General features: G+C 70.3%; 52 protein-coding genes, 3 tRNA genes and 2 pseudogenes (1 of these 57 only partly in view). 35 read left to right on the plus strand and 22 right to left on the minus strand.

Annotated features, from left to right (window positions below):
- The 11 genes from OGH68_RS18045 to xerC all read left to right on the plus strand — a co-directional run.
- Positions 1–80, plus strand: the final stretch of a protein-coding gene (locus tag OGH68_RS18045; protein ID WP_264245248.1) for a hypothetical protein. 277 nt of this gene lie to the left of the window's left edge; 80 of the gene's 357 nt are visible here — the last part of the coding sequence; its start codon lies off the left edge, out of view; the stop codon is at positions 78–80.
- Positions 81–82: 2 nt separating this feature from the next.
- The gene (locus OGH68_RS18050; protein WP_264245251.1) at positions 83–1,441 is read left to right on the plus strand and encodes an FtsK/SpoIIIE domain-containing protein; all 1,359 of its coding nucleotides are present in this window, start codon (positions 83–85) and stop codon (positions 1,439–1,441) included.
- Positions 1,442–1,530: 89 nt separating this feature from the next.
- Positions 1,531–2,193: a DUF2637 domain-containing protein gene (locus OGH68_RS18055; RefSeq protein WP_264245253.1), complete on the plus strand. Its 663-nt coding sequence runs from the start codon at positions 1,531–1,533 to the stop codon at positions 2,191–2,193.
- A gap of 18 nt (positions 2,194–2,211) precedes the next feature.
- The gene (locus tag OGH68_RS18060; protein ID WP_264245255.1) at positions 2,212–2,406 is read left to right on the plus strand and encodes a hypothetical protein; all 195 of its coding nucleotides are present in this window, start codon (positions 2,212–2,214) and stop codon (positions 2,404–2,406) included.
- A gap of 1 nt (position 2,407) precedes the next feature.
- Positions 2,408–2,602 carry a mobile element transfer protein gene (locus OGH68_RS18065; RefSeq protein WP_264245257.1) on the plus strand — a complete coding sequence of 65 codons (195 nt, stop codon included), beginning with the start codon at positions 2,408–2,410 and terminating at the stop codon, positions 2,600–2,602.
- Positions 2,603–2,618: 16 nt separating this feature from the next.
- On the plus strand, positions 2,619–2,777 hold the full coding sequence (locus tag OGH68_RS18070; protein WP_264245260.1) for a hypothetical protein: 159 nt from the start codon (positions 2,619–2,621) through the stop codon (positions 2,775–2,777).
- Between the two features lie 25 nt (positions 2,778–2,802).
- The gene (locus OGH68_RS18075; protein ID WP_264245261.1) at positions 2,803–3,138 is read left to right on the plus strand and encodes a SpdD-like protein; all 336 of its coding nucleotides are present in this window, start codon (positions 2,803–2,805) and stop codon (positions 3,136–3,138) included.
- Between the two features lie 91 nt (positions 3,139–3,229).
- Positions 3,230–3,421 carry a hypothetical protein gene (locus OGH68_RS18080; RefSeq protein ID WP_264245263.1) on the plus strand — a complete coding sequence of 64 codons (192 nt, stop codon included), beginning with the start codon at positions 3,230–3,232 and terminating at the stop codon, positions 3,419–3,421.
- Entirely contained in the window at positions 3,418–4,797 is a 1,380-nt protein-coding gene (gene repSA / locus OGH68_RS18085) for a replication initiator protein RepSA (protein WP_264245265.1), read from the plus strand. The genes OGH68_RS18080 and repSA overlap by 4 nt, the downstream gene beginning before the upstream one ends.
- Positions 4,794–5,000 carry an excisionase family DNA-binding protein gene (locus OGH68_RS18090; protein WP_264245267.1) on the plus strand — a complete coding sequence of 69 codons (207 nt, stop codon included), beginning with the start codon at positions 4,794–4,796 and terminating at the stop codon, positions 4,998–5,000. Before repSA ends, OGH68_RS18090 begins: the two co-directional genes overlap by 4 nt.
- A complete protein-coding gene (xerC, locus tag OGH68_RS18095; RefSeq protein WP_413470999.1) occupies positions 4,997–6,223 on the plus strand; it encodes a tyrosine recombinase XerC in 1,227 nt (408 codons plus the stop codon). Before OGH68_RS18090 ends, xerC begins: the two co-directional genes overlap by 4 nt.
- A gap of 88 nt (positions 6,224–6,311) precedes the next feature.
- On the opposite strand, the gene OGH68_RS18100 is transcribed toward xerC, so the two are convergent.
- A tRNA-Arg gene (locus OGH68_RS18100) sits at positions 6,312–6,384 on the minus strand.
- Positions 6,385–6,569: 185 nt separating this feature from the next.
- A tRNA-Ser gene (locus OGH68_RS18105) sits at positions 6,570–6,663 on the minus strand.
- A 202-nt stretch (positions 6,664–6,865) separates the two neighbouring features.
- Here OGH68_RS18105 and OGH68_RS18110 point away from each other — a divergent pair.
- The gene (locus OGH68_RS18110) at positions 6,866–7,312 is read left to right on the plus strand and encodes an SSI family serine proteinase inhibitor (protein WP_264245272.1); all 447 of its coding nucleotides are present in this window, start codon (positions 6,866–6,868) and stop codon (positions 7,310–7,312) included.
- A gap of 169 nt (positions 7,313–7,481) precedes the next feature.
- Positions 7,482–11,603: a PAS domain-containing protein gene (locus OGH68_RS18115; protein ID WP_264245274.1), complete on the plus strand. Its 4,122-nt coding sequence runs from the start codon at positions 7,482–7,484 to the stop codon at positions 11,601–11,603.
- A gap of 256 nt (positions 11,604–11,859) precedes the next feature.
- On the opposite strand, the gene OGH68_RS18120 is transcribed toward OGH68_RS18115, so the two are convergent.
- From OGH68_RS18120 to OGH68_RS18145, 6 genes are all read right to left on the minus strand, one after another.
- Positions 11,860–13,506: a long-chain fatty acid--CoA ligase gene (locus tag OGH68_RS18120; RefSeq protein ID WP_264245276.1), complete on the minus strand. Its 1,647-nt coding sequence runs from the start codon at positions 13,504–13,506 to the stop codon at positions 11,860–11,862.
- A gap of 178 nt (positions 13,507–13,684) precedes the next feature.
- Positions 13,685–14,239 carry a SigE family RNA polymerase sigma factor gene (locus OGH68_RS18125; RefSeq protein WP_264245278.1) on the minus strand — a complete coding sequence of 185 codons (555 nt, stop codon included), beginning with the start codon at positions 14,237–14,239 and terminating at the stop codon, positions 13,685–13,687.
- A gap of 123 nt (positions 14,240–14,362) precedes the next feature.
- A complete protein-coding gene (locus OGH68_RS18130) occupies positions 14,363–15,532 on the minus strand; it encodes a lipid-transfer protein (RefSeq protein ID WP_264245280.1) in 1,170 nt (389 codons plus the stop codon).
- Complete coding sequence (locus OGH68_RS18135) at positions 15,529–15,963, minus strand: MaoC family dehydratase (RefSeq protein ID WP_264245282.1); 435 nt, start codon at positions 15,961–15,963, stop codon at positions 15,529–15,531. Before OGH68_RS18135 ends, OGH68_RS18130 begins: the two co-directional genes overlap by 4 nt.
- Position 15,964: 1 nt before the next feature.
- Positions 15,965–16,864 carry a bifunctional MaoC family dehydratase N-terminal/OB-fold nucleic acid binding domain-containing protein gene (locus tag OGH68_RS18140; protein WP_264245284.1) on the minus strand — a complete coding sequence of 300 codons (900 nt, stop codon included), beginning with the start codon at positions 16,862–16,864 and terminating at the stop codon, positions 15,965–15,967.
- 200 nt (positions 16,865–17,064) lie between these two features.
- Positions 17,065–17,370: a hypothetical protein gene (locus OGH68_RS18145; protein ID WP_264245286.1), complete on the minus strand. Its 306-nt coding sequence runs from the start codon at positions 17,368–17,370 to the stop codon at positions 17,065–17,067.
- Between the two features lie 304 nt (positions 17,371–17,674).
- Here OGH68_RS18145 and OGH68_RS18150 point away from each other — a divergent pair, with 304 nt between their 5' ends.
- Positions 17,675–18,544: a bifunctional DNA primase/polymerase gene (locus tag OGH68_RS18150; protein WP_264245288.1), complete on the plus strand. Its 870-nt coding sequence runs from the start codon at positions 17,675–17,677 to the stop codon at positions 18,542–18,544.
- Between the two features lie 641 nt (positions 18,545–19,185).
- Here the strand turns inward: OGH68_RS18150 and OGH68_RS18155 are convergent.
- Positions 19,186–19,662, minus strand: coding sequence for a hypothetical protein (locus OGH68_RS18155; protein WP_264245290.1), 477 nt, complete (start codon positions 19,660–19,662; stop codon positions 19,186–19,188).
- A gap of 1,194 nt (positions 19,663–20,856) precedes the next feature.
- Positions 20,857–21,615, minus strand: a pseudogene (locus OGH68_RS18160) (IS3 family transposase); the annotation flags it as partial.
- A gap of 336 nt (positions 21,616–21,951) precedes the next feature.
- Between OGH68_RS18160 and OGH68_RS18165 the strand changes: the two are divergent.
- From OGH68_RS18165 to OGH68_RS18175, 3 genes are all read left to right on the plus strand, one after another.
- Positions 21,952–22,545 carry a hypothetical protein gene (locus OGH68_RS18165; protein ID WP_264245291.1) on the plus strand — a complete coding sequence of 198 codons (594 nt, stop codon included), beginning with the start codon at positions 21,952–21,954 and terminating at the stop codon, positions 22,543–22,545.
- A gap of 71 nt (positions 22,546–22,616) precedes the next feature.
- On the plus strand, positions 22,617–23,087 hold the full coding sequence (locus OGH68_RS18170; RefSeq protein ID WP_264245293.1) for a hypothetical protein: 471 nt from the start codon (positions 22,617–22,619) through the stop codon (positions 23,085–23,087).
- 175 nt (positions 23,088–23,262) lie between these two features.
- Positions 23,263–23,706 (plus strand): hypothetical protein, encoded by a 444-nt coding sequence (locus tag OGH68_RS18175; protein WP_264245295.1) that lies wholly within the window; start codon positions 23,263–23,265, stop codon positions 23,704–23,706.
- A gap of 194 nt (positions 23,707–23,900) precedes the next feature.
- On the opposite strand, the gene OGH68_RS18180 is transcribed toward OGH68_RS18175, so the two are convergent.
- The gene (locus OGH68_RS18180; protein WP_413470966.1) at positions 23,901–25,304 is read right to left on the minus strand and encodes an IS1380 family transposase; all 1,404 of its coding nucleotides are present in this window, start codon (positions 25,302–25,304) and stop codon (positions 23,901–23,903) included.
- Positions 25,305–25,802: 498 nt separating this feature from the next.
- Between OGH68_RS18180 and OGH68_RS18185 the strand changes: the two genes are divergently transcribed.
- On the plus strand, positions 25,803–26,087 hold the full coding sequence (locus OGH68_RS18185) for a hypothetical protein (protein WP_264245297.1): 285 nt from the start codon (positions 25,803–25,805) through the stop codon (positions 26,085–26,087).
- A gap of 237 nt (positions 26,088–26,324) precedes the next feature.
- Here OGH68_RS18185 and OGH68_RS18190 read toward each other — a convergent pair whose 3' ends face one another.
- The 3 genes from OGH68_RS18190 to OGH68_RS18200 form a co-directional block, all read right to left on the minus strand.
- Complete coding sequence (locus OGH68_RS18190) at positions 26,325–26,531, minus strand: hypothetical protein (RefSeq protein WP_264245299.1); 207 nt, start codon at positions 26,529–26,531, stop codon at positions 26,325–26,327.
- Between the two features lie 294 nt (positions 26,532–26,825).
- Positions 26,826–26,912, minus strand: a tRNA-Ser gene (locus OGH68_RS18195).
- A 95-nt stretch (positions 26,913–27,007) separates the two neighbouring features.
- The gene (locus tag OGH68_RS18200) at positions 27,008–28,594 is read right to left on the minus strand and encodes a S1C family serine protease (protein WP_264245301.1); all 1,587 of its coding nucleotides are present in this window, start codon (positions 28,592–28,594) and stop codon (positions 27,008–27,010) included.
- Positions 28,595–28,900: 306 nt separating this feature from the next.
- Between OGH68_RS18200 and OGH68_RS18205 the strand changes: the two genes are divergently transcribed.
- The 3 genes from OGH68_RS18205 to OGH68_RS18215 all read left to right on the plus strand — a co-directional run bounded on the left by OGH68_RS18205 (position 28,901) and on the right by OGH68_RS18215 (position 31,600).
- A complete protein-coding gene (locus OGH68_RS18205) occupies positions 28,901–29,701 on the plus strand; it encodes a glycerophosphodiester phosphodiesterase (protein WP_264245303.1) in 801 nt (266 codons plus the stop codon).
- 89 nt (positions 29,702–29,790) lie between these two features.
- A complete protein-coding gene (locus OGH68_RS18210) occupies positions 29,791–30,390 on the plus strand; it encodes an ATP-binding protein (RefSeq protein WP_264245305.1) in 600 nt (199 codons plus the stop codon).
- Positions 30,391–30,607: 217 nt separating this feature from the next.
- The gene (locus OGH68_RS18215; RefSeq protein WP_264245307.1) at positions 30,608–31,600 is read left to right on the plus strand and encodes an SEC-C domain-containing protein; all 993 of its coding nucleotides are present in this window, start codon (positions 30,608–30,610) and stop codon (positions 31,598–31,600) included.
- Positions 31,601–32,656: 1,056 nt separating this feature from the next.
- Here OGH68_RS18215 and OGH68_RS18225 read toward each other — a convergent pair.
- Positions 32,657–33,442: a bifunctional DNA primase/polymerase gene (locus OGH68_RS18225; protein WP_264245311.1), complete on the minus strand. Its 786-nt coding sequence runs from the start codon at positions 33,440–33,442 to the stop codon at positions 32,657–32,659.
- Between the two features lie 506 nt (positions 33,443–33,948).
- On the opposite strand from OGH68_RS18225, the gene OGH68_RS18230 reads away from it, so the two are divergent.
- Both OGH68_RS18230 and OGH68_RS18235 read left to right on the plus strand, forming a co-directional pair.
- Entirely contained in the window at positions 33,949–35,502 is a 1,554-nt protein-coding gene (locus tag OGH68_RS18230; RefSeq protein ID WP_264250146.1) for a PP2C family protein-serine/threonine phosphatase, read from the plus strand.
- Positions 35,503–35,621: 119 nt separating this feature from the next.
- Positions 35,622–37,112 (plus strand): aminopeptidase P family protein, encoded by a 1,491-nt coding sequence (locus OGH68_RS18235; protein ID WP_413471000.1) that lies wholly within the window; start codon positions 35,622–35,624, stop codon positions 37,110–37,112.
- Between the two features lie 28 nt (positions 37,113–37,140).
- Here OGH68_RS18235 and OGH68_RS18240 read toward each other — a convergent pair whose 3' ends face one another.
- The gene (locus tag OGH68_RS18240; RefSeq protein WP_264245313.1) at positions 37,141–37,602 is read right to left on the minus strand and encodes an ATP-binding protein; all 462 of its coding nucleotides are present in this window, start codon (positions 37,600–37,602) and stop codon (positions 37,141–37,143) included.
- Between the two features lie 192 nt (positions 37,603–37,794).
- Between OGH68_RS18240 and OGH68_RS18245 the strand changes: the two genes are divergently transcribed.
- From OGH68_RS18245 to OGH68_RS18285, 9 genes are all read left to right on the plus strand, one after another.
- The gene (locus OGH68_RS18245; RefSeq protein WP_264245315.1) at positions 37,795–38,577 is read left to right on the plus strand and encodes a hypothetical protein; all 783 of its coding nucleotides are present in this window, start codon (positions 37,795–37,797) and stop codon (positions 38,575–38,577) included.
- Between the two features lie 94 nt (positions 38,578–38,671).
- Positions 38,672–39,415, plus strand: coding sequence for a YcnI family protein (locus OGH68_RS18250; protein ID WP_264245317.1), 744 nt, complete (start codon positions 38,672–38,674; stop codon positions 39,413–39,415).
- 37 nt (positions 39,416–39,452) lie between these two features.
- Entirely contained in the window at positions 39,453–40,154 is a 702-nt protein-coding gene (locus OGH68_RS18255) for an SCO family protein (RefSeq protein WP_264245319.1), read from the plus strand.
- Positions 40,151–40,603: a copper chaperone PCu(A)C gene (locus OGH68_RS18260; RefSeq protein ID WP_264245321.1), complete on the plus strand. Its 453-nt coding sequence runs from the start codon at positions 40,151–40,153 to the stop codon at positions 40,601–40,603. The genes OGH68_RS18255 and OGH68_RS18260 overlap by 4 nt, the downstream gene beginning before the upstream one ends.
- A 22-nt stretch (positions 40,604–40,625) precedes the next feature.
- Positions 40,626–42,575, plus strand: coding sequence for a copper resistance protein CopC (locus tag OGH68_RS18265; RefSeq protein ID WP_264245323.1), 1,950 nt, complete (start codon positions 40,626–40,628; stop codon positions 42,573–42,575).
- A gap of 24 nt (positions 42,576–42,599) precedes the next feature.
- Positions 42,600–43,850, plus strand: coding sequence for an iron uptake transporter deferrochelatase/peroxidase subunit (gene efeB, locus OGH68_RS18270; RefSeq protein WP_264245325.1), 1,251 nt, complete (start codon positions 42,600–42,602; stop codon positions 43,848–43,850).
- A gap of 32 nt (positions 43,851–43,882) precedes the next feature.
- Entirely contained in the window at positions 43,883–44,818 is a 936-nt protein-coding gene (pheA, locus tag OGH68_RS18275) for a prephenate dehydratase (RefSeq protein WP_264245327.1), read from the plus strand.
- A 610-nt stretch (positions 44,819–45,428) separates the two neighbouring features.
- The gene (gene serS, locus OGH68_RS18280; RefSeq protein WP_264245329.1) at positions 45,429–46,706 is read left to right on the plus strand and encodes a serine--tRNA ligase; all 1,278 of its coding nucleotides are present in this window, start codon (positions 45,429–45,431) and stop codon (positions 46,704–46,706) included.
- Positions 46,703–47,515 (plus strand): HAD family hydrolase, encoded by an 813-nt coding sequence (locus tag OGH68_RS18285; protein WP_264245332.1) that lies wholly within the window; start codon positions 46,703–46,705, stop codon positions 47,513–47,515. The genes serS and OGH68_RS18285 overlap by 4 nt, the downstream gene beginning before the upstream one ends.
- Before the next feature lie 392 nt (positions 47,516–47,907).
- Here OGH68_RS18285 and OGH68_RS18290 read toward each other — a convergent pair.
- The 5 genes and pseudogenes from OGH68_RS18290 to OGH68_RS18310 form a co-directional block, all read right to left on the minus strand.
- A pseudogene (locus OGH68_RS18290) lies at positions 47,908–48,598 on the minus strand (hypothetical protein).
- Between the two features lie 274 nt (positions 48,599–48,872).
- Complete coding sequence (locus tag OGH68_RS18295; RefSeq protein ID WP_264245334.1) at positions 48,873–49,592, minus strand: ABC transporter permease; 720 nt, start codon at positions 49,590–49,592, stop codon at positions 48,873–48,875.
- Positions 49,593–49,609: 17 nt separating this feature from the next.
- Positions 49,610–50,521, minus strand: coding sequence for an ABC transporter ATP-binding protein (locus tag OGH68_RS18300; RefSeq protein WP_264245336.1), 912 nt, complete (start codon positions 50,519–50,521; stop codon positions 49,610–49,612).
- Complete coding sequence (locus OGH68_RS18305; protein WP_264245338.1) at positions 50,518–51,426, minus strand: ABC transporter permease; 909 nt, start codon at positions 51,424–51,426, stop codon at positions 50,518–50,520. The genes OGH68_RS18300 and OGH68_RS18305 overlap by 4 nt, the downstream gene beginning before the upstream one ends.
- Positions 51,423–52,385 carry an ABC transporter ATP-binding protein gene (locus OGH68_RS18310; protein ID WP_264250149.1) on the minus strand — a complete coding sequence of 321 codons (963 nt, stop codon included), beginning with the start codon at positions 52,383–52,385 and terminating at the stop codon, positions 51,423–51,425. Before OGH68_RS18310 ends, OGH68_RS18305 begins: the two co-directional genes overlap by 4 nt.
- Positions 52,386–52,647: 262 nt before the next feature.
- Between OGH68_RS18310 and OGH68_RS18315 the strand changes: the two genes are divergently transcribed.
- The 3 genes from OGH68_RS18315 to OGH68_RS18325 all read left to right on the plus strand — a co-directional run bounded on the left by OGH68_RS18315 (position 52,648) and on the right by OGH68_RS18325 (position 56,120).
- The gene (locus tag OGH68_RS18315) at positions 52,648–54,435 is read left to right on the plus strand and encodes an SDR family oxidoreductase (RefSeq protein ID WP_264245339.1); all 1,788 of its coding nucleotides are present in this window, start codon (positions 52,648–52,650) and stop codon (positions 54,433–54,435) included.
- A gap of 34 nt (positions 54,436–54,469) precedes the next feature.
- The gene (locus OGH68_RS18320) at positions 54,470–55,411 is read left to right on the plus strand and encodes a MerR family transcriptional regulator (RefSeq protein ID WP_264245340.1); all 942 of its coding nucleotides are present in this window, start codon (positions 54,470–54,472) and stop codon (positions 55,409–55,411) included.
- 127 nt (positions 55,412–55,538) lie between these two features.
- A complete protein-coding gene (locus OGH68_RS18325) occupies positions 55,539–56,120 on the plus strand; it encodes an RNA 2'-phosphotransferase (protein ID WP_264245342.1) in 582 nt (193 codons plus the stop codon).
- A 60-nt stretch (positions 56,121–56,180) separates the two neighbouring features.
- Here OGH68_RS18325 and OGH68_RS18330 read toward each other — a convergent pair whose 3' ends face one another.
- Positions 56,181–57,080 carry an LLM class flavin-dependent oxidoreductase gene (locus OGH68_RS18330; protein ID WP_264245344.1) on the minus strand — a complete coding sequence of 300 codons (900 nt, stop codon included), beginning with the start codon at positions 57,078–57,080 and terminating at the stop codon, positions 56,181–56,183.
- Positions 57,081–57,135: the final 55 nt, after the last annotated feature.

The raw sequence follows: 57,135 nt of genomic DNA on the forward strand, positions 1-57,135 counted from the left end.
AGCGCCGTCACGGCATCGCCTTCCGCGCCGTCGCCGTCACGTCGCTGGTCGAGTCCGCCGCGAAGCCGAAGGCGGCCTGACAATGACCGGCTTCACGGTCGCGCTCCTGGTGGTCGTCGCCGTCGCGGGTCTCCTGCGGTGGCGGCGCCCCGCCTGGTACTGGTTGACCTTCGGCGTCACCCTCGCCGTGCTGCGGGTCCTGGTCCGCTACACCTCGGTCATGGAAGCGTGCGGGCTGACCGTCCCGCCACCGCGCTGGCGGCTCGCCATCGCCCGAATGGCCGGCCGCCCGGCTCCCGAGTCGCGTGCACCGCGCATCCTGCGGCTCCGCCCGACCCGTACCGGCCTGGTGCTACGGCTGGGGCTTCGACCTGGTCAGGACGCCTTCGACGTGGCCGCCTCGTGCGACCGGCTTCGGCACTCGTTCGCCATGTACGGCGTCACCTCGCGTGAGATCCGCTCGGGTGTGGTCGAGCTGCGGATGACCGGCTACGACGTCCTGGCCCGGGTGCAGATGCCCGCCAAGCTCGACGGCGTGCCGATGCGCGTTCCTGTGGCTCTGCGCGAGGACGGAGCCGTCCACTACCGCGACTACCGCACCTGCCCGCACGCCCTGACCGTCGGGGCCACGAAGTCCGGCAAGTCCGTCTACCAGCGCAACCTGGTCGCCGAACTCGCCGCCGAAAACGTGGCCTTGGTCGGCATCGACTGCAAGCAAGGAGTGGAGCTGTTCCCACTGGCCCGCCGGTTCTCCGCGCTGGCCGACAACCCCGACACCGCCGCCGACCTCCTCGACGCACTCGTCACGCACATGGAGGGCGTCTACCAACTGATCCGCGCCGACCAGCGCATCACCGCCGACATCCCCGACGCAGAGATCGCAGCCGACATCTGGGACCTCCCGGCCCATTTGCGGCCGACCCCGATCGTCCTGCTCGTCGACGAGGTCGCCGAACTCGCCCTGTTCGCCACCAAGGAAGAGGAGAAGCGCCGGGACCGCATCATCACCGCGCTCGCCCGCCTCGCCCAGCTCGGCCGCGCCGCCGGCATCTATCTGGAGATCTGCGGACAGCGCTTCGGCTCCGAACTCGGCAAGGGCATCACCATGCTCCGCGCCCAGCTCACCGCCCGCACCGCCCACCGCGTCAACGACGAAACCTCCGCCAACATGGCCTTCGGCGACATCGCCCCCGACGCCGTCCTGGCCGCCATCTCCATCCCGACCGACACACCCGGCCTCGCCGTCACCGGCGACTCGACCGGCGGCTGGGCCCGCATCCGCACCCCACACACCTCGATGCGCCAGGCCGTCAACGCCTGCAACCGGCACGCCCACCGCACCCCCGAGCTGCCCAGCCTCGCCGCCTTCCGGCCCGAGCTGCCGCCCACGGTCTCGCTCGTCAAAATCCCGGCCCAGGCAGAGGCACCCGCCTCCGCCTGACCCGCCCCCGCATCCCGGTCGGCGCGACCACCTCGCACCAGCTCCCTACCCCCGCCATGCCCAAAACGCCCTGCAAAGGAGGTGAAGACATGACCCGCTCACTCCGCATCGACGCCGTCCTGGTGCAAGCCGTGATCGCCGGGGCCCTGTCCTTCGCCCACCTGCACGACCTCGCCGCCGCTGCCGGACAGACCGGATGGAAGGCATGGGCCTACCCCGTCTCCGTCGACCTGCTCCTGGTCGCCGCCTGGCGCCGCCTCCGCAACGACGGACCCTCCCGGCTCGCCTGGTGCTGGTTCCTGATCGCCCTGGTCGCCTCACTCGGCGCGAACGTCGCCAGCGCCGGATTCCTCGACCTCCAGCACCCACCCGCCTGGCTGCGCTTCGGCATCGCGGGATGGCCCGCCCTCGCCTTCCTCGGCGGCACCCTCCTCGCCCACTCACCCGCCGCGACCGACCCCGCCCATGACTCGGAGCCGACTCCCGAGCCGGTCGAGGTCGTGCCGGCCGAAGCCGCCCCCGCCTCTGAGCCCGAGCCGGTCGAACCTTCGGAACCTGCTCCGGCCCTGACCGCCGCTGAGCCTGCTGTCGCTCCGGCTCCGCCGGTCCCGGCCGCGCTGGTCGACCACGCCCGCAAGGTCGCCGACGACCACCACGCCCGGACCGGCACACCCATCGACACCGACACCCTGCGCGCCCGCCTCGGCGTCCCCGCCCCGATGGCCGACGCCATCGCCGCCCAACTCGCCTGACTAGGAAGGGAGAAACCCGTGACCCGTGACCCCGCCGGCCTGACCGCCGCCGACTACCTCGACAGCGCCCGCGAGATGACCGCCGCTGACCGGCCCTACCTCGCCCACCTGCTCGCCGAGGAAGCCGCCCAGCTCACCAACGACCAGGCCACCGCCGCCGGTATCCGCGCCACCTACCCCGACCCGACGACCACCCGAACGGAGAGCGACTGACATGCCCGCCCGCGACCACTTCCACTCCGTCATGCGGATCGGCCCCGTACAGGTCGGCACCCACCGCGACCGGCACGGCCGCACCAAGCACGCCGCCGTCTGCACCGCCGACCGCTGCGGCTGGTCCGCCGACTTCTCCAACTCCTCGGCCGCCCAGTTCGCCGCCCGCACCCACCGCTGCCGCATCTCCGACTGAACGGGAGAACACCGCCATGGACGTTCCGCTCTGGCTCACCCTGATCGTCGTCGGCGCCCTCGGCATCAAGCTCATCCGCCCGCCCTGGTGGCTCGTCGCCGTGCTCCTCCTCGGCGGCTTCCTCCTCGCCGACAGCCTCCTCGCCCCCGTCATCGACACCGCCATCAGCAAGTAGCCCACCGCAGAAAGGAGAAGCACTCATGTTCCGACCGAAGATCCCCACCATGCCGACCCCGACCGGCATCGTCACCCCGCCCGCCGTCGAGCCGACCGCGATCGTCCAGCACACCCCCGCCCCGGCCCCGGTCCCCGTCGCCCCGGCGGCACCGGCGGCACCGGCGGCACCGGCCCGGCCCACGGTCCAGCTCACCCCCGGCACCGCGCTCGCCCTCGTCGGTGGCGGCACCGCTGTCGTCCTGGTCGTCGGCGCGGTCCTGGTCTCGATGCTCCTGGCGGTCGCCGTCACCGCGGCCTCGGTCGCCGTGTGCGCGCTCGTCGTCCGCTCGCTGATCGCCTCCGAGTACAAGCGCCGCTGACCGGCCCCCGGGGCGGTCTCAACCGCCAAGTCTCGCCCGCCCCGGAAGCCGTGCCCCAACCCATCGCAAAGGACAAGAAGGGACACCCATCATGGCCCAGCCCACCACCGCCGCGCGGGTCTGCTCGAACTGCGACGGCTTCCCCACCGTTCGCGTGACCCTCGGCGGCCGCGACCGACACGGCAACCTGCGCACCATCACCGTCCACTGCCCGGCCTGCCACGGCACCGGCGCCCGCCTCGTCCGCCGGCCGATCCCCGCCCGCATCGGGGTGGCCGCGTGACTGACACCGCCACTGCGGCGGGCCTGGACCCGGCCACCCTGCACGACGTCCTCCGGGTGGCCGGGTCCCCCGGCTTCGACCGCTGGAAAGACCAGATCCACCGCACCGGCGGCTGCTCCGACCCCATCCACCTCACCGGCTGGACCCTCGCCAAAGACCGCACCACCGGCGAGACTCTGCGCCGCTACTCCACCGACACCGAACCGGACGGACGGCTCCGCGTCGCCTGCGGCAACCGCCGCGCCTCCCGCTGCCCCACCTGCGCCTACACCTACGCCGGAGACACCTACCACCTCATCCGCGCCGGGCTCGCGGGCGACGAGTCCAAGGACATCCCCGCCACCGTGCGCGACCACCCGCGCGTCTTCGCCACCCTCACCGCACCCTCGTTCGGCCCGGTCCACAACCGCCCGGACCGTGGCGTCTGCCGCTGCGGCACCCGCCACCCCGAGGATGATCCCGCCCTGGGCACCGCCATCGACCCGACCACCTACGACTACGCGGGCACGGTCCTGTTCAACAACCACGCCGGACAGCTCTGGCAGCGCTTCACCACCCGCCTGCGCCGCGAGATCGCCGCCCGCGCCGGACTCACCCAACGCGAACTCAAAGACGCCCTGCGCCTCTCGTACGGCAAGGTCGCCGAGTTCCAGAAGCGCGGAGCGATCCACTTCCACGCCGTGATCCGCCTCGACGGACCAGACGGCCCCGACACCGCCCCGCCGTCCTGGGCCACGGTGCAGCTGCTCGACGACTCCATCCGCGCCGCCGTCGCCCACTCCTACACCTCGATCACCGTCCCGGCCGCCGGAGACCAGCCCCGCCGGCCTTTCCGCTGGGGCACCCAGCTCGACATCCGACCCGTCAAAGCCTTCGGCGACGGGACGGACATCACCGAACAGGCCGTCGCCTCCTACGTCGCCAAGTACGCCACCAAAGCCGCCGAGACGACCGGCAGCCTCGACCGACGCATCGGCAACCGGGAAGTACTCGACCTCCTGGACGTGCCCGACCACCCCCGCCGCCTCATCGAAGCCTGCCTCGACCTCGCACCCCTCTACCCGGATCGGAAGCTGGGCGCCTGGGCTCACATGCTCGGCTTCCGCGGCCACTTCTCCACCAAATCCCGCCGCTACTCCACCACCCTCGGCGCGCTGCGCCAGATCCGCGCCGACTACCGCGCCGCCCAGGAACACGACGCCCTCGGCGACCCGGACACCGTCCTCGTCCTCGCCTCCTGGGAGTACGCCGGCCACGGCCACACCCCCGGCGAATCCGCCCTCGCCGCCACCATTGCCCGCGACATCCAACTCAACCGCGAAACCGCCCGCGAAGCCCTGCAAGACCAACTCGCCCTGGAAGGAGTCACCGCATGACCACCACCGTGATCGAGCGGAAGTGGCACACCACCGCTGAGGTCGCCGACATGCTCGGCTTCGGCCTCTCCAAGACCAAGATGCTCGTGCTCACGGGGGAGATCCGCTCCGTGAAGGTCGGCCGCAACCGCCGCATCCTCCCGGTCTGGGTGGACGAGTACGTCGAGCGCGTCACCACTGACGCCGAAGGGTGGGCTGCATGAGCGGCAAGCGCGGCAACGGGGAAGGCTCCATCTACCCCTACAAGAACGGCTACGCGGCCTACGTCTGGGTCACCAAGCCGGACGGCAAGCGGGCCCGGAAGTACGCCTACGGCAAGACCCGCGAAGAGGTCCACGACAAGTGGCTCAAGCTCCACGCCGAAGCGAAGAAGGGCCCGGTGCAGACCGCGCACCGGACGCTCGCCGCTTTCCTCGCCTACTGGCTGGACTCAATCGTGAAGCCCAACCTCGCCCCGCTGTCGTACGTCTCGTACGAGGGGTACGTACGGCTCTACATCGGCCCGTACCTCGGTGCGAAGCGGCTGGACAAGCTGACTGTGCGGGACGTGCGCGAGTGGCTGACGAAACTGGCGACCGTCTGCCAGTGCTGCGCCCAGGGCAAGGACGCGAAGCGGGAGCCCAACCGCCGTAAGTGCTGCGCGGTCGGGGACTGCTGCGAGTCGTACCCGTCCCGGCGGGTGATCCAGGGTTCCCGCGATGCGCTGCGGGCCGCGCTCACCCATGCGGTCGCCGAGGAGGAGATCAGCAAGAACGTGGCCTCCCTGGTGAAGGTGCCCAAGCCCCGCCGCCGCCGGATCAAGCCCTGGTCGGTCGCCGAGGCGGGCCAGTTCCTCACCGACGCCGCTGCCCGCGATGACCACCTCTTCGCGGCCTGGGTGCTCGTGCTCTGCCTCGGGCTGCGCCGGGGGGAGGTGTTGGGCCTGACGTGGAAGTCCGTCGACTTCGAGACCGGGGAGCTGTACGTCGACCACCAGATCCAGCGCGCCGGGCGTCAGATCCTCCACCGGGAGACCAAGACCGAGGACTCCGACGACTTCCTGCCCCTGCCGGCACTCTGCCTCAAGGCCCTACGGATGCGCCGCGCCCAGCAGCTCGGAGACCGGAAGGCTGCCGGGGAGCTCTGGCAGGACACTCACGGACTGATCTTCACCACGAAGTACGGCACCCCGATCGAGCCGGGCAACCTCACCCGTATGTTCGCCCTTCGGGCCTGCCGCGCCGGTCTGCGGGCAATCCCGCTGCGGAACACCCGGCACACGTGCAGTTCGCTCCTGGTCGCCCTCAAGGTCCACCCGAAGGTGGCACAGCGCATCCTGCGGCACTCGCAGATCGCCATGACGATGGAGGTCTACGCCGAAGCGAGCGAGGAAGCTGTACGGGCCGCGATCGGCAAGCTGTCCGACGCGATGGGCGGTACCGGCTGACAGCAGTCGGCGCGGTTGCTGTACTTCTCTGCTGTACGCCCCAACGCGAGAGGCCCCCGGATCATCTCCGGGGGCCTCTGGCCTGCTGTGCACTCGGCAGGATTCGAACCTGCAACCTTCTGATCCGTAGTCAGATGCTCTATCCGTTAAGCTACGAGTGCTTGTGCTTCCCGGGCTTTTCTGCCCGGTCGGCGTTGCGGGAACAACATTACATGACCTGCGCCGCGACGCGAAATCCATTAGCCACACCCCGTCTGACCTGCACAAACACCCGAACGAGTGCATGTGCGCGGGCCCCGGGAACGACCGAAGCCCCGGCCGGATGGCCGGGGCTTCGGTGATCAGCTGGCGGAGGCGGAGGGATTTGAACCCTCGATGGGCTTTAAGACCCAAACCGCATTAGCAGTGCGGCGCCATAGACCGGACTAGGCGACGCCTCCAGCACACCCGCGCGTGCGGATGTTGCGTGCAGATGATGACACAGCCCAGTGGCGTGTCACCAATCGCCGTCCACGGTACTAGGCACCGGGGCCGGAGAGCAAAGCATCTGCGGTTGCGCAACGCCGCGGCGTGAGCAGCGTTAGACATGCCGGGGGCCGGTCGCGGCCCCCGGCCGGAGACCGATGACCTTCAGGAGCCCCCATGCTTCGCAGCCTCGCCCTCACCGCCACCGCGTCCGCCGCCGCGCTGGCCGCGGCCGTGCCCGCCACGGCAGCCGCCGCGTCGCCGCTGCCCCTCCCCCTGCCGCTGCTGGAGAGAACCGACCGGCTGACCGTGATCGTCTCCGCGACGGGCAACACCCGGACGGACGGCAGGTACGAGCTGGAGTGCAACCCCGACGGCGGGACGCACCCGGTGGCCGAGGCGGCATGCGACCGGCTCGAGGAGCTCTCCCAGGGGCAGCAGGACCCGTTCGCCCCGGTGCCGACGGAACGGATGTGCACCCAGCAGTCCGGCGGGCCGGCCACCGCGCGGGTCACCGGAACATGGCAGGGACGGCACGTCGACGCCACCTTCAACCGGAGCAACGGTTGCGAGATCTCACGCTGGCAGACCCTCGAGCCGGTACTGCCGAACACCCGGTCATAGACCGACGGCGCAAGCCATGCGCACACAACCTTGGTGAGAGCTCCCCCTCATCCGCCGTCCCGGCCACCGTCACTGCCCTTAGACTCCCTTCAGTGACAGGCCGAGGCCCGAGGGGCAGGATGGGACAGGCCGTCCGCAATACGCAGTGGGTCAGGGAGGAACCGTCGTCGTGAGCAGCAGGCCATCCCGAGGCGCTGCTCGCCTCGCAGCCATACTCGACGCCCTCCCGGACGGGCTCGTCCTCGTCAACGCCAACGGCACGGTCGTCAACGCCAACACCATCGCGCTCGAGCTGTTCGAGACGCCGGGCACAGCCCTGGTCGGACGTGGTCTGCTCGATCTGCTGCCCGAGTTCGACTCCCGGCTGATCCCGGGCTCGATGCGCCGGCCCGACGCCGCCGACCACCGGGGGCGTACGAAGCCCACCCGCATGATCGCGCGGCGCACGGACGGCGGCGAGTTCCCCGTCGAGGTGACCAGCGCGAGCCTGGAGGACGGGCGCGAGGCCTACGACTCGTACAACGCGTACACCGGCGACGAGCTGCTGATGCTGGTGGTCCGGGACCTGTCGGGCACCGTGGACACCGAGGCCGAGCTGGCGCGTTCGCAGCGGCAGACGGAGATGATCCTCCGCGCCGCGTCCGAGGGCGTCGTGGGCACGGACACCGACGGGCGGGTCGTGCTCGTCAACCCGGCCGCCGCGCAGATCCTCGGCTTCCGCGCCAGCGACCTGGGCGGCCAGGAGCTGCACCCGCTGATCCTCCACTCGCGGGCGGACGGCGAGCCGTTCCCGTACGCGGAGTCGCCGCTGGCCGACACCCTCAAGTCCGGGCGCAAACACCGGGTGCGCGGCCAGGTGCTCTGGTCGAAGAGCGGTGAAAAGGTCTCCGTGGACCTGACGACCGCACCGGTCCGCGACGGCGACCAGCTCGTCGGTGCGGTGATGACCTTCACCGACCGCCGGCCGTACGAGGAGCAGGCACGGAAGCACGCCGCGGAGCTCGCGGAGACCACGGAGAGGCTCACCACCGAGCTCGCGGAAACGACTGAGCGGCTCACCACCGAACTCGAAGCCGTGACCGAGCGGCTCACGGCCGAGCTCAGTGCCACGCGGGAGCAGTACGAGGCCGAACTCGCCGACAAGGCGGACCGCTACACCGCCGCGCTGGAGAGCGGCGACGAGCGGTACGCCGAGCTGACCGCCCGGCACGCCCAGCTGACCGCCGTGCTGGGGGAGTCGCTGCGCGGCCCGCTGGAGCAGCTGCGCTCCGAGTTGGGCGCGCTGGCGGCCGACCCGGCCGGGCAGCTGTGGCCGGAGGCGAACCAGATCCTGCACCATCTGGCCGCCGGTTACGCCCGGATGACGACGCTTGTCGACAATGTGCTCGGCTACCAGCGGCTCGATACGGGCGCCGAGCAGCTCTCGAAGTCCACCGTGCTGCTCGACGCGGTCGTGACGGCCGGCGTCGAGGGCGCGATCGAACTCATCGGGCCGGGACGGGCACAGTTCGCCGTGCACGCGCCCCCGATCGAGGCCGAGGTCGACGGAGCCCGACTGGCCACGGCACTCGCGCACCTGGTCGCGGACGTGGTCGGCGTCGACTCGACAGGCAAGGCCAAGCTGCCGCCCGGTGGCGGATACGTGGACTCGACCGTCGTGGTCGCGGCCGCCCAGCGCGGCGACGTCGTACGGATCGAGGTGCGCGGGCCGTTCGCGGGTGGCGACCCGGTGCACGAGCCGATCGTGCGCGGGATCGTACGGGCCCACGGCGGTGTGCTGCAGACGCACGAGGTGCCGGGCATGACCGGCAGCGCGTACGTGCTCGAGGTGCCGCTCGGAGAGGGAGCCGGGGCCGTCGCGCCTCCCGCGCCCGACGCCGGCCGGATGCCCGCCCTGCCCGCCCAGCAGTCGTCCGAGCCGTCCGGCCCCGTTGCGGTCGCGGCGGCGCCCGCCGGCCCCGTGGCGGTCGCCGCGAACGCCACGAGCGGTGGCGGTGGCCGGCGACGGGCACGTCGCGCCTCCACGGACGCCTTCCTGGAGAGCCCCGTGGCCATGGAGGACCCGATGGCGGCGCCGCCGACCGGGCGGCGCCGCGCGGCACAACAGCCGGACGCGGAGCTCATTCCCGCCCAGGACACCGGCAGGAGCACGGACAGGCGCACGGGCGAGCGCACAGGCAACAGCGGTGGGACCGGACGCCGGCGCGGCCGCCCCAGCCCGGCCGAGAACTCCGCCGTGGCCCTGCAGCCCGCGGAGGGCTCCGTGGTGACGGCCGCAGAAGGCGTCGGCGGGCGGGCCGCGCTCGGGGAGACCGTGCCGCCGCAGGGCGTGCCGGTCGACGTCCACGGCATCCAGTCCGCGCCGTCGGCGCGGCGTGCGCGCAGGGCCGTGGAGAGCGGTCTGCCCAGGCCGTCCGAGCCCCAGAACGCGCTGACCAGCCAGAACGCGCAGGAGCCCCAGGGAGCACGGGAAACCCCGGACACCCCGGACACCCCGAACATGCAGCCCCAGCCGCAGCACCTGCCGCAGCCCACCGGCCGGCGGGCCAGGCGGGCGCTGGCAGCGGCTCCGGTCGAGGTCGAGAGCGGGGCGCCGCGCACGGCGTTCGCCCTTCCGCCCGCGGAGGCCGACAGGGCACCTGCCGGAGCGGCCGCGGCCGATTCCACGGCGGAGCGGCACGACGCCGTGGCCGGTGACCCGGACACCCGGCACCACACACCGCCGCAGCAGCACCCGGTTCCGACGGGGCGCAGGCGCGCCCGCAACCAGGCGCAGCCTCCCGTACAGCCCCAGCCGCAGGACTCCGCCGAGGCGCCGGCGGGTCCGGCCGGGCCGGCTGCTCACGTCCCACACCCGGCTGCCGGTCCCGTGGACCAGGGGCAGGACGGCGGCACGGGCGGCACCGGCACGTCAGCCGCACCCGCCGCCGCGAGGCCGGTCTCCGACACCGGGTCCGTATCGCTGCCTCTGCCGCCCGCGGCACCGGTCCCTGCCGAGCCGCAGGCCCCGGCCGAGGCACCGGTGCCGGTACAGGCCGAGGCGCACGAGCAGCCGCAGCCCCTGCCGCAGCCGCAGCCACAGCCGCATGCGGAAGAGGCCCCGCAGCCCGCAGCGGAGACGCCCCGGCCGGCGGTCGCGCGGGTCGCGCAGCCCCTGCCCGAGGAGCAGCCGGTGCCGGCCGACTCCACACAGGGCCGTGCCTTCAGCGTGCGCACCCTGGGGCAGGGCGTGCCCTTCGCCCAGCACCTCACGCAGCAGCAGAACCAGACGCTCGGATCGGGCCGCCGCAGGAAACTGGGCACGCGTCCGGACGCCGAACCTCCCGAGCCCACCGGCCGCGCCCACCCGCAGCCCACGGCCGCGCCCACGCCCGCCCCGGTGCCGCCCGCCGCGCAGCAGAGCGGCCCCCGGCTGCCCGCGGACCTGGTGGACAGCCGCTCGGAGGGCCGGGCCTACGCGATAGGAGCCCCGGACGAGGGCGCGGAGGGGCCGGAGCCGCTCGACGGACCCGGCGGCGCGGTCGAGGTGGCCAACCGGCCGCAGCCGCAGCCCGTGGACGACGAACTGCCCCCGGAGCCGCTGGACAACCCGCGCCGGCTTCTGGTGTGGCCGGCTCCCGACGTCTCCACCCAGCAGGCGCTGAGCAACCGCGGCTACCGGCCCGTGGTCGTGCATTCGCGCGAGGAGGTCGACGCGCAGATCGCGGCGTTCCCCGCCGCGCTGTTCGTGGACCCTCTCACCGGGCCGATCACCAGGACCGCCCTTCAGTCCCTGCGCCAGGCCGCCGTCGCCGCCGAGGTTCCGGTGCTGGTGACCGCGGGTCTCGGGCAGGCCACGCGGGAGGCCGCGTACGGCGCCGATCCGGCCGTACTGCTCAAGGCGCTGGCGCCACGCGACAGCGAGCAGCACCCGTCGCGCGTGCTGCTGATCGAGGAGCACGAGGAGATCGCCCTCGCGCTGACGTCCACGCTCGAGCGGCGCGGTATGCAGGTGGCGCGGGCCGGGGCCGACGCGGACGCGGTCACCCTCGCCACGCAGATGCGGCCGAACCTCGTGGTGATGGACCTGATGCAGGTGCGCCGCCGGCGCGCCGGGATCATCGACTGGCTGCGCGCGAACGGCCAGTTGAACCGTACTCCGCTGGTCGTCTACACCTCGGCCGGCCTCGACCCGGCCGAGCTGCCACGACTGTCGTCGGGGGAGACGGTGCTCTTCCTCGCGGAGCGCTCGACGAGCAACGAGGTGCAGGCGCGCATCGTGGACCTGCTGGCGAAGATCGGCACCAACTGAGGTCCTCGGGGACGCCGCAGAACGGCGCAGGGCGGCGAACGCCGACCGGGCAGCCGCAGAACGGCGCAGGGCGGCGAACGCCGACCGGGCAGCCGCAGAACGGCGCAGGGCGGCGAACGCCGACCGGGCAGCCGCAGAACGGCGGAGGGCGGCCGGGCAGGCGCAGAACGGCGGAGGCTCGGGAAGCCTCCGGAACGGCGAGGGCCGGCGGTCGTGACCGCCGGCCCCTCTTCCGTTTCCGTCAGTGCGCCGTCGGCTACAGCTCGGTGACGTCGAGCTCGCCGTCCGCGTACTGCCTGCGGATGACCTTCTTGTCGAACTTGCCGACGCTCGTCTTCGGCACCGTCGGCACCACCGCCCAGCGCTCGGGCAGCTGCCACTTGGCGATCTTCCCGGCGAGGAACGTCCTCAGCGTCTCGTAGTCCGCCGTGGAGCCCTCCTTCAGCACCACGGTCGCCAGCGGACGCTCGCCCCACTTCTCGTCGGGTACGGCGACGACCGCCGCCTCCGCGACGTCCGGGTGCGCCATGAGCGCGTTCTCCAGCTCGACGCTGGAGATCCACTCGCCGCCCGACTTGATGACGTCCTTGGCCCGGTCGGTCAGCGTCAGATAGCCGTCGCTGCTGATCACGCCGACGTCACCGGTCTTCAGCCAGCCGTCTTCGCTGAACTTGTCCCCCGGCCGGAAGTCCTCGCCGCCCGCACCGCCGTAGTACGCACCGGCGATCCAGTTGCCGCGCACCTCCAGCTCGCCGGCCGACTCGCCGTCCCACGGCAGCAGGTCTCCACCGGGACCGACCAGGCGCGCCTCCACGCCGGCCGGGAAGCGGCCCTGCGTGATGCGGTACGGCCACTCCTCCTCCGCGCTCAGCCCGGCGGGCGGGTGTGCCATCGTGCCGAGCGGCGAGGTCTCCGTCATGCCCCAGGCGTGGCAGAGCCGCACACCGAGCTTGTCGTACGCCTCCATGAGGGACGGCGGGCACGCGGCCCCGCCGATGGTGACCTGCCGCATGGAGGACAGGTCGCGGGGGTTGGCGGTGACCTCCGCGAGCAGTCCTTGCCAGATGGTGGGGACCGCCGCGGCGTGCTGGGGCCTCTCCCGCTCGATCATCTCGGCGAGCGGCGCGGGCTGCAGGAAGCGGTCCGGCATCAGCATGTTGATGCCGGTCATGAACGTGGCGTGCGGCAGTCCCCAGGCGTTCACATGGAACTGGGGGACGACCACGAGGGTCGTGTCCTTGTCGGTCAGCCCCATCGACTCGGCCATGTTGACCTGCATGGAGTGCAGGAAGATCGAGCGGTGGGAGTAGACGACGCCCTTGGGGTCGCCCGTCGTACCGGACGTGTAGCACATCGCCGCTGCGGCGCGCTCGTTCAGCTCGGGCCAGTCGTAGGTGGTCGGGCGGCCGGCGATCAGCTCCTCGTACTCGTGGACCTGCGCCTCCGTGTCGGCGAGGAGCGAGCGGTCACCCGGACCGGAGACGACGATGTGCTCGATCGTCGGCAGGTGGGGGAGCAGCGGCGCCAGCAGCGGCAGCAGCGAACCGTTGACGATCACGGCGCGGTCGGCGGCGTGGTTGACGATCCAGACCAGCTGCTCGGCGGGCAGGCGGAGGTTGAGTGTGTGGAGCACGGCACCCATGGAGGGGATCGCGAAGTACGCCTCGACATGCTCGGCGTTGTTCCACATGAGGGTGGCGACTCTCTCGTCACCGTCGATGCCGAGCTCGTCGCGCAGGGCGTTGGCCAGCTGGGTGGCCCGCCGGCCGGCTTCGGCGAAGGTACGGCGCTGCGGCTCGGCCTCGCCGGTCCAGGTGGTGATCTGCGACTTGCCGTGGATCGTCATCCCATGCTGAAGGATGCGGGTCACAGTCAGCGGTACGTCCTGCATGGTGCTCAGCACGGCGTCCTCCCGGTGGGCGCTAGCGCTACGTGGCAGAAAAGGTGGGTAGATTCTGCGCACATACCACGCGGTATGTCACTACCCAGGGGTAATGAAACGCCGTACTTCACCGCGCAACACTGCACAACAGCGCACACGCCCCGCCACCGGGACACGCCCGGATGCGGAAACCGGACCGTCAGCGGACCGGTGCGAGCTCCGGGTCCTCCCGGAGCTTGCCGAGCGCCCGCGACACGGCACTCTTGACCGTACCGATCGACACCCCGAGCACCTCCGCCGTCTGCGCCTCGCTCAGGTCCTCGTAGTAACGGAGCACGACCATCGCCCGCTGGCGGTCCGGCAGCTTCATCACCGCGCGCCACATCGCGTCGTGCAGCGCCTGCTGCTCCGCGGGGTCGACGGCCGGTCCGGTCTCCTGCTCCGGCAGCTCGTCGCAGACGAACTCGTCCACCTTGCGCTTGCGCCACTGCGACGTGCGCGTGTTCAGCAGGGCGCGGCGGACGTATCCGTCGAGCGCCCGGTGGTCCTCGATCCGCTCCCAGGCGACGTACGTCTTCGTCAGCGCCGTCTGGAGCAGGTCCTCCGCGTCGCTCGGGTTCGAGGTGAGCGACCGTGCGGTGCGCAGCAGTACGGGCCCCCGCGCCCGTACGTACGACGAGAAGGAGGTGTAGGGCGTGTACGACGGCACCGGCGCGGCGGCCTTGGAAGCGCTCGTACAGACTGGCGTGGTCATGGCTCCACGCTAGAAGCGCCCCCGCTGTCGCGGATCGGCCCCAGGTCCCGAAGCGTTGTCCCCCTCAGGTTGTAGGGCCGACGGGAGCCGCACCTCCTGAAGGTGGAGGACACCCCCAGGGGCCTACCCGGGAGCGGCCCCGAGAACCAGTCCCGACGTCGGCACACCGGTGCCCGCGGTGACCAGCGCGGTGGCCGCGCCCGGTATCTGGTTCACCGACGTGCCGCGCAGCTGTCTGACCGCTTCCGCGATGCCGTTCATCCCGTGCAGATACGCCTCTCCCAGCTGCCCTCCATGGGTGTTGAGCGACAGCACGTCACCGGCCACGAAGTCGGCCCCCTCACCGGGCCCGCAGAAGCCGAACTCCTCCAGCTGCATCAGCACGAACGGAGTGAAGTGGTCGTAGATGATCCCCACGTCGATGTCGGCCGGGGCGAGCCCCGAGGTCCGCCACAACTGCCGGGCGACGACCCCCATCTCGGGCAGGCCGGTCAGCTCGTCCCGGTAGAAGCTGGTCATCTGCTCCTGGGCACGGCCGGCACCCTGCGCCGCGGCGAGCACCACCGCCGGCGGGCGTGGCAGGTCACGGGCCCGCTCCACACTGGTGACGACGAGCGCCTGGCCGCCGTCGGTCTCCTGGCAGCAGTCCAGCAGCCGCAGCGGTTCCACGATCCACCGGGAGGCGGCGTGGTCGGCCGGGGTGATCGGGCGGCCGTGGAAGTACGCCGCGGGATTGGTGGCCGCGTGACGCCGGCCGGTGACGGCGACATGACCGAAGGCGTCGGGCGTCAGCCCGTACACGTGCAGATAGCGACGGGCGGCCATCGCGACCCAGGACGCGGGGGTGAGCAGCCCGAACGGAAGGTTCCAGCCGAGCGCCGCGCCCTCCGCGGACGGTTCACGATGCTGCACACCGGAACCGAAACGCCGGCCGGAGCGCTCGTTGAACGCCCGGTAGCAGACAACGACATCGGCGACCCCGGCGGCGATCGCCAGCGCGGCCTGCTGCACGGTGGCGCAGGCCGCACCCCCTCCGTAGTGGACCCGGGAGAAGAACGACAGTTCCCCGATGCCCGCGGCCTGCGCGACGGTGATCTCAGGGCTGGTGTCCATGGTGAACGTGACCATGCCGTCCACGTCCGCGGGGGAGAGGCCGGCATCGTCCACCGCCGCCCGTACGGCCTCGACGGCGAGCTTCAGCTCACTGCGCCCGGAGTCCTTCGAGAACTCGGTCGCCCCGATGCCGACGACGGCCGCCCTGCCGCCGAGCGCGTCCCGGTCGCGGATGGTCACACGCCTTCCTCCGGTTCCGCCGGTTCCTGGAATTCCTTCGGGAGCGTGACCGTCACCGTGCCGGTGACATGGTTGCCGAGACTGTTGGCGCCGACGATCCGGACCTCGGCGGTCGTGCCGTCGAACGCGCCGACCATGCCGCTCAGCACCATCGTGTCGCCCGGGTGGTTGGGGGCGCCGAGCCGTATCGCCACCTTGCGCAACACGGCCCGCTCCCCGAAGAAGTCGGTGACGTACCGGCCCACCAGACCGTTCGTCGTCAGGATGTTCATGAAAATGTCCGGAGAGCCCTTCTCCTTGGCGAGCTCCGCGTCGTGGTGCACATCCTGGAAGTCGCGCGAGGCGATGGCTCCGGCGACGATCAGCGTCCGGGTCACCGGCACGGCGAGGGAAGGCAGCGCCGTCCCGGCACCGAGGGGGCCGCGTTCCATGTCAGCCGACACCTCCTTGTACGCCCCGGAAGACCGGCAGCTCGAACTCACCGTCGATGCGGCTGAATTCCAGCTCCACCGGCATCCCGACCCGCACCCTGTCGGGAGGGATCCCCACCACGTTGCTGACGATCCGCACCCCCTCTGCCAGCTCGATCAGCCCCACCGCGAACGGGGGGTCGAACGCCGGGAACGGCGGATGGTGCATGACCACGTAGGAGAAGACGCTTCCCGAGCCGCTCGCCTCCACCGTGTCCCAGTCCGGCGATCCGCAGCGGCCGCACCCGGGCAGCCACGGGAAACGCAGCGTTCCGCACCCGCCGCAGCGCTGGATGAGCAGCCGGTGCTCGGCCACTCCCTCCCAGAAGCCCGCGTTGTCCCTGTTGACGACCGGGCGCGGGCGGCTTCCCTTCGGCTTCCGGGCCCGGGGCGTGTATTTGAGGATCCGGAAGCGATGTGTGCCCGCCGGCTCGCCGCCCGCCCGTACGTCCATCCGCGTGGTGATGAAGTAACCCGTGCCCAGCTTGGTCGTCTTGCGCTCGGACACGGACTCGATCACCGCGTCGTAGGTGACCCGGTCCCCCGGCCGCAGCGGCCGCAGATACTCCTGCTCGCAGTCGGTCGCCACCACCGAGGTGTAACCGGCGCCGTCGAGCAGCTCGAACAGCTCGTCCTGCGCCGCGGCCCGGCCGGTGTGACCCGACAGACCACCCATCGTCCAGACCTGGAGCATCGTCGGCGGGGCGACGGCGTCCGGCCCGGCATACGCCGGGTTGCCGTCCCCCATCGCCTCGCACCAGTGCCTGATCATCGGCTCGTTGACGCGATCCTTGCCGACGCCCGAGGTCGCGGCGGCCCGCCCCTCGTACGTCTTCAGCCGTGCGTACAACTCGTCGGTCACCGCTCCCCCTTCCGCCCCTCTGCAGAACCTGACTGTCCGTCAGCTCCCTGTTGGATGTCAAGGTCGCGAGCGCCAACCCCACCGTCCGCACCCGCCCCCGACGCCTCCCCGAGCCCCTTGGCTACGCCTGGGCGGCGGCGCCCCCAAGCACCGCCGCGCAGACGATCGTCCCCTTGCTCAGCCTCCCCTCGGGCCGGCCGTCACCACAGCGGCCAGAAGTTCACGGTCACGTTGTCCTGGTCGATGACCGTGAAACCGAGTCCGCCGGCGCCGGCGGTACTGCTCTGAATACTGGCGCCGGACCCGGTCGCCGACTGCTGGGTGGTGGACGAGTTGCCGAAGTTGCTGCCGCCGACGCCGCTGCCGGTGATCGTCGCCACCGACGCGTTCGACCCGTCGTCCGCGAAGCCGCCGTTGTCCGCCTGGGCGACCCCGCCGAGCAGGGAGAACGCGAGGGGCAGGGCGGCGGCAACGGCGAGAACGCGGGCGGAACGGATGCTTGCCATGTCATTCCTCCATGAACGGGAACTGCTCAAGTGCTGCGGACTCCGGGGCGGTTGGCCATCCGCACCCGACTCGATCACGACGTCGCGAGATCAGAATTGCCCACGCGATCCCCGGCGAACCACCCTGGAAGGGGCGATTCGCTCGCAAGCGTGAGGACATGTCGATAAACCCCCTCATTACCCCCGGCGTGTCACCGAGCAACAGAACACGCGAGCCGCGCCACGCCCGGGATGAAGCGTTTCTGCACCTTTTGCGACACCCTCCCCTCTTCCTTTATTCGAACTCCTGTACGAACATAGACCCATGGCCATCACTGCCCGGCAGACCGCCACCCTGGCCCTCGCCCACGCTCTCTCCGCCGCGGAGCGCGGGCTCCCCGTCATCCCCCTGTCCGCCACCAAACTCCCCGCCCTGCGCTCCCCCCACCGTGGTGATCCGGACCCGGTCCTGTGCCGAGGCGAATGCGGGCTCCCGGGCCACGGCGTCCACGACGCCATCACCGACCCGGCGGGCGTGCGCGCTCTGTTCGCGGCCGCCCCGTGGGCCACGGGCTACGGCATCGCGTGCGGGCGTCCACCGCACCACCTGATCGGCATCGACCTCGACACCAAGTCGTCGACCGACTCCATGGCCGAGCTGCAACACCTGGCGCTGCGCCACCTGTTCACCATCCCGGAGACGGTCACGGTCCTCACCCCGAGCGGTGGGCGCCACCTCTGGCTCACCGGCCCACCCGACACGGTCGTCCCCAACTCGGCCGGCCGGCTCGCCCCCGGCATAGACGTCCGCGGCACCGGCGGCTACCTCGTCGGCCCGGGCTCGGTCACCGCCCACGGCGCCTACCGCCTGGCCCCCGGCACGGCGCACCTCCCGCCGGCCCCCTGCCCCCGCGCCCTCCTGCGCCTGATCACACCCCCCGCGCGCCCCCGCTCCAGGCGGGGACCGGCCCACGGAGACGGACACGGGCTGGTCCAGTTCGTCCTCGGGGCTCAGGAGGGCCAGCGCAACACCCGGCTGTTCTGGGCGGCCTGCCGTGCCTACGAGAACGGTCTCGGCGACACCCTGACGGCCGCCCTCACCGACGCGGCGGTCCACGCCGGCCTCACAGAACGCGAGGCCGAGGCCACCATCGCCTCCGCCGCCCGCCTCACCACGGGCCGCGGCACCCGCTGACCCGGCCCGCCCGGTGTCGACCGCGCACGCGGCCTCCGCACCGGGGGTCGTCACGGTCGAGCCCGACGCCGAAACGAGGCCCGTCGGGGTGAGGCCCGGCAAAGCCGGCTGCACAGCTCACCGGACCCGGGCCCCGGACACGCGAACGGCCCCTGACCGGGTCTCCTGGTCAGGGGCCGTTCCGCCTGGCGGTGGGTGTGGGATTTGAACCCACGGTGACTCGCGCCACGACGGTTTTCAAGACCAGTCCACCTACCGTCCAAACAACGCACTGACCTCGACAGACGACCCGCGCCGCCCTCATCACGGGGTCTTCCTGGCCAGAGGTTGGCCACGATGAGCCGCCCAGGCACCACGCCCCCCAATACGAACTACCGGCGGCACGGTCATTGCGGTCCAAGACGCTGGTCGTGCGGTCACTGGGGCCATTTGTGGTCGGTCGCGGTCGCGGTGGTTGCTGTACTCCACTGCTGTACTGTGCCGCATTGGAACCGTTCCGGCAGTTTTTCGCTTACCTGATCACCTGCCGGACACCCCTCTTCATGAATGCTTCATGAAAGCGCGATGTAGTGGCCCTTGACCTGGGAGGGTGAAGCAACCATCACACGGTCCCTTCACCCTCCTGCAACCGGCCACTCAGGCTATGTGTGCTCCCACTTGCCCGAGCCGCCCGCCTCTACGAGGCCCCCTCCCGCGGCCACGCCGTTGAACTGGCCAACCGGTAGGCCGTCGCTCCTGAACCAGTTCGCCTGAAGCAGGCCACCGCCTACATCGACACCCTGCACGTGTACCGAGGTGACGTCCTGGAAGAACGCGTCCCAACTGTCGTAGGCCGTGTACATGAACCCGACGGAGCTGCCGAAGTAAGCAGGGCCGCCCCAGATGGTGTGGTCGTACAGCCATGGTTGGCCGTCCGGCGTGACCTGCACTTTGCCCCAGACTGCGATCTTCACGTCTGCCGTCGCACCGATCGGTGCAGGCACAGAGGCGCTAGCCAGCTTCTCCAGGAAGCTTTCCACCTCACTTGCCCCGACTCGAACACCCAGGGCGTTCATCGTGGCCTGCTGCGCAAGAGACTGCGTGGGGCCGAGTTCTTCTCTAGTGAGAGTTTGAGTCATGGTCAGTCCTTTCTCTGGCGTGATCGGATACCTGGCCAGTCGGATAACTGGTTCATGGGTGCCCTAAGTCAAACCAGGCCAGGAAGATGCCCGGACAGGAGGCGTCTGCGCAGATGAGAAGTTGTCGGCCACTCCCTGACAAGAAAATATAAACCTGCTCAGGTAGGCGACTCGGCCCCGACATCCATTCTTAGGCCGATGACCCGGATCCGCAATTCGGGGGATTGATTAACGCATCAATAGAATATGTAACTTTCTCGACCTGGAACACGGGAAGCACCATCGAAGGCGGTCGCTGTCAACGTGACTCAGCGGATCCAACGCGGAACTGAAGGTGAGCGAGCGGGCGCGCCTGAAGGAACTCGAACGACGCAATCACGAGCTGGAGACGGGAGTTACCTTCCTGGAATAGCGGCAGCGTACTTCACGAAAGATCCCTGATAGCAGGCAAGTACGCGTTTCATCGGCGAGATATGGCTAGACACCCAGGAGTGCGCGCACAGCGTCGAGTTCATGTGGCGTCGACTCGGCGTATCCAGATCTCACTACTATGACTGGCGATCCCACCCGGAATCCGCGACGGCCCAACGGCGCGTCGAACTGAAGCTGCTCATAAAGAAAGCCTTCGGCATGTCCGACGGCGCCTGACAACGGCTGACCAAATGAGTGGATCGGTCCTGGTTGCCGAGTCCGGGACGGGAGTTGAGCGTTCGGTCCGGTGTGGTTGCAGTCGAGCCGTCTCCAAGTTTGGCGATAAGGGAAAGCTTGTCCGCAGTGATCAGTACGCGGAATTGTCCTTCCGTGTCTCATCGGGTCGTACATGGCGGATGGGGTACGCCGGCGCGCTCTCGACCTGGGTGAAATTAATGTTTAGCGCGGAATCGCGCTTGACTACGTGAGATGAGTGGAAACTAAATGTGGAGCATGCTGACCCACATGCCTGTGGGTGACGAATCGGACGCGTCCGTACCTCCGAATGGATGAGCTGCGAATAGTGGGTCAAACGGCAGGAGGGTGCGACTGGCTGGCCGGCTGGTGTAGGGACAAGGTCGGCGGAGCGGCTTTGGGGTGGCGCTGCTTTGGTGGCCCCGTAAGCTTCCGGCGCATCGGGCAGTCTGTGGACCTGCCCGGTAAAGCACAACGTTGGGCGGTGAGGGGCCTCGCGTATTCCGGACAGGTGTCCGACCGTTGATTTCACGCGGCGATTCGCAACTTCTCGTACTCGGTGTGGACTTCGCATGGAGGGCGGTAACCCACCGCCGGGTGGAGGCGTTTGCGATTATACCAGAATTCGATGTAGCGAGTGATGTCCTGCCGGGCGGCCTCGCGGGTCAGATAAGTCACTCTTGATACACGCTCGTTCTTCAGGGCGCCGAAGAATGATTCGGCCATGGCGTTGTCGAAACAGATTACGGTGCGGCCGGAAGATCTGCGGAGCCCGAGCCGGTCGAGCGTCTTCCCGAACTCCGCTGACATGTAGTTGCTTCCGCGGTCGGAGTGAAATATCGCACCGGCCGAGAGGATCCTATTGCGTGCCGCGTTGCGGATCGCCCTGGATATCAACGGGGTTTGGTAGTGATCGTCCATGGCATAACCGATGACTTCCTTCGTGCAGCAGTCGATGACCGTTGCGAGGTACGGCCAGCCTTCCCCGGTCGCGATGTAAGTGATATCGCCGACGAGTTTTTCACCGGGTGCGTCAGCGGTGAAGTTGCGGCCGACGAGGTCCGGCATTTGGGCGGCCGTGGCCTTGGTGAGGTTGAACCTCCTCGGCCTCGGCTGGCAGGGCACCAGGCCCAGCTCGCGCATGAGCCGGCGGACCAGTTCCAGGCCCGCGGTGACGCCCCAGCGGTCCATCTGGGCATGGATGCGCCGGTGGCCGTAAGTGCCGTCGGACATGTCGAGGGCTTTCTCGACGAGCCGTTTCAGTTCGTCGCGCCGCTGGGCCGTTGCGGATTCCGGGCGGGATCACCAGTCGTAGTAGCCGGATCTGGAGACGCCGAGCCGGCCGCACATGAACTCGACGCTGTATGCGTACTCCTCGGTGTCGAGTCGCATCTCGTCGATGAACTCGTACTTGCTTGCTACCGGGGGTCCTTCGCGAAGTACGCTGCGGCTTTCTTCAGGAAGGTAACTTCCATCTCCAGTTCGCGGTTGCGTCGTTCGAGTTCCTTCAGGCGCGCTCGCTCGTTCACCGTAAGTTCCGCATCGGGAGCCGGTTCCTGCTGCCTGGCCTTGTCTTTAGCTCGTGAGTCCGGGAATGCGGAGATCTCCGGTTGGGCGCACGAGATGCGTGCCTGGTTCGCCCTGACGACCGGTGACTACCGCGGCATCCTCGCGGCGTCCCAGGCCGGGACGGAGTCGGCTCCCGCGCATGGCGTGGCCGTGCAGCTCGCCGCCCAGGAGGCGAAGGGTTGGGCGAGGCTGGGTGACCGGCGACAGACCGAGGTGGCGTTGGACCGGGGGCGCAAGCTCCTCGAGGGGATGCCGTATCCCGAGAACCTGGATCACCACTTTGTGGTGGACCCGGCGAAGTTCGACTTCTACGCGATGGACTGTTATCGGCTGCTCGGAGAGGACCGGTTCGCCGAGAACCTCGCCCATGAGGTGATCCGGGCGGGTACCGACTTCGACGGGTCCGAGCGATCGCCGATGCGCATGGCGGAGGCGAGGATCACGCTGGGCGTGGTCGCAGCCAGGCAGGGTGACCTGGACCAGGCCGTGAACTACGGCGAGTGGGCGCTGAAGGGCGACCGGCAGTCCCTGCCGTCCCTGCTCATGGTCAGCCGCGAGCTGGCAGCGATCGTCAATCGGGACTTCGCCAATGAGTCGACGGGCCGGGAGTACCTGGATCACCTGACCGCGCTGAGTCGCGCAAGCTAAGTGTTCGCCAACGGACTCTGCACCAAGAGCGGTTGCCCAATGGCCTGCGGCAAGCGGCTAGGTTCAGCGCCATGATCACTCAGATAGTGACGCTCGTCGGCGTCCTCATTGGTGCCCTGACCTCATTTCTGGCCACGAGCATGGCCGAGCGTGCCCGGCACCAACGGGCCATGACGACCCGCTGGGACGAACGCAAGCTCGACACGTACATCGAGTACGCCTCATGCGTGAAAGAAATATCCAGTACCGCGAAACGGGCCCGGCAAGCGGTGGCGGGAACGGAGACGCACACAGAATATTTCGCAGCGATGGAGGCGGCCGAGCTGAGGCGCTCGGTGCTCTTCGAGACCTTGGTGCTCCTGGCCTCGCCAGCAGCGATCAAGGCCGCCCACGAGGTCAACCTCGTCCTATGGCAGGAGGAGATCGCGACTCGCAACAACGACGGCATGCCGGTGCAGGGGGATCTGGTGGCCCTGATGAACGCCTACCACGAACAGGCCCGGATCGATCTGGGCATTCCCCGCAGCGCCTGGCAGCAGTAAGACCTGTTACAGGTTTCTCTACCTCGATCAAGTCACCGCGCACAGCGCGGTGCGGCCCGCCCTCAGCGGGCGGGGCCGACATCTGTCTTCGCCCGGTCGACCCTCGCCCGCAGGCGGGCCGCAATGGCGCAACAGGCACTTCCGTGGACGATCACGCTCAGCCAGGCTGCATTGCATGGGGACCAGCCACTCACAGCCAATCATCCGCGTCACGTTCACCGACTTCCTGCCGGATCCAGACGATGATGACTGCCTGCGTCGGGCCGTCAACGTTGCCGCTGACCTGATCACCTTCGAAGACGACCATGCCGTTCTGTGGCTCGCAGGAGTCGAATCCGGCCGGTATCCGCTGTCCGACATCGCCACCCTCGCTCCGGCAGAGCTACGTGGCGGCGTCCGCCAGCCCAAGGACCCCGCAGCTGTGCGCGCCAAGTATCCCAATGCTTACCAGCCCTGGTCGCCAGAAGACGAAGAGCGCCTGCTTGCCATGTACCGCGATGGTTCGAAGGACCCGGCCGACCTGGCCGCGGAGTTCGGCCGGCAACCCAGCGCCATCCGTCGACTGGCCAAGCTGGGGCTTGAGCACCTGGCTGCGGGCGAGGCCACGGCAGAGGTGTAGGCAACAGTGGCTGAGGCGGTCGGCTCCACGGCTTTAGCCTCCCCCTTTCGCTTCGAGTGGTTGAGCTGGGGTGATGGCGGAGGACTGGTGCTGTCGGGCCCTGGTCGGTGAGTGGGCATGGCTTGGGCCCGACGCTCGGGCCGGGCTCTCCAACGGGTTCCTTGGTGGTGGGCGGGCAGGGACAGTGCAGCAGGTCAGGTGGCTGGTCGCGGTAGTGCCGTGAGGCGCGCGAAGGCGTTGATGAGTTCGTGCCGCCAGGGCCAGGCCGCGGCGATCCGCAGGCGAAGGCGGCGGCCGCCGCGAGTGATGCGGGCGGCTGCGTGCAGCAGCCGGTAGCGCAGCTTCTTCGGCTCGGCGGTGGCCAACTCTCCTTCCAGCAGCAGGGTCTGGGCCCAGGCGAGCAGGTCGGTGGCGGCCAGTGACAGCTCCAGCCACGCTTGGTTGAGGGTGAAGTGGCGGGAGGGAAAGCGGCCGAAGCCGGTGGTCTTTCCGCAGCGGATGCGGTCCTCGACGCGTGCGTGCGCTCGGTGGCGGACCTCCAGGTGTTGCAGCGAGCCTTCGCCGTAGGGGGTGTCGGTCAGGAAGACCTGGTGGCGCATGCCCTCGTCGAGGTCGAACACGGACAGTTGGGCGCCGGGGTGCGGGCGCTCGCGGCGGACGATGATCCGGGTGCCATCGGGGTAGCCGTCCAGGTCGACCATGCCGGTCAGCTCGGCGACCTCGGCGCCGGTGCGCAGGGTGCCGTCTTGCTCCAGCGCGGGGTGCCAGACCTCATCGGGCAGGGCGCGGATCGCGCGGCGGACCGGTTCGGTGACGGGATGTCCGACCGAGAAGGATGTGTGGACGCCTCGGGCGCGCAGGGCCCGCAGGTGGGCCAGGAACGCTTTGGCTCCTCCGGCGCTGTCGGTGCGGACGAGGATGGGGGTGCCGTGGCGGCGGTCGTCGGGGATCTGGGCGAGCGCCGCATCGAGGACGGTGATGTGGTCGGCGGCGGTGTTGGCGCCGGCGTTTCCTGGCCGCAGCAGTCCGGCCAGGGCTTCGCCGGTGTTGTCCAGGAAGCACAACAGCGGGTGGTAGCCGAAGCCCCGCTTGTAGGTGGCTGCGGCCTGCTCTTTCTCGGAGTGGCAGGTGACCAGGGTGGCATCCATATCAATGACCAGCCCGGGCAGGTCCCGCCCGCCGGCCTGGGCCGCGGGTATGCCGCTGTCTGTCTCGGCGGCCTGCAGCCAGGCGACCTCGCGCGCTGCAGCTCGGGCCGTGCGCAGCGCTGCCAGTGCCGTGTGGTCGATGCCGGCCAGGAGGCGCCAGGCGGTCGGGGTAGAGGCCACCGGGCCGAACACCTCGGCCTGGTCACGCAGTAGGGCCAAGTCGGCGATGGCTTCGCCGCCGTCCGCGAGCATCACCGCCACGTCTACCGCGATCCTGCCCGGGTTGTGTCCGGTGCCGCGTGGCCGCAGGCGGCGCAGCGCGTCGGTGAACGCGTCGGTCAGGCCGGTGGCGTCAGCGAGATCGGCCAGCAGACGGGAACCGGCATGGGCGACCACCCCGTGGCCGTCGGCCGAGACGACGAGCTTGGGGCGCGACCCGGTAGTGTGCACGCAGAAAGTGCCTTCCTGCTGGGATGACAGAGACCTTCGACAAGCCTCATCTTCCCAGCTCAGAGGGCACTTTCGCGTTTCCGGTCAAGATCCGGACACGGCGGCAAGTGAAACGCGCAGGTTAGGCAGCCACCATGGGGCGAGCCTCGAAGATCGGGGCCCACATCGGGCTATTGCGGGCAGGTCCAGAGACTGCCCGAGTCGCGGGAAGCTTACGGGCCCCGATCTCTCGCCCCATGGCAGCTCCCGCCCAAAGCCGCTACACCAACCTCCGAGGGTCAGCCTCGGGACTCAGACGACCGCCAGGCGGAGACGCAGGCAGCCCTTAGAGCGACCCCGACGAGACGAGCCCGGTGGAAAAAAGAGTCAATGTCAACTTAAGGCACGTTTATCTCTCTAGCGTGGGGTAATCGTGACGAGGGCAGCGCCGATCTTGACGCAGTCTTTCTCCGTGGAGTGCACCAAGTGCTTCGCACCACCAAGGAAGGGATGCATGCCATGTCCACTTCGGACCCCACCCCCGGCCGCCGCACCAGCGCCGACCCAGGGACACGTCGCCTGACTACAGAGACGAAGTCGGCCCTGAAGACGACGGAATTCTTCGTCTACATCGCCTGCGTGATCGCCGTTCTGATCGCCTCCATGGTCGTGGGCACCGAAGACAACCACGTCGACTACTTCCGTGCCGACCGCGCCTGGCTGTACATCGTGTTTCTGACCGTCGGCTACATGATCAGCCGAGGACTGGCCAAGTCCGGAAGCCGCGACCACTACGACTCCTGAGCCGTCGGCAACCCGTTAAACCAGCGGCCGACACGCAAGAAGCCGTGATGCATGGCTTGCAATGGCCAGCACACCCCGCCTCCACGGGCAGGCGGGTGATCCCGGGAAGGCCGCGGTCACCACTGACGTGAGTTGGCCCCAGGAATCAAGGTAACTGCGTAACGAACCGCCCCCGCCTGTAGTCGACGGGGGCGACCCAACGCCAGACGGTTGCGGCGCGTAGGACGGGACCTACCCTCAGTGCTTGGCGATGGCCATACCGAGGAAGATTCCCACCACCAGCGCGGCGCTGCCCGTGGCCATCACGGCCCACGTTCCGCTTTGGGTAGCGGCGAATGTAGAGGTCATCCCTGCCTGCGTCGCCGCCTGAGTCGCCTGCGCTCCCGCCATGGCGGCCTCCTGCACCGCCAGACCCGTCTCCAGCTTCTGGACTTTGCTCTCCATCTCAGATGTCTCCATCGTGCGGTTCCTCTCTGCCGTTGTGTTGTGCCGACTTGATGTCGGCATCCGCATCGATCCGTTCCCCGTTGCAGCGATGCGGTGACGAAGGGAAGCCGTGGAGCACCCGTTTGCCCACCAGGCGAGACGGCCCTGGTCATGGCCGGGGTGGTACAAGACGCGGCCGTGCCCCTACCGTGCCCGTTCAGTATGGAAACAGCGGGGAACAGCGGTAGCCGGCAGACAACGCTCAAGCGGACGGCCCCTGACCGTGTTGCCTGGTCAGGGGCCGTTCATCTGCGGTGGGTGTGGGATTTGAACCCACGGTGACATCGCTGCCACGACGGTTTTCAAGACCGTTCCCTTAGGCCGCTCGGGCAACCCACCCACGCCCCGCCTCACCTGCTGCGGAGCGGGTACAGACTACCGGGCCGACGTCGTCGGGCGCAGCAGCGTTCCGGGACGGGGGTGTGTGGGGTGGGTCAGCTGTCGCCCTTGCGTTCGCCGAGGACGAGCTCCACCTTGTGGGACTTGCCGTCCCGTTCGTAGGTCATGGCGACCTTGTCGCCCGGCTTGTGGGTCCAGATCTCGCTGATCAGGGTCGGTCCGCTGTCGATCGGCTTGCCGTTGAACCTGGTGATGAGGTCGCCCGGCTTGAGCCCGGCCTCCGCGGCCGGACCGTTCGGGGTCACTGCCGGGGTGCCGCCCGCGCCCTCTTCCGTGATGCGCGCGCCCGAGCCCTGCTCGGACATGTCGACCGTGGCGCCGATCACCGGGTAGACCGGCTGGCCCGTCTTGATCAGCTGAGCCGCGACCGTCTTCGCCTGGTTGATCGGGATGGCGAACCCGAGGCCGATGGAGCCGGCCTGGGTCTGGCCGAAGCCGCCGTTGCCCGCCGACTGGATGGCCGAGTTGATGCCGATGACCGCGCCCCGCGAGTCCAGCAGCGGGCCGCCGGAGTTGCCCGGGTTGATCGACGCGTCGGTCTGCAGCGCGCTCATGTACGAGTTCTTGCCGCTCGAGCCGTCGCCGGAGGCGACCGGGCGGTTCTTGGCGCTGATGATGCCGGTGGTGACGGTGTTGGACAGCCCGAAGGGCGCGCCGATCGCGATGGTCGAGTCCCCGACCGCGACCTTCTCGGAGTCGCCGAGGGGCAGCGGGTCGATGCCGGAGGGGGTGTTCTTCAGCTTCAGGACGGCCACGTCGTAGCCTTGGGCCCGGCCGACCACTTCGGCGTCGTACTTCTTGCCGTCGGAGAAGATCACCGACAGGGTGCCGCCCTCTGCCGCGGAGGCCACCACATGGTTGTTGGTGAGGATGTGGCCTTCCTTGTCGAAGACGAAGCCGGTGCCCGTGCCGCCCTCGCCCTCCGCGCCCTCGATGCCCGCGCCGCCCGACTTCGCCTCGATCGTGACCACGCTGGGCAGTGCGTTCGCCGCGACCGCGGCGACCGTGCCCGGGTCGCGCTTGAGGCTCTGCGGGGTGGTCGCGGAGACCGTGGTCGAGCTGGAGCCGTTGTCGTTGCGCTCGGCCGCCCAGTAGCCGACGCCGCCGCCGACACCACCGGCGACGAGCGCCGCCGCGAGGACCGTGGCCGCCAGGCCGCCGGCGCGCTTCCGCCGGGGCTGCTGCGCCGGTGCCGGCGCTCCCCAGGCAGGACCGCCGCTGCCGCCTCCGTAAGAGGGGAGCGTGGGCGGCGGCGGGGGCCAGCCGCCACCGGCGTGGTGGGCAGTCGCGGGAGCGCCGGCCGGAGCCGGCGCGGGCGGCGGGGTCTCGCCGCCGTGGACGGGGATCGGCGCCGTGGCGGCGTCGGGCCCGGGGGAGTGGCCGGGCTGTTCCGGCGAGGCCCCCGTCGGTCCGTGCGGAGGCGGGGAGGGGTGGGAGGCGGCGGAATCCGCCGTTCCGGGTGCTGGATCGCGTGCCGGGTCGTGTGCCGCCTGCGCCGCCTGTGCCGCGTCGTGCGAGCCGGTTCCCGGCTCCGGGGACGGCGATCCCTCGGGAGCGGCGCCCGGCACAGGAGGTACGGACGGGGCGGCCGGGACCGCGTTGCCCTCGTTCTCGGTGCTCACAGCTCTCTTCTCCTCAGGTTCCACGTCCGTCTCCGGCCGGCGGACATCCGCACGGGCCGGTACCGGGTCACGTCGGGGCTTCCGCTTCACACGTGTCCGCGGTCAGCTTTTCCCACAGCACGTCAGGCCACTGTAAGCAGGACCTGTGTGTATCCCGGCAATCCTTCACTTCCGGCATAACGGGCGCACCTTCACGGCGTCCATCGGGTCACCCGATGGCCCGTCCCGATTGTCCGCCCCGGTTGCCGACCGGTTCTTTCGATGCCCGCGCACACGTCTACCCCATGGCGGTGACACCATGACGCCGTGACCCAAGCACGGCAGCACAGCATTCAGGTCGTCGCCCACCGCGGCGCATCGGAAGACGCACCCGAGCACACCCTGGCCGCCTACCGCAAGGCGATCGAGGACGGCGCCGACGCCCTCGAGTGTGATGTACGGCTCACTGCCGACGGTCATCTGGTCTGCGTCCACGACCGTCGCGTCAACCGCACGTCCAACGGGCGGGGCGCGGTCTCCGCCCTCGAACTCGCGGAGCTCGCCGCCCTCGACTTCGGGTCCTGGAAGGACGCGGTGGAGAGCCCCGACTGGCGTGACCCGTCCCTCACCTCCGTGCTCACCCTGGAGCGCCTGCTGGAGCTGGTGGCCGATTCCGGTCGCCGTGTCGAGCTGGCCATCGAGACGAAACATCCCACGCGCTGGGCCGGGCAGGTCGAGGAGCGGCTGCTGCACCTGCTCGGGCGCTTCGGCCTGGCCGCACCGGCGTCCCCGGACGACTCCACGGTACGCGTCATGAGCTTCTCCGCCCGCTCCCTGCACCGGATCGCGGCGGCCGCACCCGGCCTCCCCACCGTGTACCTGATGCAGTTCATGACACCCCGGATGCGGGACGGGCGGCTGCCGGGCGGCGCGCGGATCGCCGGTCCCGGCATCCGGATCGTGCGCAACCATCCCGGCTACGTGGACCGGCTCCACCGCAGCGGCCACCGCGTCCATGTGTGGACCGTCAACGAGCCGGAGGACGTCGAGCTCTGCGCGCGGCTGGGTGTGGAGGCCATCATCACCAATCGCCCCAGGCAGGTGCTGTCCCAGCTGGGCCGGCTCTGATCCGACCTGCCCCCGGCACCCCTCGAACGGTCCGGGGCCGCCTCGCCGGGAGTGCACCGGCGCGTTCGGTACCTGCTCGATCGTGTCGAGTGCGTCACTGCTGTCCCCTTGGCCGGTTTCCGGTCCAGTCCATTGGGGCATTCACACCGTGGCGTGGGGCGAAGGAGGTCTCGGGGGTGGCGTTTGTGGTGGCACAGGAGGTGCCCACGTCGTCGAGCATGGCCGTACCCCATGGCCCTGCGGGCGTGGGCAAGGCGCGACACATGATGCGCGAGCAGCTGTTCCGCAGCGGTGTGTCGGAATCGGTCGTCGACGATGCAGTGCTGATCCTTTCCGAACTGCTCAGCAATGCGTGCAGGCACGGCAGACCGCTGGGACACGGGGACGCGGGCGACGGTGACGTACGGGCCGCATGGCGGGTGGACAAGGCAGGGCGGCTCACGGTCGAGGTGACGGACGGAGGCGGTCCGACCCGACCTGTTCCGGCCACGCCCTCGGTCACCGCACGGGGTGGCCGTGGGCTCAACATCATCAGCGCGCTGGCACAGGAGTGGGGCGTACGCGACAGCGCCACCGGTGAGGTCACGGTGTGGGTGATCGTCACCGAAGGGCACCGCCGCGAGGATTTCGCCGCGCGCGTCGCCGGCCCCTCGTTCAACTTCGCGGACGCCTTCGACGACCTGGACTGACGCGGAGGGCGGGCCGGACCCCGTCGTCGGCCTTCGGCTCCAGGTGTGGCCACGACCAGCGGCCCCGGAGCCGACGCGGAGGCAACGGCACGAACGGCGAGACCCGCCGGAGCGCCGACGCGGCGAGCGCCTCGGGCCCGCTGCTCCCCCATGACGGCGGCGTACGGCTAGGCTCGCGCCCGACACAGCACCGCCGCAATCGGGAGAAAGCCACACCATGGCCAAGAAGCGCCCCCAGACGAAGGCGACGAAGCCTCAGCTCAAGAACGGGGCCCGCGCCGCAGGCGTCAATGAGCCGGTTCCGGTCGTGGGAGCCCGCGAGCCCTGCCCCTGCGGCTCCGGCCGCCGCTACAAGGCGTGTCACGGCCGGGCCGCCTCGCATGCCGTGACCGAACTGGTCCAGCGCCCCTTCGAGGGGCTTCCGGGCGAGTGCGACTGGGTGGCCCTGCGCGAGCTGGTACCCGCCGCGACCGTCGCACTCACCCTGAAGGGCGGTCTTCCTGAGGGCGTGCCTTCCGTGACGCTCGCGACGGTCCTGCCGATGGCCTGGCCCGCCCTGCGCCGCGAGGACGGTTCGGTCCTGCTCGGGCTGCAGAACGACACCCCCTCCGGTGACCTCAGCCGCGACCTCGCCGGCACCCTGCAGCGGGCTCTCACGGCCGACCCGGGCACACCGGTCACCACCGGGACGGCCGCGGCCGACGGCGTCCGGCTGCAGGACCTGCTCGACCCGGACGCCGCTTTCGAGCCGACCGTCCACTCCGGCTTCGAATTCTGGGTGCCGGGGTCGGCCGAGCAGGCCTCCCCCGACGTGGCCGCCTCCCTCGAGCGTGCCAACGCGGCAGCCATCCCGACCGTGAAGCTCTCGGGCGTCGATGCCGCCTATTGGTGCGAGACCCCGGAGAAGAACCACCTCCGCTGGGTCATGCCGCACCCGGAGGAGCAGCTGCTCGACGCCCTGGCCAGGCTGCACGCCGCGGGCGGTTCGTCGCTCGGTGAGGGGACCCGGCTGGTGGGCTCCTTCCGTGCGCACGGGCTGATGGTTCCGGTGTGGGACCTGCCGACCACGATGGGCGCCGAGGACTGCGAGAAGCCCGCCGCCGAGTTCGCCGAGCGGCTGTCCGCCGCCCTGGAGAGCGACGCTCCGCTGACCGCGGAGGAACGCCGTGCGCGCGGCGGTCTCACCAACCGCCAGGTGACGCTCAGCTGAGAGTGACGATTACCGCCGGGCGTCGGGTGACACCAGTCACAACTCGCTCATTCGGAAGGTAAATCCCTGTCCGAATACGAGAGATCGAATTTGCGAACCGCAGATCTCTTGTTACGGTTCTAGAAGCCCGGTCGCTGGTGCATCCCCCGTCGCCAGCGACCGGGCGTTTCCATTTCGCGACACCTCAGTCGCCTCAACGGCCCCCGCGCTGTGGGGAGTTGCTCCCCGATCGCAGCAGGAGCGGCCCGTCACCCGTTCCGTCGTGAGCGGCGAACTCAGCCACTGCCGAGTAGGCGGAAGCGGCCCCGCGCGAAGGCTCACGAGGAGTTTCGCAAGTACGTGGCTCGTCGCCCGCCTCTGCATCGCAGTTGGTCTGCACAGTACGTCCGCCCGGTGCCATCAGAGTGAGTACGGACGTCAATTTCTCGCCGGTCGCATTGCGGTAATAGGTGCGGGCCCAGGTCAGACCACCGCGCGTCAGTACGCAGGTCTGCGCCTCGACGCCACCGGGAGAGGCGAGTTCCGGCCCACATCGGGACATCGTCCGTGCGGAGGTGCCGCCGGACGCTTCGCCCGTGCCTCGTTCGCCGATACGGGAGGCCCCGTCCGCCCCGGCGTGCGCGTCACCCGGACTGTCCGACCCGGCCGGGTCCGCACCGCCGTCGCCGGTGACGGCACCGAGCCCTGGCAGCAGGGCGGCGTCTGCGTCCGGGACCCCGCCCTCCGCCCGAGCGGCAGGGCCCTGCCCGGACCGGCCCACCGGTGTCGGCGTTCCCGCCGGTCCCGCGGACGCGGCGAGCGGGACCAGCGTGGCAGTGACCACCACTGCGGCGAGCCCGATAATGCGGAGATTCATCGGGCACCTGCCGGCTGCGGGAAATTCGTCACGACGGGCCGAAGATATCCGGGGAGTACGGGCGCACGGCCGACCGCGCGCCCAATTCCGTGACAACCGGGCCCAGCTGCTACCCGTACGAGTGACGGCGGCGCACCGATGTGCCCCGGCCCGGACCCGGCGAAGAGACCGGATCCGGCCCGCCGGAGCGAGCCGGAGGGTCAGTACGTGAGCCGGCTGCTGCCGTCCCCCGCCTCCGGCGGATGGAGCCCGCCGGGCGCACCGCTCGCGCTCGCCTCGACGAGTGCGTCGACGACCGCTTCCACGTCCGGCAGCCAGGGCGCGGCGGAACCGGGCAGCGGTGCCCTCTCCCACCGGACCTGCCCCTTGCCGGTCTCCGAGGGCGGCAGCACCAGATAGCCGCCGCTGCCGTGGAAGCGCAGGGAGCTGGGCACGCAGTCCTTGACGAAGAGCAGTTCGCCGAGTTGTTCCAGGGTGTACGGCGCCACCAGCAGCGACCACCGGGTGGGGGTGGCGACGACCGGTCCGAGTCGCATGTCCATCCGGTCCAGCGTCGCCAGCGCGCGGGATGCGGCGACCGCGGGCAGGCTCACGGCGCACGGCGCGCGGTCGTCGCCGGTCGAGCCGGCTGCCCGGGTCGGGCCTCCGGTGGCCAGCACGATCGGCGCGGTGGGGCGGTTGGTCCACCACCAGCGGATCATCCGCTCGTCGGTGGTCGCGGCGAGGATGCCGGGGTCGAAGGGGTGTGCGCCGGGCACGACGCACTCGGGGTCGGGGCAGGCGCACCCACGCTCGCCGCGGCTGCCGCGGTTTGCGCGTCCTCTGCCCTGGTCCGCCGGCCGGTCACCGCCCGCCGCTTTCAGTCCAACACCGGGAAGTACGGGCCATTGCCACTCGACAGCGCAGGTCAGCGCCGCTTCGAGCTGAACAGGCCCCTTCTTGCGCCGGTACCGGAGCCTGCGTCGCCTTCCGAGGATCTCGCGCATGAGCGCTCGTTCCTTTCCGTTGAACGCCGGGGTCCACATCACATCTGGTGTGCCGCTTTTCACTGTGCGTACAGGTGCGCGTACTGATCGGCGTTTCATCGCCCTTGCCCGTGGCATGGGCGCCCCCTGTCGCATAGGCGACAGGATCGTCGCCCGGGGGCCGAACGTGGGCTGTAGTCCATTAAACGCGTGGCGAGGGGTGGCGCGCGCCTGGCGCTTGCCGTCCCGCTGTAGTTCTTCCCCGCCACTCGGGGATGAGGCGTGGCCTGCGGCTGTTAGGACGCCGCGGCGCACCGCCAGGTTCCGGGACGCTTTCAACTGCCCCTGGACATCACCGTTCAGGTACCCAGCACGCTTGCGATGACGCTTCTCCCGAAGACCTTCGCCCTGGGAGACCCCCGCCGAACGCCTTCAGTCGACACCGATCGACCGCCATCACATGTATTTTTCGGCCAAGTTAGCAGGTGCCGGCCCGCCTCGCGGACACCATCAGTCCCACCGGAACAGTGCTGGACATCACCTTACGTGTGCGTGTAGATGTGGATGCATTGATAGCGGCGCAGAATGACATGGGGGTTTGCGATGCTATTGAGCGAAACGCACCTGCCGGAAAGCCGGCTGCCATGAGCGCCCCTCACCTGCCGAAAGTGGCTGGAATCGACTCTACGGTTCCTGCCCCCGCGCACAATTCCGCACCCATGCCCGCACCTCCCGCGGCCGGAGCCGTACTTCAGGACCGGCTGGCCGGCTGGGTCTCCGACCTCACCACGCTCCACGAACTCACCGAGCGGCTGATCAGGACCGGCACGCTCGACGACGCTCTCGACGAACTGCTCGGCGCGGGCGCCGCGCTCGTCGGCGCCCCCCGCGGTCTCGTGGTGCTCGAACCGGACCGGCACACCGCACGCGACAGCCCCCTCGACGACGACCCCGGCCCGGGCCTCGCCAAAGGTCTGGGCCTGAGCCGCTCCGACCTCGGCCACATCGAGACGGTGCCGCGCGGCGCGACGGCCCACGGCCGCATCCTCGACGGCAGTCACGGCACCCGCAGCGGCCGCGGCGGCCACAGCGCTCCGGCCGGCGTCCCCGGCCCCGTCGCCCACCCCGATCTCTTCGCCGACGACTCGCTCGACCCCCTCCACCGCGAGGTCGCCACCCGCCTCGGCTACGCGGCCAGTTACACCGTTCCACTGGCGACCGAGGAGTCGGGCACGCTCGGCGCCGCCGTGTGGCTGTACGACGAACCGGCCACCCCCGTCGAGCGCCAGTGCCACCTGGTCGGCCTCTACACGCGCTACGCCACCGAGCATCTGGCCCGCCTGCGCGAGCTGGAGCAGGCCCGCTCCACCGTCGCGACCGTCGCCGAGGAACTGCTGCCCAGCCGGCTGCCGCGGGTCCCCGGCGTCCAGCTCGCCGCCCGGCACCACACGGGCCCGCTCGGCGGGGGCGACTGGTACGACGCGCTGCCGCTGCCGGAGGGCGCTCTGGGCCTCGCGGCCGGGTCGGTCAGCGGCGGCGGCCCGAGCGCGCTCGCCGCGATGGGACGGCTGCGGGCGTCCCTGCGGGCGTACGCGGTGATGGAGGGAGAGGATCCGGTCGCCGTCCTGTCCGACCTCGAGCTGCTGCTGCGTCTCACCGAACCCGCGCGCACGGCGACCGCGCTGTTCGGGTACGCCGAACCGGCCGAACGGAAGATCGTGCTCGCCGGGGCGGGCCACGCGCCACCGCTGGTGACCGGCGAGCAGCGCACCGAGTTCGTCGAGACGTCGCTGTCGGCCCCGCTCGGGATGCTCGCGTGCTGGGAGGCGCCGAGCGTGGACCTGTGCGTCCAGCCGGGAGAAACGGTGCTGCTGTACACGGACGGACTGCTGCGGCGCACCGGCGAACCGATGGACCGTGCCTTCGCCAGGCTCCACTCGGCGGCGGCGAGCGTGCCCCGGGCGCTGCGCGGCGACCCCGCCTCGATCGCCGACCACGTGCTGCGCACGGTGCTTCCCGGAGGCCCGGACGCTGCCGGCAGCGGGGAGGACATCGTCCTGCTTGCTGCCCGTTTCGACTGATTCCTCACACTCCTTCGGGTCATCTTCCGGCCACACATACGATGGAGAGGTCCCCCGTGCCGACCCGGCAGAGGGGCCAGAGTCGTAACGGTCAAGGCCGACAAGCCCAGGAGGCACACGTGGCTGAGGAGCTCACCCCGGCGGAATCCGAACTGGCTGCTGACGCAGCGGGCACGGAGGGCGAGGAGCAGCCGATCAAGCAGCGCAAGAACGGCCTGTACCCGGGCGTGTCCGACGAGCTGGCCGAGAACATGAGCACCGGCTGGGCCGACACCGAGCTGCACGGCCTCGAGCCGATCCCGCAGGCGGAGCAGACCGCCGCCCGGCGCGCCGCGCTCTCCGCCCGCTACCCCGGCGAGCGCCTGGTGATCCCCGCGGGCAACCTGAAGACCCGCTCGAACGACACCGAGTACAGCTTCCGTGCCTCCACCGAGTACGCGTACCTGACCGGCGACCAGACGGAGGACGGCGTCCTGGTGCTGGAGCCCCGGGGCGAGGGCCACTCCGCCACCATCCATCTGCTGCCGCGCTCCAACCGTGAGAACGGCGAGTTCTGGCTGTCGGGCCAGGGCGAGCTGTGGGTGGGCCGCCGCCACTCCCTCGCGGAGGCCGAGCAGCTGCTGGGCATTCCCGCCGAGGACGTCCGTGAGCTGGCCGGCAAACTCAGCGAGGCCACCGGCCCGGTACGGGTCGTGCGCGGCCACGACGCCGCGATCGAGGCGGCGCTGACCGACAAGGTCACCGCCGAGCGCGACGAGGAACTGCGCGTCTACCTCTCCGAGGCCCGGGCCGTGAAGGACGCGTTCGAGATCGGCGAACTGCAGAAGGCGTGCGACTCCACCGCCCGCGGCTTCGAGGACGTCGTCAAGGTCCTGGACAAGGCCGAGGCCACCAGCGAGCGCTACATCGAGGGCACGTTCTTCCTGCGCGCCCGCGTCGAGGGCAACGACATCGGCTACGGCTCCATCTGTGCCGCCGGTCCGCACGCCACCACCCTCCACTGGGTGCGCAACGACGGCCCGGTCCGCTCCGGCGACCTGCTGCTGCTGGACGCCGGTGTGGAGACCCACACCCTCTACACCGCGGACATCACCCGCACGCTGCCCATCAGCGGCCGCTACACCGAGCTCCAGCGCAAGATCTACGACGCGGTCTACGAGGCCCAGGAGGCGGGCATCGCGGCCGTGCGGCCGGGCGCCAAGTACCGCGACTTCCACGACGCCGCGCAGCGGGTCCTCGCGACGAAGCTCGTCGAGTGGGGCCTGGTCGAGGGCCCCGTGGAGCGGGTGCTGGAACTGGGTCTGCAGCGCCGCTGGACCCTGCACGGCACCGGCCACATGCTCGGCATGGACGTCCACGACTGTGCCGCCGCGCGCACCGAGGCGTACGTCGACGGCACGCTGGAGCCCGGGATGTGCCTGACCGTCGAGCCCGGTCTGTACTTCCAGGCCGACGACCTGACCGTGCCCGAGGAGTACCGGGGCATCGGCGTCCGGATCGAGGACGACATCCTCGTCACGAAGGACGGCAACAGGAACCTGTCGGCGGCGCTGCCGCGCCGGGCCGACGAGGTCGAGGCGTGGATGGCCTCGCTCAAGAACGACAAGTAGGCGCACGGCCCCGGGGAGGGCGCGCGGCTCACGACACGTCGAGCAGCGCGTCCTCTCGCCATTTGAGGACCTTGTCGAAACTCACGACGGCGCCGCGGCCGGGCGTGCTGCGGACGTGGACATGGTCGGCGAGCTGCTCGATCAGGCACAGCCCCCGGCCGCTCTCGGCCGTGGCGGGCGACAGCGTGGCCGCGCGGCCGCACAGGACACCGCGGCTCGCGGGGAACCCGGGACCCGAGTCGGCCACCTCGATACGGCACCTCTCGCCGTCCAGGTAGGCCGTCACGCGGTACGCCCGGGACGCCTCGTCGGTGTCGCGGGCGCCGCCGTGCTCCACGGCGTTCGCACACGCCTCGGTCAGTGCGACCGACAGGTCGTAGGAGATGTCCGGATCGACGCCCGCGGTCTCCATGGTGCCGAGCAGCAGACGCCGGGCGAGCGGCACGCTCGCAGCCTCGCGCCGCAAATGGAGGGACCACCAGATGCTCATGCTCCAGCCTCCTGGCCGCGGCTCGACATACCGATACGTATTGCCCCCCGGCACGCTCCGTAAGCGCACCGTCGCAGTGGCGGCCCTCGTTCGGCGGATGCACATTTCCCGCCCGCCGGTGTATGTCGGCAAACGGGATCTTCCGGACCTGCCGTACGGGCGCCGCGACCGCAGTGCGATGATGAGCCGGCCATGTCGTCCCTACGCCACGCACGCGCCGGAGCCGGTCTGCGGCTGCTGAGGGCCGCGGTGTTCACCGCGGTCTGCGTCGTGCTGTCCGGGACGGGACATGTGCTGGCCGCCTGCCGGGCCGTCCCTCTGTGGACCCTTGTCCTGGGCTTCGTCGGGGTCTTCGTCGTGGTCACGCCCTTCGCGGGCCGGGAGCGTTCACTGCCCGCCATCGCCGGGGTGCTCACCGCCGGACAGCTCGGTCTGCACACGCTCTTCGCGGCCGGCCAGGGCAGTCTGCGGATGGCCCCGACGGCCGACGACACCCTGATCCGGATGGCCGCGAAGCTGGTGTGCGGGGCGGGCGCCTCCGCCATGAGCCCCGCCGACGCCCGCCGCATCGTCACGCTGGCGGGCATCGACCCGGACGCGCACATGGCGCACACGCACACCGCGGACGCCCTGGCCGCTCCGGAGCTGCTGCCGACCCTGCCCATGCTGCTCGGGCACCTGCTGGCCGCGGTCGCCACCGGGCTGGTGCTGCGCCGCGGTGACGCCGCGCTGCTGAGACTGATCCGGCTGTCGGCCGAATCCGCCCACGAGGCCGTCCAGACGGCGTGGCTGCGCCCGCTGCGCGCGGCACTCGTCCTCGTACAGGCTCTGCGTGCCGGGCTTCGGGTGACGCCCGGAGCCGGGCCGTGTCACGCGCCGGCCGCGGACGGGCCTCCACCGCCGCGTGCGGGCCAGGAACTTCAGCACACGGTGATCAGGCGCGGGCCGCCGCCCGTATTCGTCCTCAGCGCCTGACGCGGCCCACTCGACGGGAGTGGTGCCGCGGTGCCCGCGCACATCTGTGCGCCGACGGCACGCCACACCACTTCTCACCGTGGAGCTTTCTGTCATGAACGTTTCCCGTATCGCCGCCGCGTCCGCCGTCGCCGCCGGCGCCGTGATGATGTTCTCCGGCGCCGCATCCGCACACGTCGGCGTCCAGCCGCAGGGCGAGGCCGCCAAGGGCGGTTACGCGGTCGTCAACGTCAAGGTGCCCAACGAGCGCGACAACGCCTCGACGATCAAGGTCGAGATCAACCTGCCCTCCGAGCACCCCCTGTCGTCGGTGATGCCGCAGCCGGTGCCCGGCTGGAAGGTCGAGGTCGACAAGTCCAAGCTGGACAAGCCGCTCGACGTGCACGGGAAGAAGATCACCGAAGCGGTCACGAAGGTCACCTGGACCGCCGACGGCACGAAGATCGGACCCGGCGAGTTCCAGCAGTTCCCGCTGTCGCTGGGCCGGCTGCCCGAGGACGCCGACCAGCTCGTCTTCAAGGCCATCCAGACGTACGACAACAAGGAGGTCGTGCGCTGGATCGAGGAGCCCACCGAGGGCGGCGAGGAGCCCGAGTCGCCCGCCCCGGTCCTCAAGCTGTCGGCCGCCGCCGACGACCACCACGGCGCGGCAGCGACCGGCGCCGCCGCCAAGGACGACGCGAAGGCCGCCGCCGGTCACGAGGAGGAGGCGAAGCCCCGGGCCGCCTCCGGCGCCAGCAGCGACTCGACGGCCCGCATCCTTGGTGTGGTCGGCATTCTCGTCGGTGCAGCGGGCGTGGCCTTCGGCGTCCTCGCCGGCCGCCGCCGCTCGGCCTGACCTGCCCGTTACCGAACCCGTTCCGAAAGAGAAACCCATGCACAACCCCAAGAGCGACGGGGAGCCCCGCCGCAGCCGGCGAGCGCCGCTGATCGTGACGCTCGCCGTCACGGCCGCGTTCGCCGCCGTGGCGGGTGTCGCCGTCTCCCAGAACAACGACGGCGACACCGGCAGCCCCGTCGTCCAGGCCTCCGCCGAGGCGAAGACCGAGCCCTCGACCGTGCTCAGCCGGCCGTTCACCAAGCCGGACCTGGTGCTGACCGACACCAGCGGCAAGGAGTACGACCTGCGCAAGGAGACCAAGGGCAGGCCCACGCTGATCTACTTCGGCTACACGCACTGCCCCGACGTCTGTCCCCTGACGATGAGCAACCTCGCCATCGCGAAGAAGCAGCTGCCCGAGGCCGACCAGGAGAAGCTCCAGGTCGTCTTCGTCACCACCGACCCCGAGCGGGACACCCCGGCCGAGCTCGGCAAGTGGCTGCCCAGCGCGGGCGACCCGTCCTTCGTCGGACTGACCGGTGACTTCGCGACCATCCAGGCGGGCGCGCGGCAGATCGGCATCGGCATCGACGCCCCGAAGAAGGAGAAGGACGGCACCGTCGTGTCCATGCACGGCGCCCAGGTCGTCGCCTTCTCCCCGAAGACCGACCAGGGCTACGTCCTCTACGGCGAGGACACCACCGCCGACGAATGGGCCGCGGACCTCCCGAAGCTGATCAAGGGCGAGAAGCCGTGAGGCGACGCACCCCGCTCGCCGCGGTCACAGCGGTCGCGCTCGGCGCCGGCCTCGCGCTGGCGGGCTGCTCGGCCGGCGACGGGCCCGAATTGAAGGTCAGCGGCGCGTTCATGCCCCAGCCCGTCGGCGACATGGCGGCCGGTTTCCTGACCGTCGAGAACGACGGCGACGGCGCGGACGAGCTCACCTCGGTCACCAGCACCATCTCCGACGACATCACGATCCACGAGACGAAGAACCAGAAGATGCGGGAGGTGAAGTCCTTCGGCATCCCGGCCGGCGGCGAGCTCGACCTCGAACGCGGTGGCAGTCACATCATGTTCATGGCGCTCAAGCAGCAGCCGAAGCAGGGCGACACGGTCTCCATCGAGCTGCACTTCGAGAAGTCGGACCCCATCAAGGTCGAACTTCCCGTGAAGGAGACCACCCACAACCCGCAGAAGCACTGAGCACCGAGGGACTGATCATCCGATGACAGCCACCGCCCCGCGCTTCGGCCGGTCCCCGGTCCGGGCACTGCTCGCCCTGACCGTGCTGGTCGGCACGCTCCTCGGCGCGCTGCTGGCCGGCGCGGGCCCCGCGTCGGCACACGCCGCGCTCACCGGGAGCAATCCGGAGGACGGGGCGGTGGTGGCCACCGCGCCCAAGGAGGTCACCCTCACCTTCTCCGAACAGATCGCCATGGGCGACGACTCGATCCGGGTCCTCGAACCGAGCGGCAAACGCGCCGACAAGGCCGAGGTCCGCGACCTCGGCACCGGCGGCACCGTCACCTACGGCGTCGCCCTGCGCCCCGGTCTGCCGGACGGCACCTACACCGTCGCCTGGCAGGCCGTCTCCGCCGACAGCCATCCCGTCTCCGGAGCCTTCACCTTCTCCATCGGCGCGCCCTCGAAGACCGAGGTCGCGCTGCCCGAGGAGGAGGCCGGCGGCGGGGTCGTCGGCTTCCTCTACGACGTCGCGCGCTACGTCGCGTACGGCGGCTTCGTCCTCCTCGTCGGCGGCGCGGCCTTCGTCCTGCTGTGCTGGCAGCGGGGCGCCGCGGTACGAGCCGTGCAGCGCCTCGTCGTCCAGGGCTGGGCGGCCATGACCGCGTCCACCCTCGCGCTGCTGCTCCTGCGCGGCCCCTACACCGGCTCCGGCGAGCTCGGGGACGTCCTCGACCTCGGCGCGCTGGGGCCGGTCCTCGAGACGAAGACGGGCGCGGCGCTCGTCTCGCGGCTGCTGCTGCTCGGCGCGGCCGCTCTGTTCGTGGCCGTCCTGTTCGGCGCCTTCGCGAAACGTGAGGACGCCGGCGAGAAGAAGGACCTGACCTTCGGGCTGGCCGTCGGCGGCACGGTAGTCGCGGCCGGGATCGCCGCGACCTGGGCACTGTCCGAACACGCCTCGACCGGTATCCAGTCGGCCGTCGCGATGCCCGTCGACGTACTGCACCTGCTGGCCGTGGCGGTCTGGCTCGGCGGCCTGGCCACCCTGCTGACCGCCCTCCACCGGTCACCGGCGATCGAACGCCGGGCGGTCCGGCGGTTCTCCGCCGCCGCCTTCACCAGCGTGGTCGTGCTCGCCGCGACCGGGCTCTACCAGTCCTGGCGGCAGGTCGGCTCGTTCTCGGCGCTGACCGGCACCCGGTACGGGCAGCTGCTGCTGATCAAGGTGGGGCTGGTCGCCGTCATGGTCGGCGTGGCCTGGGTCTCGCGTCGCTGGACCAGGCAGCTCGCCGAGGTCCCGGAGGCCGCCACCGCGAAGAAGGCGGAGGGAACCACGGAGGAAGAGGCGGAAGAGAGGGAAGAGGGGGACGAGTCGGTCGCGGGCTCCGCCGACGCCGCCGCCGGCCCTGCCGCCGACCCGAAGCGCGCGGCCCAACTCGCCCGGCAGCAGGCCGCCGTGGCGACCGCCGAACGCAAGCGGAACCGTGACGCGGACAACGAGCGTTCCGGACTGCGGCGTTCCGTGCTGGTGGAGACCGGTGTCGCCGTGGTCCTGCTGGCCGTGACGACCGTGCTCACGTCCACCGAGCCGGGCCGTACGGAGGAGCAGGCCGCCAAGGCCGGTGACTCCCGGGCCGCCGCGGAGGCTGCAGGGCCGGCGGAGCTCGAGATGCCGTTCGACACCGGCGGCGAGAACGGCAGGGGAACCGTGCGGCTCACCCTCGACCCGGCGCTGTCCGGCGGCAACGACCTGCACCTGTGGATCGAGTCACCGGACGGCAAGGCGCTGGACGCCCCGGAGGTGAAGGTCTCCTTCACCCTGAAGACCAAGCAGATCGGCCCGCTGCCCATCACCCCCGACCGCATCAGCGCGGGACACTGGACCGCGAGCACCGTCCAGATCCCGATGCCGGGCGACTGGCAGATCAAGGTGACCGTGCGGACCTCGGACATCGACCAGACGACCATCGACGAGAACATCAAGATCGGCTGAACCACCGTGACAACCGGAACATCTGTGACCACTGCGGACGACGCACCCGACGACGGCATCTCCAGGCGACGGCTGCTCAGCACCGCGGGCGCCGCCGGCGCGACCGGTCTGCTGCTGGGGGCGGCGGGCGGTGCCACGGCGTACGCGGTGGCGGAGGAGGACCCGGCGGAACTGGCCACCGTGGGGTCCACCAGCGTCGCGTTCCACGACCGCCCGCACCAGGCCGGCATCACGGAGCCGCAGCAGGCGCACGGGCATCTCGTCGCCTTCGACCTCGCGCCCGGCGCCGGGCGCAAGGAAGCCGCCGCGCTGATGCGGCGCTGGTCGGTGCTGGCGGGCGAACTGATGGCGGGCAGGCCGGCGGGCGACGGTGACACCGGCGTGGCGCTCGACGCCGGGCCGTCCTCGCTGACCGTCACCTTCGGTTTCGGCCGCTCCTTCTTCGACCGCACGTCCCTGGTGGCGCAACGCCCGGCCGGCCTCGACCCGCTGCCGTCGTTCTCCTCCGACCACCTGGACGCCAGGCGGTCGAACGGCGATCTGTGGGTGCAGATCGGCGCGAACGACGCGCTCGTCGCCTTCCACGCGCTGCGGGCGGTCCAGAAGGCGGCGGGCGGGGCGGCCGGGGTCCGCTGGCAGATGAACGGCTTCAACCGCTCACCGGGCGCCACCGCGCAGCCGATGACCGCACGCAACCTGATGGGCCAGATCGACGGCACCGGAAATCCGAAGCCGTCGGAGCCCGATTTCGACCAGCGCGTCTTCGTACCGTCCGGCGGGGAGCACCCCTGGCTCGAAGGCGGGTCCTACGCGGTCGTACGCCGCATCCGGATGCTGCTCGACGACTGGGAGAAGCTCTCCCTGCACAAGCAGGAGCGGGTCATCGGCCGGCGGAAGTCCGACGGCGCCCCGCTGACGGGCGGCACCGAGACGACCGAGCTCGCGCTCGACGCGACCGGACCCGACGGAAGGCTCGTCATTCCCGACAACGCGCACGCCCGTATCTCCGCACCCGAGCAGAACGGCGGCGCCGCGATGCTGCGGCGGCCCTTCTCCTTCCACGACGGGATCGGCCCCGACGGCACGCCCGACGCCGGCCTCCTTTTCGTCTGCTGGCAGGCCGATCCGCTGCGCGGCTTCGTACCGGTGCAGCGCAAACTGGACCGAGGGGACGCGCTCTCCCCGTTCATCCGGCACGAGGCGAGCGGGCTCTTCGCGGTCCCGGGCGCGCCCAGGAAGGGCGAGTACGTGGGGCAGGGTCTGCTGGAAGCATGATGGGCGCCATCCGGGCCCATTAGGGTGACGGTATGTCGGCCACGCGCTTCACCTATCTCGGTCCCGAGGGCACCTTCACCGAAGCCGCCCTGCGCACGCTCCCGGAAGCCGCCACCCGGGAGCTCGTCCCGATGGTCTCCGTGCCGACGGCGCTCGACGCCGTACGGGCCGGGGAGGCCGCGGCCGCTCTCGTACCGATCGAGAACTCGGTGGAGGGCGGTGTCACCGCCACGCTCGACGAGCTGGCGTCCGGCGAGCCGCTGATGATCTACCGCGAGGTGCTGCTCCCCATCGCCTTCGCGCTGCTGGTGCGCCCGGGGACCACGCTCTCCGAGGTGAAGACGGTGACCGGTCATCCGGTCGCCCAGCCGCAGGTGCGGAACTGGCTGCGCGCGCACCTGCCGGACGCCGTGTGGGAGTCGGCCGCCTCGAACGCCGACGGGGCCAGGCTGGTGCAGGAGGGCCGCTTCGACGCCGCGTTCGCGGGCGAGTTCGCCGCGGCCACGTACGGGCTGGTGCCCCTGGTGACCGAGATCCACGACGCGGAGAACGCGGAGACGCGCTTCGTCCTGGTGGGACGGCCGGCCAGGCCAGCGGCGCCGACCGGGGCGGACAAGACGTCCGTCGTCATCTGGCTGGGCGACGACCACCCGGGCGCGCTGCTGGAGCTCCTGCAGGAGTTCGCGGTGCGCGGGGTGAACCTGATGCTCATCCAGTCCCGGCCGACGGGCGCCGGTATCGGCAACTACTGCTTCGCGGTCGATGCCGAAGGGCATATCTCGGACCGGCGTGTGGGCGAGGCGTTGATGGGCCTGAAGCGGATCTGTCCGAAGGTGCGTTTCCTCGGTTCCTATCCCAGGGCCGGGGTCACGGCGGAGGATGTGCGGCCGCTGCGGGCGGGGACGTCGGACCCGGACTTCACGGCCGCCTCGGACTGGCTGGCGCGTTGCCAGGACGGCCGCGCCTGAGGCGGTCCGGGGGTGGCCGGGACATCGACGACCGGGCCTGCCTGCGGATTCTCGTCGTCCACAAAGCTTGTCCACATACCTTGTCCACAGCGCTTGTCCACAGGTGCGCTTCTCGACCTGGGGACAAGTCGACAACAGAACCCCACAGGGTCGACAAATCGCCTCACCTGCCCCACTTCCGTCCACAGGGCGACAGGCCGTACCTGTCCACCCCATTCCATTGATCAACTCTTTGGGTGAGGAATTCTCACTCGGATGAGTGCGTAAGGCCGGTTTGATACAGGAATTCACCAGCCAGGAAGCGCCTTCCGGAATGATCTCTTCCGGAATCCACAGATCACTCACACAGGCTGTGGATAACTTTCCGGAGTGCCGGATCCCTGTGGACAAAGCCTTCTCTCCGGGCCTCGCACCCGGAACCCGGCACTCAGGGCGAGACGGCCCATCCGCCCCTTTTCAGGGAAGTTGCCCGATTGTCCCGCACTGCCGGACGAGGGTTTACTTCCGCTCCCGGCACCTCTCCACCGGCTCCATATTTTTCACCAACCCCCACAATTAGGACGAAGTAACACGCAAGCAGAAAGGGAGTCGGCACCGGTAGCCTGGTGGGGTGATTGACCTTCGCCTGCTTCGTGAGGACCCAGACCGTGTTCGCGCCTCCCAGCGCGCCCGTGGAGAGGACGTCGGCCTCGTCGACGCCCTGCTCTCCGCCGACGAGCGGCGAAGGTCCTCGGGCCTCAGCTTCGACGAACTGCGCTCCGAGCAGAAGTCGCTCGGCAAGCTGATCCCCAAGGCCACCCCCGAAGAGCGGGCCGAGCTGCTCAAGAAGGCCGAGCAGCTCAAGGCCGACGTCAAGGCGGCCGAGGCCGAGCAGAACGACGCGGACGAAGAGACCCGTCGGCTGCTGCTCCAGCTCGGCAACATCGTGCACGAGGACGTCCCGGTCGGCGGCGAGGAGGACTTCGTCGTCCTCGAGACGCACGGCACGATCCGCGACTTCGGCGCGGAGGGCTTCACGCCCAAGGACCACCTGGAGCTCGGCGAGGCGCTGGGCGCCATCGACGTCGAGCGCGGCGCGAAGGTGTCCGGCTCCCGCTTCTACTACCTCACCGGCGTCGGCGCGCTCCTCGAGCTCGCCCTCGTCAACGCCGCGATCGCGCAGGCCACCGAGGCCGGCTTCGTCCCGATGCTGACCCCGGCGCTGGTCCGCCCCCGCGCGATGGAGGGCACCGGCTTCCTCGGCCAGGCCGCGGAGAACGTCTACCACCTCGAGAAGGACGACTACTACCTGGTCGGCACCTCCGAGGTCCCGCTCGCCGCGTACCACATGGACGAGATCCTCGACGCCGACAAGCTGCCGCTGCGGTACGCGGGCTTCTCGCCCTGCTTCCGCCGCGAGGCCGGTACCTACGGCAAGGACACCCGCGGCATCTTCCGCGTCCACCAGTTCGACAAGGTCGAGATGTTCTCGTACGTCGCGCCGGACGACGCGGAGGCCGAGCACAAGCGGCTGCTGGAGTGGGAGAAGCAGTGGCTGACCGGCCTGGAGCTGCCGTTCCAGGTGATCGACGTGGCCACGGCCGACCTCGGTTCCTCGGCTTCGCGCAAGTACGACTGCGAGGCGTGGATCCCGACCCAGGGCAAGTACCGCGAACTGACCTCCGCGTCGAACTGCGACAGCTTCCAGGCGCGCCGCCTGTCCGTGCGCATGCGCGACGGAAAGAAGGTGCAGCCGCTGGCGACGCTGAACGGCACCCTGTGCGCCGTGCCGCGCACCATCGTGGCCATCCTGGAGAACCACCAGCTGGCCGACGGCTCGGTGCGGGTCCCCGAGGTGCTCCGTCCCTACCTGGGCGGCCGTGAAGTGCTGGAGCCGATCTCCAAGTGAGCACCGCCCCCCTCCCGTACCGGCTCGTCGCCACGGATCTCGACGGAACGCTTCTGCGTACCGACGACACGGTCTCGGAGCGCACCCGCGACGCGCTCACGGTGGTCGCCGCGGCCGGCGCCGCGCACATCGTCGTCACCGGGCGCGGTGTGCCGTGGACGAAGTACATACTGGACGACCTCGGCTACGACGGTCTGGCCGTGTGCGGGCAGGGGGCGCAGGTCTACCACGCGGGTGAGCACCGGCTGCTGACGTCCGTCACCCTCGACCGGCAGCTGGCCGGCATCGCCCTGGCCAAGATCGAGGCGGAGGTCGGCCCGCTGCTGCTCGCCGCCAGCCGTGACGGACTGGAGGGCGATGTGCTGGTCGGCTCCGGCTACCAGGTGCACGACGGTCCACTGCCCTATGTGCCGATGCACGATCCGGCCGACCTGTGGGCCGCCCCGCTGACCAAGGTGTACATACAGCACCCGACGCTCGGGGACGACGAACTGGCGCAGGCTGCCAGAGCGACGGTCGGCAATCTCGTGGACGTGGTCATGGCCGGCGCGGGCGTCGTGGAGATCCTGCCGCTGGGCCTGAGCAAGGCCACGGGCCTGTCACTGGCCGCCCGTAGGCTGGGGCTGAAGGCGGCGGACACGATCGCCTTCGGCGACATGCCCAACGACATCCCGATGTTCGGCTGGGCTGCGCACGGTGTGGCGATGGCGAACGCGCACGACGAACTCAAGGCCGTGGCACACGAGATCACCGCGTCGAACGACGACGACGGGATCGCGGTGGTGCTGGAGCACCTGCTCGCGGGCTGACCGGGCCAGTCCAGTGGCGGTACCGGCACCGGACCGGCACGGTCACCTGACGGGCTGGGTCACGCGGCGGGCTGGCTCACCGGAACGGCAAGGCCGCACGACGACTGCGGTCGCCGGAACGGCACGGTCACCGGGCGGGTGACCACCGTCGGTGCGTGCACACCGGGAAGGGGCGGCCCGCGCGGATGCGCGCTCGAAGCGGCCGCCCCCTGGGCGGCCGCCCGGCGGCCGTGCGGAGTGCGATGACTACTCCGCTGCCTGCCGGGTGCCGCCGCGAAGGGAGCGCGACGGACCGGGACTCGAACTCCTGGTCATCGTCGCGCTCCTCTCCCGGTCGGTGTGCTCCTCAACTCTCCTCGCGGGGGGAGTTCAACGCCACCGAATTTCGGGCGTCACCTGCGGCGTCGCCGCCTCAGGTCCCTGAGCTGACGGGCGAAGTCGTCCATCCTGGCGTCCATCCGGACCATGTCGTCGGACAGCTCGCACAGCCTGTTGCTCATCGCCGCGACGACCCGGTTGGTGGCATCCAGCCGGTCGTCGAGACGGTCGAGCCGCTGCGACATCCGGTTCAGCACCGGCCCGAGCTCCTGGAGTGCCGTTCCGACGCCGGCCATGCAGTGCTCGAGGTTCGTGACACGCCAGCCGAGCGATGCGTAGCCCTCGCGCCAACCGTGCTCGGTGTCCAGGAGGTAGCTGCGCACACGCCGGGCGATGTCGCTGTCGCGCAGAAGCATGGCGACGTCGAGCACGGCCCGGCGGGTGAAGAGCATGAGACTGGAGCGGCGCTGTGGATAACTTCCGTCGCTCCCCGATGAGAGTGACATGTTGTCACTCTGATATTCGCGCTGGTCAAAACCACGCAGTACCTGCATACCGTTCTGAGCAAGCTCCTCACGGTGCCGCGACGTCAACTGCCCGATGACGTTTGTGGATTACTTCGAAGTACCGCGCGACCCCCTCTGTGGACACGTGCACGTGGTCGGGGAGCAGCGTGAGCGCCTTCACCTTGTCGAGCGCTTCGACCTGCCCGACGTGCTCGATGCGCAGCGCGCGCGACTCGAGCAGGGCGACTTCCGACGGCATGGAAATGACTTCCGTTCGTGAACCGTTGCTGGACGGCCCTGTCCCCGGGCACAGGGGTGGAGGTCGGCTCACGGTGCAACTCACTCGATGACCGGCCCGGGCGGTGTGCTCACCGCTCCGGCACCGGCAATCCCCGACTTCACGAACGCTCGACGCTACGGACTCCAGTTGCCTCCACGCTCAGCGGACAACGAGCCGATAAACGTGCAGCTGCGCGATACGCCTCGGCCCCTGCCGGTGAGGGCTGGGGCCGAGGCGGTGGACGGAACGCCGGTCACTCCTCGCCGGCGAGCTTGAGGACCCGAAGCTTCTGGCCCGCGTACCAGGTCGCGGCGACCGTGACGCCCGCCAGCAGGGCGAGGGCGGTCGGCAGGCCCACGTCGGAGCCGATGAGGCCCTCCCCGCCGATCTTCTCCGCGAGCGACAGCGACCACTGCTGGACGCTCAGCGTGCGGGCGCCCGGCACGAGGCTGCCGAAGAGCGTCTCCCACACGAGGGCGTAGACGAGTCCGATGACGACGGCGTGCCTGCTGACCGTGCCGAGCAGCAGGAACAGCGCGCTGTAGGCGATCGACGCGACGAGCGCGGCCACCGTGTAGGCGATGGCGACCTGCTGGCCGTTGCCGTTCAGGATGAAACCGGCGATGAACGTGGGCACCGCGGAGAAGGCCATCGTCACGGCGATCGCGACGATGAGCTTGGTGAAGATGATCGTCGGCCGTTTCACCGGCTTGGCGAGCAGATAGACGATGGAGCCGTCGTCGATCTCCGGGCCGATCGAGCCGGTGCCCGCGATGACTCCGATCAGCGGCACCATCGTGGCGATGGCGAACCCGCCGAGGACGTCCGCGGCGACCTGGTCGTCGGCGCCGTTGAAGCCCCGTACGGCGGCCGCGATCAGCAGCAGCAGCCCCGGAAGCACGAACAGGATCGCGGCGCGGCGCCTGCCGAGGACGGCCCGATAGGTGAGCCGGGCGACTGTGGGGTCGTACATGTGCGTCACAGCTCCTTTCAGGCCGCTACGAGGTAGGAGAAGACCGACTCGAGGGACTCGTCCGAGGGCGAGACCGTGAGCAGCCGGATGGAGTGTTCGCGGGCGACCTTCGGCAGCAGTTCGGTGAACCGTCCGAAGTCGACGGCCTGGATGCGCAGTGCGCCCTCCGCCAGGTCGACCTCGATCCCGGCGGTCGACGGGTCGGCGATCAGGGCCGCGGCGAGCGCCCGGTCGTCGCTGGACCGTACGAGATAGCGGTGAGGCCGGTCCGTCATCAGCCGGCGGATACGGCGGAAGTCGCCGCTGGCCGCGTGGCGCCCGGCGACGATCACCTCGATGTGGGAAGCGAGTTGCTCCACCTCCTCCAGGATGTGGGAGGAGAACAGGACGGTGCGGCCTTCGGCGCCCATCCGCCGCAGCAGGTCCATCAGCTGCATCCGCTGGCGCGGGTCCATGCCGTTGAACGGTTCATCCAGGAGCAGCACGGACGGCTCGTGCACCAGGGCGGACGCCATCTTTACGCGCTGGCGCATGCCCTTGCTGTACGTGGAGATCTTGCGGTCCTGCGCGGGCTCCATCTCGACGGTGGCCAGCGCCTTCCGGGCCTCCTTGGCGCCCAGGCCGTGCAGTTCGGCGTTGGCGACGACGAACTCGCGGCCGGTGAGGAAGTCGTACATCGCCTCCCGCTCCGGGACGACGCCGATCTGCCGGTAGACCGACTCGTTGCGCCAGATCGGCGCGCCGTCGAGGGTGACGGTGCCGTTGGAAGGGGCCAGGAAGCCGCCCATCATGTTGATGAGCGTCGACTTGCCGGCTCCGTTGGGGCCGAGCAGTCCGGTGACGCCGGGGCCGACGGTCATCGTCACGTCGTTGACGGCGACGACGTTGCCGAACCACCGTGAGGTGTTGTCAATGCTGATCGTGGTCACAGCCCGACCTTTCGGTAGCGGCGCATGAGGACGCCGTACGAACCGGCGACGAGCGCGAGGACGACGAGCAGATAGACCACGCCGGCACCGGTGCCCGGGCCCTCGCCGCCGGGGAAGGCCGAGGTGGCGCCGAGGAAGGCGGTCTGCACCCCGTCGACGAGCGTGACCGGGGAGAACAGGCCAAGCCACTGGATGGCACCGGGCGAGCCGGTCTCCCAGGCGATGGCCTGGACGGTGGAGACCGCGCCGTAGGTGATGGTCATGGTCGCGATGACCGCTGCGACGCCGAAGCCGCGTCGCGGTGTGAACGCGGCAAGGACGAGCCCGATGCCGCCGAAGAGGACGGACAGCAGCGCCACCGACACCATGCCCTGCGCGAAGCCCTTCGTCTGGTCGGCGAAGTCGAACTCGGCCAGCATCGCGCCGAGATAGAGGATCACCAGCGGTGTCGCCGTCAGCAGGAAGACGGCGGACGCCATGGCCGCGAACTTGGCGAGGACGTAGTCGGCGCGTTCGATGGGCCGGGAGAAGTACAGCGGCACGGATTTGAACCGCAGGTCGCGGGAGACCGACTGCGGCGCCTGCGCCGCCAGGAACAGGGCGATCAGCGCCTGCATGACGATCGCGTACCGCGTGTACTTCAGCGGCAGGTCGGTCATGTTGGGCGTGGCGACCGCCACGGCCACGATGATCGCCGCGACCAGGCACATGATGCCGAGCAGGATCATCGGCAGCACCTTGGACTTGGCCGAGCGGCCGAGTCCGTAGGCGCCGCGCAGCGACTGCGAGTAGAGGGAGCGGCGCGCGTAGGCGCGGCCGAGGCGGGGCCCGTCGTAGTGGCGGTACCCGATGTTGTGGATCCGCGTCGCCTCCGGCGTCCGGCCGTCGTGCGTGTGGGTGCTCATGTGGCCTGCGCCTCCATGGTCCGGGCGGCCTCGGGGCGGAAGACCTCCGCGATGTGGTGGCGCCGCTGTTCCATCCGTACGAGGCCGATACCGAGGTCGGCGACGGCGTCCCGCACGATGTCGTACGTCTCGTCGCCGGTCGCCTCCAGCAGCAGGATGTGGCCGGCGCCGGGCAGACCGTCCTCCGTGCGCTCGTGGAGTTGCAGCCCGGCGGCGACGAGTGCCGCCCGGAGGGCGGCCGTGCCGTCGGGGTGGGTGTCGGAGTCGGTGACCTCGACGGCGAGCGTCGTGGTGGTCTGGGTGAAGTCCGTGGTGGAGCTGGAGCGCAGCAGCGTCCCGCCGTCGATGACGACGACGTGGTCGCAGGTGCGCTCGAGCTCGCCGAGGAGGTGGGAGGTGACCAGGACCGAGATACCGAAGTCGGTGTGGACCCGCCGGATCAGGCCGAGCATCTCGTCGCGGCCGACCGGGTCGAGCCCGTTGGTCGGCTCGTCGAGAAGGACCAGGCGCGGGTCGTGGACCAGCGCCTGGGCGAGCTTGACGCGCTGCTTCATGCCGGTCGAGTAGCCCCCGATGGGGCGGTACCGCTCCTCGTACAGGCCGACGTGGCGCAGGGTGTCCGCGGTGCGTTCGCGCGCGGCGGTCGGCGGGAGGCCGGACATGCGTGCCATGTGGACGACGAACTCGGTGGCCGATACGTCGGGCGGCAGGCAGTCGTGCTCGGGCATGTACCCGACCCGCTCACGGATCTCGGCGCCTTTGGTGGCGACGTCGAGGCCGAGCACGGCGGCGCGGCCCTCCGTGGCGGGGGACAGTCCCAGCAGAATCTTGATCAACGTGGACTTGCCGGCTCCGTTGGCGCCCACCAGGCCGGTCACACCGGGGCCGATGTCCAACGAGAGCCGGTCAAGCGCGGTCACCCTGGGGAACCGCTTGCTCAGGCTTTCGGTCGCGATCACAGTCACGTTTCGAAGGTAGTGGTGCGCGACACAGCTGACGTCAGCCTCGCGGCTCTATCCGTCTCCGACTCAAGAGGTACGGGCCCGTAGGGGCTGTCCGACCGAAGTGGAACCCGGCGCTCGGCCGGACGCACCGCGGATTCCGGTAATGCACGGCCGGCCGGGGTTGTGCACAGCTCTTGACGCAGCCGCCGTTCATTGTCACATTCATCGATGTCAGTTACGGCTCGTGTCGCACAGGGGACGGACGGTGGATGGACCGGTGAGCGTGCGAGGACTGTCGGGGGCGCGGGAGCGCCGGATCCGCACGGGAGGCATCGAGCTGTGCGTCGCCGAACTGGGCGACGCGGCACGGCCGACCGTGGTGCTGGTCCACGGCTACCCGGACAGCAAGGAGGTCTGGTCCGAGGTCGCGGCCCGCCTCGCCGAACGCTTCCACGTGGTGCTGTACGACGTCCGGGGCCACGGCCGCTCCACGGCGCCGAAGCCGCTGCGCGGGGGCTTCACGCTGGAGAAGCTGACGGACGACTTCCTGACCGTCGCCGACGCGGTGAGCCCGGACCGGCCGGTACACCTGGTGGGGCACGACTGGGGGTCCGTGCAGTGCTGGGAGTTCGCCACCGTCGGACGCACCGAGGGCCGCATCGCGTCGTTCACCTCCATGTCGGGACCGTCCCTGGACCACTTCGGTCACTGGATCAAGCGACGGATGAGCCGCCCCACGCCGCGCAGGTTGGGGCAGTTGCTGGGTCAGGGCGCCAAGTCCTGGTACGTGTACATGCTCCACACACCGGTGCTCCCGGAACTCGCCTGGCGCGGCCCGCTGGGCAAGCTCTGGCCGAGGATCCTCCAGCGGGTGGAGAAGGTCCCGGCCGACGACTACCCGACGGCCTCGCTGCCGCAGGACGCGGCCCACGGTGCCTGGCTCTACCGGGACAACGTCAGGGCCCGGCTGCGCCGTCCGCGTACCGACGCCCATGCGCACGTCCCGGTCCAGCTGATCACGCCGACCGGCGACGCCTTCCTCTCCGAGCGGCTCCACGACGACCTCGGTGCGTGGGTGCCGCGGCTCACCCGGCGCACGCTGGACGCCAAGCACTGGGTGCCCCGCACCCGGCCCGACCAACTGGCGCTGTGGATCGCCGGGTTCGTCGACGCCCATGAGGAAGGGCCCGCGCGTCACGCCGGTGCGACGACGGCGGCCGAGCCCCGACGCCGCCCGTTCGAGGAGCGGTTCGGCGGCCGGCTGGTCCTGGTGACGGGCGCGGCGAGCGGCATCGGCCGCGCCACGGCGCTGGCCTTCGCCGAGGCGGGAGCCCGGGTCGTGGCCGTGGACCGTGACGCGCAGGGCGCGGTGAGGACCGCCGAGTCGGCGCGGCTCGCGGGTGCCGCGGCGGCCTGGGCCGAGACGGTGGACGTCAGCGACGAGCAGGCCGTGGAGAAGCTCGCACAGAAGGTCACCACCGAGTACGGGACGGTCGACGTGCTCGTCAACAATGCCGGCATCGGCCTTTCCGGTCCGTTCCTGGCCACGACGTCGGACGACTGGCGCCAGGTGCTCGACGTCAATCTGTGGGGCGTGATCCACGGCTGCCGTATCTTCGGCGGCCGGATGGCCGAGCGCGGCCAGGGCGGCCACATCGTCAACGTCGCTTCCGCCGCCGCCTACTTGCCGACCCGGACGCTGCCCGCGTACAGCACCTCGAAGGCGGCGGTGCTGATGCTCAGCGAATGTCTGCGCGCCGAACTGGCCGGCCGGGACATCGGCGTCAGCGCCGTGTGCCCGGGCATCGTCAACACCAACATCACCGCCACCGCCCGCTTCGCCGGAGTGGACGAGATCGAGGAGAAGCGCCGCCAGAAGAAGTCGGCGCGGCTGTACGGGTTGCGCAACTACCCTCCGGAGAAGGTCGCGGAGGCGATCCTGCGGGCAGTGGCACGCAACCAGGCGGTCGTGCCGGTCACCCCGGAGTCACGCGGCGCCCGCGTCCTGTCCCGCCTCGCTCCCGGTGTGCTGCGGGCGTTCGCCAGGATCGAGCCACGGCTGTGAGCCGTGCGGCGGGCCGTCGTTGAGGGAGTCAAGCATGTCGGAACAGTCGGCGGCCGAGTACCGGATCGAGGACCTGGCACACCGCAGCGGCGCCACGGTCCGCACGATCCGCGCCTATCAGGACCGAGGGCTGCTGCCCACGCCCGCGCGGCGGGGGCGTTCCAACGTGTACGGCGCCGCCCATCTCACCCGCCTGCGGCAGATCGCGAACCTGCTCGACCGGGGCTACACACTGGCGTCCATCAAGGAGCTTCTGGAGGCCTGGGACACCGGTCGTGGCCTCGGCGGAGTGCTCGGCCTCGTCGCGGAGGTGCAGGGTCCCTGGACCGATGAGAAGGTCGACCGGATCTCCCGGCGGGAGCTGGAGCGCAGCTTCGGCGGCGCGACGGACGAGGACGCCGTCGCCGAGGCGGTGGAGCTCGGCGTGCTGGAGCCCGTACCCGGCGAGGAGGACGCATTCCTCGTGCCGAGCCCGCAGGAGCTGGCGGTGGCACGGGAGTTGTATGCCGCAGGTGTCCCGCTGACCGCAGTCACCGGGCATCTCAGGGAGGTTCGGCAGCAGATCGAGCACATAGCCTCCCGCTTCCTCGAGTTCACGACGGAGCACGTGTTCGCCCGCTTTCTGGAGAACGGTCCTCCGACCGACGCCGACGCCGCGGAAGCGGCGGCCCTCGTCCGACGCCTGCGCCCTCTCGCGCAGCAGACGATCGACGCCGAACTGGCGCGGGCCATGCGGACGTTCGCCACGCTCCATCTGCAGCAGCACCTGCTTCCGGAGGGGCGGCCCCAGATGGAGAAGGGCACCGTCACCGTGGCGCTGCCACGCGCGACAACGGACGCTGTGGAACGCTTCGTTGGCCGCGCCAATGTCGCCGCCTTCGTGCATGCCGCCACCGAACGCGAGTTGCACAGCCGGACATTGGATACTTTGACGGCAAACGCCGATGAAAAGAGCCAAGTTGGCCAAAGTGACTGATTCGGAAGGCTGTTGTCCACAGGAACGTCAATTTCCCTGTGGATAAGACAAGTTGACTGTGGATCAAACATCCGAGGCAAAATCATTTGAGTGGCGTCGCCGACATCCGTCCGGGCACGCTGGTCGCATGAACGCAGGCCCCGCCCACCCGAACTCTGACGAGAGACGCACCGTCAGAGTGTCGAAGTACCTCTCCAAGCATCTGCGTCACCAACCGGACCGCATCGGCATCACCCTCGACGAAGGCGGCTGGGTCGAGATCGACGAGCTGATGCGTGCCGCGGCCGAACACGGCTTCCGCTTCACCCGCGCCGAACTCGACCACGTCGTGGCGGCCAACGACAAGCGGCGCTTCGCGATCGACGGCACCCGCATCCGCGCCAACCAGGGGCACACCGTCGGCGTCGACCTCGGCCTGCCCCCCGCGGAGCCGCCGGAGTACCTGTACCACGGAACCGTGGCGCGCAGCCTCGACGCCATCCGCTCCGAGGGCCTGCGCCCCATGACCCGCCACGACGTCCACCTGTCGCCCGACCGCGAGACGGCCACATGCGTCGGCGCCCGTCGCGGCCGCCCCGTCGTCCTGTCCCTCCACGCGGGCGCGATGCACCGGGCCGGCCACGTCTTCCGGGTCAGCGCCAACGGCGTATGGCTCACCGCCTCCGTACCCCCGCGGTACATCCGGTTCCCGGGCCACCGGGACACCTGAGCCCGCACACCCGTGGCCGGGCGGGCCGGGCGGGCCGGTGCACCCGGTGCACCCGGTGCGTCAGGCGCCCAGCTGCGCCAGCGCCTCGGTCGCGATCCGCTCGAAGACCGCCTGGTCGGCGGCGAAGTCCGAGTCCGGAATCGGCGCGTGGACGACGATCTCGGTGAACCCGAGGTCGAAGTGCCGGCCCGCGAAGTCCACGAAGGCGTCCAGCGACTCGATCGGACGGCCCCCGTCGGGGGTGAAACCGGTCAGCAGCACCTTGTCCAGCCCGGACATGTTCCGGCCCGTGTCGGCGCAGGCCTTGGCCAGCTTGCCGATCTGCCCGCGCAGAGCCTCGCGCGACTGCTCCGGAGTGCCCGTCTCGAACAGCTTCGGGTCCCCGGTTGTCACCCAGGCCTGCCCGTACCGGGCCGCGAGCCTCAGCCCCCGCGGGCCGGTCGCGGCGACGGCGAACGGCAGCCGCGGCCGCTGCACGCACCCGGGGATGTTCCGCGCCTGATCCGCCGAGTAGAAGGCGCCCTCGTGCGTCACTGAGTCCTCGGTCAGCAGCCGGTCGAGCAGGGGCACGAACTCGGCCAAGCGGTCCGCCCGTTCCCGCGGCGTCCAGGGCTCCTGCCCCAGCGCGGTGGCGTCGAAGCCCGTGCCGCCCGCGCCGATGCCCAGCGTGAACCGCCCGCCGGAGATGTCGTCCAGCGAGATCAGCTCCTTGGCCAGCGTCACCGGGTGCCGGAAGTTCGGCGAGGTGACCAGCGTGCCGAGCCGCAGCCGCTCGGTCGCCGCGGCGGCGGCCGTCAGCGTCGGCACGGCGCCGTACCAGGGGCCGTCGCGGAAGGTCCGCCACGAGAGGTGGTCGTACGTGTACGCGGTGTGGAAGCCGAGCTGCTCGGCGCGCAGCCACTCGTCACGGCCACCGCTGTGCCACGGGCGGACGGGAAGTATCACAGTGCTCAGACGCATGCCGTCGAGCGTACGCGGCGGGCCCGCCCTCCCCGTGGCCCACTCAGATGTGCGC

Origin of the sequence: Streptomyces peucetius, assembly GCF_025854275.1 — a bacterium.
Lineage (GTDB): Bacteria > Actinomycetota > Actinomycetes > Streptomycetales > Streptomycetaceae > Streptomyces > Streptomyces peucetius_A.

Excerpts from the sequence above, each read along its gene's own strand:
- OGH68_RS18190 (WP_264245299.1), bottom strand. The coding sequence starts at position 26,531 with ATGGAGAGCAAAGTCCAGAAGCTGGAGACGGGTCTGGCGGTGCAGGAG.
- OGH68_RS18295 (WP_264245334.1), bottom strand. The coding sequence starts at position 49,592 with ATGTACGACCCCACAGTCGCCCGGCTCACCTATCGGGCCGTCCTCGGC.
- OGH68_RS18075 (WP_264245261.1), top strand. The coding sequence starts at position 2,803 with ATGTTCCGACCGAAGATCCCCACCATGCCGACCCCGACCGGCATCGTC.
- OGH68_RS18110 (WP_264245272.1), top strand. The coding sequence starts at position 6,866 with ATGCTTCGCAGCCTCGCCCTCACCGCCACCGCGTCCGCCGCCGCGCTG.
- OGH68_RS18065 (WP_264245257.1), top strand. The coding sequence starts at position 2,408 with ATGCCCGCCCGCGACCACTTCCACTCCGTCATGCGGATCGGCCCCGTA.
- OGH68_RS18245 (WP_264245315.1), top strand. The coding sequence starts at position 37,795 with ATGTCGTCCCTACGCCACGCACGCGCCGGAGCCGGTCTGCGGCTGCTG.
- OGH68_RS18050 (WP_264245251.1), top strand. The coding sequence starts at position 83 with ATGACCGGCTTCACGGTCGCGCTCCTGGTGGTCGTCGCCGTCGCGGGT.
- OGH68_RS18170 (WP_264245293.1), top strand. The coding sequence starts at position 22,617 with ATGATCACTCAGATAGTGACGCTCGTCGGCGTCCTCATTGGTGCCCTG.
- OGH68_RS18055 (WP_264245253.1), top strand. The coding sequence starts at position 1,531 with ATGACCCGCTCACTCCGCATCGACGCCGTCCTGGTGCAAGCCGTGATC.
- OGH68_RS18320 (WP_264245340.1), top strand. The coding sequence starts at position 54,470 with ATGTCGGAACAGTCGGCGGCCGAGTACCGGATCGAGGACCTGGCACAC.
- OGH68_RS18330 (WP_264245344.1), bottom strand. The coding sequence starts at position 57,080 with ATGCGTCTGAGCACTGTGATACTTCCCGTCCGCCCGTGGCACAGCGGT.
- OGH68_RS18165 (WP_264245291.1), top strand. The coding sequence starts at position 21,952 with ATGCGTGCCTGGTTCGCCCTGACGACCGGTGACTACCGCGGCATCCTC.
- OGH68_RS18240 (WP_264245313.1), bottom strand. The coding sequence starts at position 37,602 with ATGAGCATCTGGTGGTCCCTCCATTTGCGGCGCGAGGCTGCGAGCGTG.
- OGH68_RS18090 (WP_264245267.1), top strand. The coding sequence starts at position 4,794 with ATGACCACCACCGTGATCGAGCGGAAGTGGCACACCACCGCTGAGGTC.
- pheA (WP_264245327.1), top strand. The coding sequence starts at position 43,883 with ATGTCGGCCACGCGCTTCACCTATCTCGGTCCCGAGGGCACCTTCACC.
- xerC (WP_413470999.1), top strand. The coding sequence starts at position 4,997 with ATGAGCGGCAAGCGCGGCAACGGGGAAGGCTCCATCTACCCCTACAAG.
- OGH68_RS18150 (WP_264245288.1), top strand. The coding sequence starts at position 17,675 with ATGGCCATCACTGCCCGGCAGACCGCCACCCTGGCCCTCGCCCACGCT.
- OGH68_RS18175 (WP_264245295.1), top strand. The coding sequence starts at position 23,263 with ATGGGGACCAGCCACTCACAGCCAATCATCCGCGTCACGTTCACCGAC.
- OGH68_RS18265 (WP_264245323.1), top strand. The coding sequence starts at position 40,626 with ATGACAGCCACCGCCCCGCGCTTCGGCCGGTCCCCGGTCCGGGCACTG.
- OGH68_RS18255 (WP_264245319.1), top strand. The coding sequence starts at position 39,453 with ATGCACAACCCCAAGAGCGACGGGGAGCCCCGCCGCAGCCGGCGAGCG.
- OGH68_RS18145 (WP_264245286.1), bottom strand. The coding sequence starts at position 17,370 with ATGGCAAGCATCCGTTCCGCCCGCGTTCTCGCCGTTGCCGCCGCCCTG.
- OGH68_RS18250 (WP_264245317.1), top strand. The coding sequence starts at position 38,672 with ATGAACGTTTCCCGTATCGCCGCCGCGTCCGCCGTCGCCGCCGGCGCC.
- OGH68_RS18305 (WP_264245338.1), bottom strand. The coding sequence starts at position 51,426 with ATGAGCACCCACACGCACGACGGCCGGACGCCGGAGGCGACGCGGATC.
- OGH68_RS18135 (WP_264245282.1), bottom strand. The coding sequence starts at position 15,963 with ATGGAACGCGGCCCCCTCGGTGCCGGGACGGCGCTGCCTTCCCTCGCC.
- OGH68_RS18325 (WP_264245342.1), top strand. The coding sequence starts at position 55,539 with ATGAACGCAGGCCCCGCCCACCCGAACTCTGACGAGAGACGCACCGTC.
- OGH68_RS18125 (WP_264245278.1), bottom strand. The coding sequence starts at position 14,239 with ATGACCACGCCAGTCTGTACGAGCGCTTCCAAGGCCGCCGCGCCGGTG.
- OGH68_RS18070 (WP_264245260.1), top strand. The coding sequence starts at position 2,619 with ATGGACGTTCCGCTCTGGCTCACCCTGATCGTCGTCGGCGCCCTCGGC.
- OGH68_RS18080 (WP_264245263.1), top strand. The coding sequence starts at position 3,230 with ATGGCCCAGCCCACCACCGCCGCGCGGGTCTGCTCGAACTGCGACGGC.
- OGH68_RS18155 (WP_264245290.1), bottom strand. The coding sequence starts at position 19,662 with ATGACTCAAACTCTCACTAGAGAAGAACTCGGCCCCACGCAGTCTCTT.
- OGH68_RS18215 (WP_264245307.1), top strand. The coding sequence starts at position 30,608 with ATGGCCAAGAAGCGCCCCCAGACGAAGGCGACGAAGCCTCAGCTCAAG.
- OGH68_RS18225 (WP_264245311.1), bottom strand. The coding sequence starts at position 33,442 with ATGCGCGAGATCCTCGGAAGGCGACGCAGGCTCCGGTACCGGCGCAAG.
- OGH68_RS18185 (WP_264245297.1), top strand. The coding sequence starts at position 25,803 with ATGTCCACTTCGGACCCCACCCCCGGCCGCCGCACCAGCGCCGACCCA.